The 57,671-nt window shown below is 29.1% G+C and carries 50 protein-coding genes (2 of these 50 cut by a window edge); 34 read left to right on the top strand and 16 right to left on the bottom strand.

Annotated elements, in window-relative coordinates:
• Positions 1-640 carry the 5' portion of a TlpA family protein disulfide reductase gene (locus OXH55_RS05475; RefSeq protein ID WP_268048621.1) on the bottom strand. The gene continues 467 nt to the left of window position 1, outside the view, so 640 of the gene's 1,107 nt are visible here — the first part of the coding sequence; the start codon lies at positions 638-640; its stop codon lies beyond the left edge, outside the window.
• Between the two features lie 269 nt (positions 641-909).
• On the opposite strand from OXH55_RS05475, the gene OXH55_RS05470 reads away from it, so the two are divergent.
• The 3 genes from OXH55_RS05470 to OXH55_RS05460 are packed head-to-tail and all read left to right on the top strand — an operon-like array spanning position 910 to position 3,822.
• The gene (locus OXH55_RS05470) at positions 910-2,148 is read left to right on the top strand and encodes a hypothetical protein (RefSeq protein WP_268048619.1); all 1,239 of its coding nucleotides are present in this window, start codon (positions 910-912) and stop codon (positions 2,146-2,148) included.
• 9 nt (positions 2,149-2,157) lie between these two features.
• Positions 2,158-3,045 (top strand): ABC transporter ATP-binding protein, encoded by an 888-nt coding sequence (locus OXH55_RS05465; protein WP_268049027.1) that lies wholly within the window; start codon positions 2,158-2,160, stop codon positions 3,043-3,045.
• A gap of 3 nt (positions 3,046-3,048) precedes the next feature.
• Positions 3,049-3,822 (top strand): hypothetical protein, encoded by a 774-nt coding sequence (locus tag OXH55_RS05460; protein WP_268048617.1) that lies wholly within the window; start codon positions 3,049-3,051, stop codon positions 3,820-3,822.
• 52 nt (positions 3,823-3,874) lie between these two features.
• Here the strand turns inward: OXH55_RS05460 and OXH55_RS05455 are convergent, their stop codons facing one another.
• Positions 3,875-4,744, bottom strand: a complete 870-nt coding sequence (locus OXH55_RS05455) for a glucosaminidase domain-containing protein (protein WP_268048615.1) — start codon at positions 4,742-4,744, stop codon at positions 3,875-3,877.
• A gap of 334 nt (positions 4,745-5,078) precedes the next feature.
• On the opposite strand from OXH55_RS05455, the gene pdxS reads away from it, so the two are divergent.
• Together pdxS and pdxT are read left to right on the top strand one after the other, a co-directional pair.
• Positions 5,079-5,957 carry a pyridoxal 5'-phosphate synthase lyase subunit PdxS gene (gene pdxS / locus OXH55_RS05450; protein WP_268048613.1) on the top strand — a complete coding sequence of 293 codons (879 nt, stop codon included), beginning with the start codon at positions 5,079-5,081 and terminating at the stop codon, positions 5,955-5,957.
• 1 nt (position 5,958) lies between these two features.
• Positions 5,959-6,531, top strand: a complete 573-nt coding sequence (pdxT, locus tag OXH55_RS05445; RefSeq protein ID WP_268048612.1) for a pyridoxal 5'-phosphate synthase glutaminase subunit PdxT — start codon at positions 5,959-5,961, stop codon at positions 6,529-6,531.
• A 141-nt stretch (positions 6,532-6,672) separates the two neighbouring features.
• On the opposite strand, the gene OXH55_RS05440 is transcribed toward pdxT, so the two are convergent.
• The 6 genes from OXH55_RS05440 to OXH55_RS05415 form a co-directional block, all read right to left on the bottom strand.
• On the bottom strand, positions 6,673-7,467 hold the full coding sequence (locus OXH55_RS05440) for a rhomboid family intramembrane serine protease (protein WP_268048610.1): 795 nt from the start codon (positions 7,465-7,467) through the stop codon (positions 6,673-6,675).
• Between the two features lie 61 nt (positions 7,468-7,528).
• Entirely contained in the window at positions 7,529-7,918 is a 390-nt protein-coding gene (locus tag OXH55_RS05435) for a DUF2500 domain-containing protein (RefSeq protein WP_268048608.1), read from the bottom strand.
• Positions 7,919-7,947: 29 nt separating this feature from the next.
• The gene (locus tag OXH55_RS05430; RefSeq protein ID WP_268048606.1) at positions 7,948-8,562 is read right to left on the bottom strand and encodes an epoxyqueuosine reductase QueH; all 615 of its coding nucleotides are present in this window, start codon (positions 8,560-8,562) and stop codon (positions 7,948-7,950) included.
• Positions 8,563-8,702: 140 nt separating this feature from the next.
• Positions 8,703-9,713, bottom strand: coding sequence for a phosphodiester glycosidase family protein (locus OXH55_RS05425; RefSeq protein ID WP_268048604.1), 1,011 nt, complete (start codon positions 9,711-9,713; stop codon positions 8,703-8,705).
• A gap of 38 nt (positions 9,714-9,751) precedes the next feature.
• On the bottom strand, positions 9,752-10,510 hold the full coding sequence (locus OXH55_RS05420; RefSeq protein ID WP_268048602.1) for an ABC transporter permease: 759 nt from the start codon (positions 10,508-10,510) through the stop codon (positions 9,752-9,754).
• Positions 10,507-11,172, bottom strand: a complete 666-nt coding sequence (locus OXH55_RS05415; protein WP_336296759.1) for an ABC transporter ATP-binding protein — start codon at positions 11,170-11,172, stop codon at positions 10,507-10,509. Before OXH55_RS05415 ends, OXH55_RS05420 begins: the two co-directional genes overlap by 4 nt.
• Before the next feature lie 222 nt (positions 11,173-11,394).
• Here OXH55_RS05415 and OXH55_RS05410 point away from each other — a divergent pair, with 222 nt between their 5' ends.
• Positions 11,395-12,078 carry a TIGR00266 family protein gene (locus OXH55_RS05410; RefSeq protein ID WP_268048595.1) on the top strand — a complete coding sequence of 228 codons (684 nt, stop codon included), beginning with the start codon at positions 11,395-11,397 and terminating at the stop codon, positions 12,076-12,078.
• Between the two features lie 58 nt (positions 12,079-12,136).
• On the opposite strand, the gene OXH55_RS05405 is transcribed toward OXH55_RS05410, so the two are convergent.
• The 4 genes from OXH55_RS05405 to argB all read right to left on the bottom strand — a co-directional run bounded on the left by OXH55_RS05405 (position 12,137) and on the right by argB (position 15,589).
• Positions 12,137-12,655, bottom strand: coding sequence for an ECF transporter S component (locus tag OXH55_RS05405; protein ID WP_268048593.1), 519 nt, complete (start codon positions 12,653-12,655; stop codon positions 12,137-12,139).
• Positions 12,656-12,787: 132 nt separating this feature from the next.
• Positions 12,788-13,384 (bottom strand): hypothetical protein, encoded by a 597-nt coding sequence (locus tag OXH55_RS05400; protein WP_268048591.1) that lies wholly within the window; start codon positions 13,382-13,384, stop codon positions 12,788-12,790.
• Positions 13,385-13,574: 190 nt separating this feature from the next.
• Positions 13,575-14,741 (bottom strand): aspartate aminotransferase family protein, encoded by a 1,167-nt coding sequence (locus OXH55_RS05395; RefSeq protein ID WP_268048589.1) that lies wholly within the window; start codon positions 14,739-14,741, stop codon positions 13,575-13,577.
• On the bottom strand, positions 14,723-15,589 hold the full coding sequence (gene argB / locus OXH55_RS05390; RefSeq protein WP_268048587.1) for an acetylglutamate kinase: 867 nt from the start codon (positions 15,587-15,589) through the stop codon (positions 14,723-14,725). Before argB ends, OXH55_RS05395 begins: the two co-directional genes overlap by 19 nt.
• Positions 15,590-15,787: 198 nt before the next feature.
• Between argB and argC the strand changes: the two genes are divergently transcribed.
• From argC to OXH55_RS05325, 13 genes are all read left to right on the top strand, one after another.
• Entirely contained in the window at positions 15,788-16,825 is a 1,038-nt protein-coding gene (gene argC / locus OXH55_RS05385) for an N-acetyl-gamma-glutamyl-phosphate reductase (protein ID WP_268048586.1), read from the top strand.
• A gap of 18 nt (positions 16,826-16,843) precedes the next feature.
• A complete protein-coding gene (argJ, locus tag OXH55_RS05380; RefSeq protein ID WP_268048585.1) occupies positions 16,844-18,061 on the top strand; it encodes a bifunctional glutamate N-acetyltransferase/amino-acid acetyltransferase ArgJ in 1,218 nt (405 codons plus the stop codon).
• Between the two features lie 124 nt (positions 18,062-18,185).
• Positions 18,186-19,946 (top strand): sigma 54-interacting transcriptional regulator, encoded by a 1,761-nt coding sequence (locus OXH55_RS05375; protein ID WP_268048583.1) that lies wholly within the window; start codon positions 18,186-18,188, stop codon positions 19,944-19,946.
• A gap of 230 nt (positions 19,947-20,176) precedes the next feature.
• Positions 20,177-21,463, top strand: a complete 1,287-nt coding sequence (locus OXH55_RS05370; RefSeq protein WP_268048581.1) for an L-cysteine desulfidase family protein — start codon at positions 20,177-20,179, stop codon at positions 21,461-21,463.
• A gap of 26 nt (positions 21,464-21,489) precedes the next feature.
• Positions 21,490-22,773, top strand: a complete 1,284-nt coding sequence (locus OXH55_RS05365) for an L-cysteine desulfidase family protein (protein WP_268048579.1) — start codon at positions 21,490-21,492, stop codon at positions 22,771-22,773.
• A 277-nt stretch (positions 22,774-23,050) separates the two neighbouring features.
• Positions 23,051-24,223, top strand: a complete 1,173-nt coding sequence (locus tag OXH55_RS05360) for a dicarboxylate/amino acid:cation symporter (protein WP_268049026.1) — start codon at positions 23,051-23,053, stop codon at positions 24,221-24,223.
• Between the two features lie 194 nt (positions 24,224-24,417).
• Positions 24,418-25,866: an aminoacyl-histidine dipeptidase gene (locus OXH55_RS05355; protein WP_272508937.1), complete on the top strand. Its 1,449-nt coding sequence runs from the start codon at positions 24,418-24,420 to the stop codon at positions 25,864-25,866.
• Positions 25,867-25,938: 72 nt separating this feature from the next.
• Positions 25,939-26,463: a hypothetical protein gene (locus OXH55_RS05350; protein ID WP_268048576.1), complete on the top strand. Its 525-nt coding sequence runs from the start codon at positions 25,939-25,941 to the stop codon at positions 26,461-26,463.
• A 157-nt stretch (positions 26,464-26,620) separates the two neighbouring features.
• Positions 26,621-27,637 carry an SGNH/GDSL hydrolase family protein gene (locus OXH55_RS05345; RefSeq protein WP_268048574.1) on the top strand — a complete coding sequence of 339 codons (1,017 nt, stop codon included), beginning with the start codon at positions 26,621-26,623 and terminating at the stop codon, positions 27,635-27,637.
• A gap of 47 nt (positions 27,638-27,684) precedes the next feature.
• Positions 27,685-28,017, top strand: a complete 333-nt coding sequence (locus OXH55_RS05340; RefSeq protein WP_268048572.1) for a hypothetical protein — start codon at positions 27,685-27,687, stop codon at positions 28,015-28,017.
• Positions 28,018-28,284: 267 nt separating this feature from the next.
• Positions 28,285-28,659: a GntR family transcriptional regulator gene (locus OXH55_RS05335; protein ID WP_268048570.1), complete on the top strand. Its 375-nt coding sequence runs from the start codon at positions 28,285-28,287 to the stop codon at positions 28,657-28,659.
• A gap of 68 nt (positions 28,660-28,727) precedes the next feature.
• On the top strand, positions 28,728-29,849 hold the full coding sequence (locus OXH55_RS05330) for a DUF1648 domain-containing protein (protein ID WP_268048568.1): 1,122 nt from the start codon (positions 28,728-28,730) through the stop codon (positions 29,847-29,849).
• Between the two features lie 59 nt (positions 29,850-29,908).
• The gene (locus tag OXH55_RS05325) at positions 29,909-30,676 is read left to right on the top strand and encodes a YhfC family intramembrane metalloprotease (protein WP_268048566.1); all 768 of its coding nucleotides are present in this window, start codon (positions 29,909-29,911) and stop codon (positions 30,674-30,676) included.
• A 46-nt stretch (positions 30,677-30,722) separates the two neighbouring features.
• On the opposite strand, the gene OXH55_RS05320 is transcribed toward OXH55_RS05325, so the two are convergent.
• A complete protein-coding gene (locus OXH55_RS05320) occupies positions 30,723-32,054 on the bottom strand; it encodes a hypothetical protein (protein WP_268048564.1) in 1,332 nt (443 codons plus the stop codon).
• A gap of 266 nt (positions 32,055-32,320) precedes the next feature.
• Between OXH55_RS05320 and OXH55_RS05315 the strand changes: the two genes are divergently transcribed.
• The 6 genes from OXH55_RS05315 to OXH55_RS05290 all read left to right on the top strand — a co-directional run bounded on the left by OXH55_RS05315 (position 32,321) and on the right by OXH55_RS05290 (position 40,481).
• Positions 32,321-33,364, top strand: coding sequence for an ABC transporter substrate-binding protein (locus OXH55_RS05315; RefSeq protein ID WP_268048562.1), 1,044 nt, complete (start codon positions 32,321-32,323; stop codon positions 33,362-33,364).
• A gap of 93 nt (positions 33,365-33,457) precedes the next feature.
• Positions 33,458-35,146, top strand: coding sequence for an ABC transporter permease (locus OXH55_RS05310; RefSeq protein WP_268048560.1), 1,689 nt, complete (start codon positions 33,458-33,460; stop codon positions 35,144-35,146).
• 45 nt (positions 35,147-35,191) lie between these two features.
• Positions 35,192-36,265 (top strand): ABC transporter ATP-binding protein, encoded by a 1,074-nt coding sequence (locus tag OXH55_RS05305; protein ID WP_268048558.1) that lies wholly within the window; start codon positions 35,192-35,194, stop codon positions 36,263-36,265.
• A gap of 107 nt (positions 36,266-36,372) precedes the next feature.
• A complete protein-coding gene (locus OXH55_RS05300) occupies positions 36,373-37,095 on the top strand; it encodes an MgtC/SapB family protein (RefSeq protein ID WP_268048556.1) in 723 nt (240 codons plus the stop codon).
• A 97-nt stretch (positions 37,096-37,192) separates the two neighbouring features.
• Entirely contained in the window at positions 37,193-38,950 is a 1,758-nt protein-coding gene (locus OXH55_RS05295; protein WP_268048554.1) for a sensor histidine kinase, read from the top strand.
• Positions 38,925-40,481, top strand: coding sequence for a response regulator transcription factor (locus OXH55_RS05290; protein WP_268048552.1), 1,557 nt, complete (start codon positions 38,925-38,927; stop codon positions 40,479-40,481). Before OXH55_RS05295 ends, OXH55_RS05290 begins: the two co-directional genes overlap by 26 nt.
• Positions 40,482-40,564: 83 nt before the next feature.
• Here OXH55_RS05290 and OXH55_RS05285 read toward each other — a convergent pair whose 3' ends face one another.
• The 3 genes from OXH55_RS05285 to OXH55_RS05275 form a co-directional block, all read right to left on the bottom strand.
• Complete coding sequence (locus tag OXH55_RS05285; RefSeq protein WP_268048550.1) at positions 40,565-43,996, bottom strand: pyruvate carboxylase; 3,432 nt, start codon at positions 43,994-43,996, stop codon at positions 40,565-40,567.
• A 312-nt stretch (positions 43,997-44,308) separates the two neighbouring features.
• Positions 44,309-44,839, bottom strand: coding sequence for a zinc-ribbon domain-containing protein (locus OXH55_RS05280; RefSeq protein WP_268048548.1), 531 nt, complete (start codon positions 44,837-44,839; stop codon positions 44,309-44,311).
• A gap of 191 nt (positions 44,840-45,030) precedes the next feature.
• Entirely contained in the window at positions 45,031-46,929 is a 1,899-nt protein-coding gene (locus tag OXH55_RS05275; RefSeq protein WP_268048546.1) for a glutamine synthetase, read from the bottom strand.
• Between the two features lie 409 nt (positions 46,930-47,338).
• Here OXH55_RS05275 and murI point away from each other — a divergent pair, with 409 nt between their 5' ends.
• The 9 genes from murI to OXH55_RS05230 form a co-directional block, all read left to right on the top strand.
• On the top strand, positions 47,339-48,112 hold the full coding sequence (gene murI, locus OXH55_RS05270) for a glutamate racemase (RefSeq protein WP_268048544.1): 774 nt from the start codon (positions 47,339-47,341) through the stop codon (positions 48,110-48,112).
• Between the two features lie 179 nt (positions 48,113-48,291).
• The gene (locus OXH55_RS05265; protein ID WP_268048542.1) at positions 48,292-48,567 is read left to right on the top strand and encodes a hypothetical protein; all 276 of its coding nucleotides are present in this window, start codon (positions 48,292-48,294) and stop codon (positions 48,565-48,567) included.
• A 467-nt stretch (positions 48,568-49,034) separates the two neighbouring features.
• Entirely contained in the window at positions 49,035-49,529 is a 495-nt protein-coding gene (locus OXH55_RS05260) for a hypothetical protein (RefSeq protein ID WP_268048540.1), read from the top strand.
• Between the two features lie 167 nt (positions 49,530-49,696).
• Positions 49,697-50,212: a peptidylprolyl isomerase gene (locus tag OXH55_RS05255; protein WP_268048538.1), complete on the top strand. Its 516-nt coding sequence runs from the start codon at positions 49,697-49,699 to the stop codon at positions 50,210-50,212.
• A 158-nt stretch (positions 50,213-50,370) separates the two neighbouring features.
• Positions 50,371-51,039 carry a S24 family peptidase gene (locus OXH55_RS05250; protein WP_268048536.1) on the top strand — a complete coding sequence of 223 codons (669 nt, stop codon included), beginning with the start codon at positions 50,371-50,373 and terminating at the stop codon, positions 51,037-51,039.
• Between the two features lie 30 nt (positions 51,040-51,069).
• Positions 51,070-52,164 (top strand): ABC transporter substrate-binding protein, encoded by a 1,095-nt coding sequence (locus OXH55_RS05245; protein ID WP_268048535.1) that lies wholly within the window; start codon positions 51,070-51,072, stop codon positions 52,162-52,164.
• Positions 52,165-53,961, top strand: a complete 1,797-nt coding sequence (locus tag OXH55_RS05240) for an HD domain-containing phosphohydrolase (RefSeq protein WP_268048534.1) — start codon at positions 52,165-52,167, stop codon at positions 53,959-53,961.
• A gap of 30 nt (positions 53,962-53,991) precedes the next feature.
• Entirely contained in the window at positions 53,992-57,483 is a 3,492-nt protein-coding gene (locus OXH55_RS05235; RefSeq protein WP_268048532.1) for a S8 family peptidase, read from the top strand.
• 77 nt (positions 57,484-57,560) lie between these two features.
• A protein-coding gene (locus OXH55_RS05230; protein ID WP_268048530.1) for a peptidoglycan-binding domain-containing protein crosses the window boundary here: on the top strand, positions 57,561-57,671 show its beginning. It continues 1,269 nt past the right edge of the window; 111 of the gene's 1,380 nt are visible here — the first part of the coding sequence; its start codon is at positions 57,561-57,563; its stop codon lies off the right edge, out of view.

Raw genomic sequence — 57,671 nt, 5'->3', positions numbered from 1 at the left:
TTGGATTAAATAACTTTATACTTTTCTTTACCTCATCAATTCCTTTAATTGCTTCTTTAAATTCTTTCTTTTCTTCCTCTGATAATCCATCTTCGTTATATTTATCATTATATAATATATAACATTCCAAACTATCTTTTTCAGCTACTTTATCCCTATGCTGATACTGTGAGAAAACTTTTTCTTTTCGTTCTTTATCTTCTTTTGGACCATCCTTTTCCTTACTTTTGTCTAATACTATGATAGTAAAAAATTCTTTTGCTTTCTTTTTATATTCTTCATATAATTTTTTTTGTTCTTCTTCAGTTTTTGCACTTTTTGACAGTTCTTTTAACTTCTTTAAATGATCAGCTGGTACAAATTCATATGGAATCTGACCTACTATATAAGCTACTCCAAATTTTCCAGGTATTACACAAGCTGGACCTATTTCCTCTTTTCCAACCCATGCTTCTGGTATATCATATTCAAAGCCCATTTCACTATATTTATAATGACTATTTTTTGAAGCTTTCTTTTGGTTTTCTGTTTGCTGTGTTTTGTTTTCAGTTTGTGTAGATTTATCAGTTGATTTACCACATCCTACTATAGAAATACAAACTAATGCTGTTATAAGTATTGATAAAAATTTCTTTTTCATATTAAATCCCCCTAAGCAATTAATTATTTACAACTGTAATTATATAGACTTAAAGTTGCTGATTCCATTTATCTAACTTACAAAATAGCATCCTAAACTTACAATGTTGTAAGTTTAGGATTTTTTCTTTCTTTTCTTACAAAAGTGTAAGGTAAAACGTTGTTTTGTAAGGTAAATCGAAGGATTTTAACTACATAACATTATAAAATAGGAACAGACGCAGCAGATTAAATCTAAAATTTGATTCAAATATTATAGGAGGAATTTATATGAGGGAACAGCTTGAAATTTTAAAAGCTGAGTTTTTAAAAAAGTTTAAAACAAAGCTTGGAATAAGTATGATTTTGATATTTATATTGGTTTCTATAGGATCTGCCTTTTTAAAATCTGAATTAGAAACTGAAAGTATTCGTTTTGAAAAAGGAAAAGAAATTGTAGATACTAGAGAACCAAATGTAATAGCAAATGAGAAGTTCAGTAAAAAACTTAAGATGCTAGAAGGCATGAGTACCAGTGAAGAAATCAACTATATTAGTTCTTTACACAAAAAATATAAGGATTATAACAAAGTTTTTGAAGATCCATTAGCTGTAGGGTATTATGTAAATCTTGTTTATGGTGGTGAAATAGCAGAAATCAAACAAGAATTTGGTTATAAATCTGCTAGTAATTTTAGAAAAGAAAAAAAGAAAGCTATTAGAGAAGGAAGATTCAATATAGGTGAGTATAATTTTTTAGTTGATACAGGAACTATGATTAAGGACAAAGTAGATAAAGTTACATTTAAAGAGTATAAAGATGTGACGTTTTGGAAGGTGTTTAATCATAGAATATTTCATCCACTTATAGCGTTATTTATGCTTGCTTTTGCCGCAGTAATTTTCTCTAATATTTATACTGATGAAATAGTAAGTGGTGTAGATAACTTAATACTTACCAGTAAAAATAAATATAAAGTTTTAAATTCAAAGATTATTTTAACTGTATTAACTACAGTAGGTATGTATTTGCTATATCTGTTAATTCAATTTATAGCAGTATGGATAGTGTATGGTACATCTCAAAATGGTAATTTACAAGCTTTTAGAATATTAGATGCTGGAATATTTCTAAAGAGTGCAATGACAATACAAGGTTATGCTGTACTAAAAATAGGAGTTTGTATATTGATTTTAATTACTATATCCATGCTTGCTGCAATGAGTTCATTTTTAACAACTAATTCACTTGCTTCTATAGGAGTATTTGGAACTATGATTCTTATACCTAAAGTGGCAGGTTATATTAAAGGTGTACCATCAACAGTTAAAGCTATATTAGATAATTTAGTAATTGATAAATTATTATTTAAAATTGAAGCTTTTGTGGGTATGTATTTAGGAAGAGTAAATCTAGGAAATTCTTATTTAGATATTAATAATGCTGTATTATTTGTGATTTTTACTGTATTTGTACTAAGTATAGCTATTATAAAGATTAAATCAAGAAAATTAACGGTTAATAAATAGGAGGATATAATTATGAAATTAGAATTAAAAAATCTTAATAAAAAATTTGGAAGAAAGAAGGCTACAAATGATTTTTCAGTTACTCTTCAAAATGGTGTTTATGGATTATTAGGACCTAATGGTGCGGGTAAAACAACTTTAATGAGACAGATTACTACTCTTTTAAAACCAGATAGTGGTGAAATAATTTATAATGGAAAAAATATATGGAAAAATGAAGATGAATATAGAGGGGTTTTAGGTTATCTTCCACAGGATTTTGGTGCGTATAAGAATTTTACTGCAAAACAGTTTTTAAAATATATAGCTGTATTAAAAGGCATGGATAAAAGAAAGGCAGATAAAAAAGTAGAATCTTTATTAGAATTAGTAGGATTACATGATGTTAGGAATAAAGCTTTAGGTAAATTTTCAGGAGGAATGAAACGTAGAGTTGGAATTGCACAGGCACTTTTAAATGATCCTGAAATTTTAATTCTTGATGAACCAACAGCAGGGCTTGATCCACAAGAAAGAACAAGATTTAGAAATCTTATTTCCCAAATATCAAGAGATAAAATAGTAATTTTATCTACTCATATCATATCAGATATTGAATCCATAGCAAAAGAAACCATAATAATGAAAGATGGAACTCTATTGATGAAGGGAAATCATAAAGAGATATTAAGTCAGATGCATGGAAAGGTTTATATAATAAGAACTAAGGATGAAAATGAAGTATATGATATTCAATCAAAATATAAGGTAGTAAATTTACAGCGTGGTATGGATTATACAGAAATAAGAGTAATTTCAGATACTGTACCACAAGCTTCAAATGTAGAAACTATCGAGCCTAAGTTTGAAGATGTATATATGTTTTATTTTGATTTACAGGACTGCAAGGAGGTATAAGAGATGATAAATTTAATTAAAGCAGAAATAAAAAAGAGTGGTCTTAAAATTCCAGTGATTGGATTATGGTTATTTATATTGTATTTTTCAACTATTTTAATACGTAAATTTGAGATGACTGAAACTTATGCAGATTTATTTTCTAAATTTTATGGCATAGCACCTCTTTGTGGTTTATTAATGTTTATAATATATTCAGGTGCTTATACCAAAGAATACGATTCTGGAATGGTATCCTTAATAAATACTACAAAACAAGGTAAGAAACAGATAGTAAAAGCAAAATGGATAGCACATGGCATAATGACTTCAATAACTAACTTATCAATATTTGGAGCAATATTTATTTCAGCAGCTTCAAAATTTCATTTTAAAGGATTGGATTTACCACTAAAACAATTATGGTATTTTGGAAAAAGCAGTTCAAATATGACTATACTTCAGCTTGCTATAATAACTTCCATAACTATAATTTTAGGTTCTTTCTTATTTGCACAAATAGGACTTGCTCTTTCAGCTAATAGCAAATCAGCAGCAGTACCATTTATAGTAGGTGCAGTAATAATGGGTATTCCATATATTATACAAGGATTTATACCTAGAGGTATTACAAAATTTTTAGGATTTACTCCTCTTTGGGGAATGTTTTATGGTCAAATAATAAGATATAAAACACCTTTCACTGCTAATATATTTTTAATAGTGATGTTTATAGCTGTAATGATAATACTACCTAAAATCACTTATAAGGCATTTACTAATGAAAATAGAAAATAAAAAATAATAGATTATGGTGCAAAAACAATATAAATTTTGGCACCATAATCTATTATTTTATTTGTTTAATTTTTTTATATATTTTTATAATACCTTGTCCATAGTTATTACCAGGAACTGCCCATGTTCCATTTAAATCTTCCCAATTAGGTGCTGCACCTAATAATTCTGCACTTTTTAATATAGGATATCTAGGATCTATACATGGATTTTTTAATGCTTCTTTAGTTGCATATCCTTTTAAATGTTGTATCTGAGCTCTAACTCCTTCTCTTGCATTTTTAAACCAAGCACCCTTTCCCTTACGGCTATTATTAGTAGAGCCTATTCCAGCAAAATTATTTTGTTCAGGAAGTACTAGACCTCCATATTTAAAGTATCCAGTTTCTTTAATACTTTGACAGAAAGCTATATCTCCTCTCACTCCTTCAACAGAACCTTCTTCTAAAAATATTTTAGCTAAATCTTGTATAGTTACAGATAATTTTGGATTTGCATTATTAGTTAGTACATATTTAGCCATTTGTTCTACTGATAAATCAGATTTACCCATAATAGGAGTTTTAACTTGATTTTTTTCTTTGACTATAAATTTCTTTGTTTTTAAATCTTTTACTTTTTGACCTTTTGATGAACATATATTATTCGTTATTATTAGAGTATAAATTTCATTAGGTTTATAACCACTAGGAGGAGCTATAACTTTGATAGCTTGTCCTAAATTTGATAAAGTAACATTTACGTCATTTACTATATTATCATTTGAATCTATAACGAATATATTTTTATTATTTATATTAATTGGATCAATTGATTGATTAAATTTTATAATCCATTCTTTTTGAGAATCTACTTCTTGAAGAGTTTCATTTGCATAACAATAAGAATTTTGAAAAAGAGATATTAATATAAACAACACCATATACATTATAATTTTTGTGAATTTAAAATACTTCTTAATTTTTTACACCTCCAATATTATTGGGACTCTATTATTTTATTAATTAGGGCTATTTGACTTAATGTATAAATTTAACATGTAAGTTATTGCAAGTGTTAATTTTACCATAAAGTATATTAAAAATGAATATATTATGTTAAAAAATACTGTCAAAGTAGTTATATTGCTATTGATTTTAATGTATCGATACAATTGACCTAATGGATTTCATGTGAAATAATACATATATACCCAGGGGATATTTATAATTGCACGTGCAAGATAATAACAAAAATTACAATTTGGGGGAATTAGAATGAATAATAGATATGAATTAAATAAGAATTTAGCACAAATGCTTAAGGGTGGAGTGATTATGGATGTAACAACTCCTGAAGAAGCAAAAATCGCTGAAGAAGCTGGTGCTTGTGCTGTTATGGCTCTTGAAAGAGTTCCTGCTGATATTAGAAAAGATGGTGGAGTTGCACGTGCTTCAGATCCAGAAATGATTAAAGGTATTCAAAAAGCTGTTTCTATTCCAGTTATGGCGAAAGTAAGGATTGGACATTTCGTTGAAGCACAAATTTTAGAAGCTCTTAAGGTTGATTATATTGATGAAAGTGAAGTTTTAACACCTGCTGATCCGACTCTACATATTGACAAAAAAACTTTCAAAATTCCTTTTGTTTGTGGAGCTAAAAATCTAGGTGAAGCTTTAAGAAGAATTGGTGAAGGTGCTTCAATGATTAGAACTAAAGGTGAGCCTGGAACAGGTGATGTTATTGAAGCAGTTAAACACATGAGAATGATGAACTCTGAAATCAGAAGAATCCAAGGTTTATTGAAAGATGAATTAATGAACGCTGCTAAAGAACTACAAGCTCCTATTCATTTAGTTGAATATGTTCATGAATATGGAAAACTTCCTGTTGTAAACTTCGCGGCTGGTGGTGTTGCTACTCCTGCTGATGCTGCAATGATGATGCAACTTGGTTGTGATGGTGTATTCGTTGGTTCTGGAATTTTCAAATCTGGAGATCCGAAAAAAAGAGCGAGTGCTATTGTAAAAGCTGTTACACACTTTAATGATGCAAAGATACTAGCTGAAGTATCAGAGAATCTTGGAGAAGCAATGGTTGGAATCAATGTTTATTCAATAGACGAAGAAGAAAGAATGGCTAATAGAGGGTACTAAAATGAAAAAGATAGGTGTTTTGGCACTTCAAGGTGCATTTAATGAGCATATAGAGATAATCAAATCACTAGGTCACGAAGGTATTGAGATAAGAAAACCCGAACAACTCAATAATCTTGATGGAATTATTTTACCTGGTGGCGAAAGTACGGCAATGGGAAAACTGCTTGATGATTTTCAAATCAAAGAAACTTTAGTAAATAAAATCAACAATGGTCTACCAGTGTGGGGAACATGTGCAGGAATGATTCTTTTAGCCAAAAATATTGGAGAGAAGGAAGAAGCACACCTTAAAGTAATGGATATAAATGTAAAAAGAAATGCTTATGGCAGTCAGTTAGATAGTTTTGTAATTGAAGAAAATGTGCCTGAAATTTCTGAAAATCCGATACCTTTAGTTTTTATTAGAGCTCCATATATAGAAAAAGTGGGAAATGGAGTAGAAATTCTAAAAGAGATTGATGGAAAAATAGTTGCTGCAAAACAAAACAACATGTTAGTAACTTCTTTCCACCCAGAGTTAACGGATGATAGTGCGGTTCATAGATATTTCGTTAATAATTTCTTTAATTAAAGTATATTGATATTAATTAATAATATGGTTCTGGTTTTCACTAAATAAGTGATTAAAATAAAACTTAGCTTATATAATAAATTACTACACTAGTAGTTTTATATATAAGCTAAGTTTTTTTATAGTCATAAAAAGTCTTATTTAATTTTCTTTTTTTACATGTTCATGATTGTGCAAGTGTTTCATGCAGTATTCATAATGTCCATTACATTTTGAACAATATCTGAATTCCATATCAGGATCGTCTTTTTCAGTTATTCCACAGACAGTACATTTGTGGAAGGTTGATTCCTTAGGTATATTTGCATTAAATTTCTTTCTATTATAGTAAGCCTGTCTGTTAGTTTTTGTACGAGTAATTATATCTTTTCCAAAGAATATAAAGTAATTAATAATAGAAATAACTGCAGCAAGCTTATTTGGCAATGGTTGAAATATTACTGTAAAACCTATAAAAATCCAGTTGAGTAAGGCTAAATATTTAACCTTTACTGGTAATATGAAAAAGAGCAATATTTCATAATCAGGATATATACGTGCAAAGGCCAAAAATAAAGATAAATTTAAATAAAAACCTGTAAGAGAAGATTCTAATGCAAAGGAAACTATAGTTGTTCCTAGCATACCCAAAAGGTAATAAAGATTAAATCGGAAGCTTCCCCACTCGTGTTCTAATCCTGTACCTATTATATAATAAAAATAAAGAGCAAAAAGAATCCAAAATGGAGAAAAAGCTGGAGGAATAAATATATAAGTAATTAATCTCCAAATTTGTCCTTCCATAACTAGGTTAGGATCTAGCATTAATTTACTTATATATGTTGGATCAATATAAGTTAAAATAAATACAAGTCCATTTAACCCTACAATGTAAGTCATAAGATTTTTTATGGCCAAATGACCATATTTTTGCTCAAGTTTATCAAACCAATGCATAGAAACACTCCTTTTGTAAAGTAAGTTTTATAAACTATAAAATAATGCTAAGTTCATAAATTTAAATAATTTCTCTTTTGAATTGCTTAAACCAGTCACCTTGGTAAGTAAGGTCACCTATATCTCCTTCTGCTAACATACCATATTCTCTACCGCTCATAATCAATTCTATTCTTTGACCAGCATCAGTTTCAAAGGTAGCATAATAATGAGTATGACTACTATGATGTATATTATCGTTAGAAGTAGAATGATGATGATGGCTTACTTTAGTACGTTTAGTAACTACTTTTGCATGTTGAGTTAATATTGGAGAAGTAGCATTTTTATGATAATTCTTAGCCGAACTTACAATTCCAAATACAATAAATCCCAATACAAATAAAAAGAAAAGCATGAAAAAAGGCGGCATTCCTCCAAAAAAACCTCCATCAAAACCTGGTCCCATCATATAATAAATCCCCCTTAAAATATTATATTTTATTGTTCTTTATCTTTAGAATAAACACATCCACAATAATCCTGTCTATATAAATTATATTCTTTACTCAATTCAATGGAACGTTTATATCCATTTTTCTTTTTAAAATCTGAATTAAGAAATTTTACATCAAATTCCTGTGTTAATTTTTCGCCTATTTCATTAAGTTTTTCTGCATTCTTATGTGGACTTATAGATAATACAGTTGTAAAGTAATCAAAATTCAATTCTTTAGCTTTTTTCGCTGCTTCTCTTAATCTTAGTTCATAACATTTAAAGCAGCGAATTCCTCCTTCTTTTTCTTCTTCTAAGCCTTTTGCTATATCAAAGAACTTTTGAGGTAAATACTTTCCTTCAATAAAATTAATATTTCTTTTAGATGGAAAGCTTTCTATGAATTCTTTTTGTTCTTCCACTCTTTTTCTGTATTCAGATTCAGGATGAATATTAGGATTATAATAAAATATCGTAATATCAAAGAATTGTGAAAGATACTCTAAAACATAACTACTGCATGGTGCACAACAGCTGTGTAAAAGAAGGGAAGGGGTTTCTTTTGAATTTAGTATTTCTTCTAATTTTTTATCTAATATTTTTTGATAGTTTATTTTCATTTTAATAACCTCTTTTATATATAAGTATATTTTAATCAATTATTAAGTTTTTAATTAAAGTAAGTTGCTTAATTTATAAAAAAGAGGAAGAATACAAAATTAAATGGTATTCTTCCTTTGTTTGCTTTATATTTCTTTCATTAAGGTTCTACATAAAAAATTGACGGTATTTTTCTTTCACCTGTAGATTTATAAGGATTACTGATTACTTTTTCCTTATAATACATTGTAGATGATGAACCACCATCTAAGTTTATAGCATTATATGCTCCATATTCATATAATACATCTTGTAGTTCTCTTAAAGTTACTGCAAGTCTTCCGATATATTTACCATCGATTACTAAAAAGAGAATACTTCCATCTCTTCTTTGACCTATGGCAGTTCTAGGAGCTGTTCCCCAGCCGCCATCTCCCGAGGTTATGGTTTTTTCACCATTTACTATTAGACATGGGCCAAAGGATACTGCTTCAGTAACATTAAGTTTTTTTAATTCTTCTACACTATGATTTCCAACCACTAAGGTTCCATATTTAGTAATACCAGCGATACAACTTTTTTGATCTTCTTTTAAGCTGTTGTAAACTACCTGTCCATTAGAAATTATTACCCCTGCAGGTCTACCACTAGAATCAGAGGTGTTCTCAGTATCAGAAGAATCTGCGATAAAGCCACCAGCATTTATTGCGGAAACAGCATTAAAACGTTTAGCAATTTCACTAGTAGTTTCTCCACTTTTACCTAATTTATCACTATAGCCTACCTTAACTTTTTTAGGATTTTTAATTACAATAAGGTGACCAGTGAATTTATCTCCATTAACATAGTATCTCTCAATTTCATTTGTATCTTTAAGATTATTATTTATCTCGTTACTTATTTCCTCATTTAATTTATTTATGTCCGTTTGAATTATGGTGTTAACGGTATTATTGCTTAGTATCTCATTTATATGCTCTTTTGACAAAAACATCGTAGCAATCCATTGATGGGTTGAAGTTGTCATAGCAGAGCCTACTACAGTAGCTTTTACATTTTCAAATGGACCATAATAAAGTAAAAAAGGACCAGTAACAAGTGAAAAAATTATTTCAAATATTATAAATATCTTTTTGGGAAATTTCCCATTAGAGTTTTCTTTTTTTAACATATATACCACCTTTGTATATTCTATATTAAAATAGAGATTTATACAAGTTGTTTTCTATTATTAAAAAAGCTTTTATATGCCATATAACAGGCTATAAATGTTGCTATTGCTGTAGTTGACAGGAGCATAAAAGTTACCATTATTTGATATTTTATTGCTTGCAAAGGAGAGGTTCCTGCAAGTATAAGACCCGTCATCATACCAGGAAGTGAAACTATGCCTAAAGTTTTCATGGAATCTATTGTAGGCATCATTCCAGTCTTTATACTATCTTTAATTATTTCTTTTGAAGAAGTAAGAATATCTGCACCTAGGGCAAGCTTTACTTCAACTTCGTTTCTTCGATGCTTAAAATTAGTGATAAGCTGTTTATAGCATAATCCTATTGCTTTCATAGCATTTCCTATAATCATTCCACTAACAGGAATCACCTCATAAGGTTTATATGCAATAGCTCCTGCAAAAATTAGAACAGCTAGAGTTACTATAGAACCTAAAGCTATAGAAATAAAAGAAATTATCAAGCTGTTTTTAATATTTTCACCATGTTTTTTTGCGTTTAAAGCCGCATTAAAAATCATAAATAAAACTAATATTGTAGTAAAAATAGGATTTTCCATTCCAAATATAAAATTTAATATGTAACCAACAATAACTAATTGAATTATAGCACGAATAACTCCAATAATAATTTCTTTTTCTAATTTCAACTTTTGAGAATATGAAAAACCTAGGGATATTAAAACTAGGGATGAGGCAATTATTAAAGAAGAAATATTTATTGATGCACTATTCATTTTAACACCTCCAGGGATTTAATTTTACCTTCTTCAATGGTTAAGAGTTTATTTGCAAATTTTTTGCTTTGTTCAAGATTATGTGTTATCCAAAGAACAGTAACTCCTTTTTTATTTAATTCTTTTATTATATTTTCAACAATAATAGTGTTATCTACATCAAGAGCAGAAGTAATTTCATCAAGAAGTAATATTTCAGGATTGAAGGTAAGTGTTCTAATAAGGGCTAGTCTTTGCTTTTCCCCTCCAGATAGCTTATCTACATTTTTATTAATATAGTTTTTATCCATTTTGAAAAGAGCTAGTAGTTCATAAATTTTTTCAAAATCAACTTCTTTTCCTCTTATTTCATAAGGAAAAGAAAGATTTTCTAATACAGTATTTCCAAATAGATGAGGATTTTGATAGCAGTAAGCGCAGTGCTGTCTTAACTCTGTTGGAGCATATTCCAAAATATTGTTACCTTTATAATGAATAGAACCTTCAGTTGGGCTGATAAGGTGGCTTATTAACTTTAGTAATGTACTTTTACCACCACCAGAAGGTCCTACTATTGAAATGAAATCTCTATTTTCAATTTTTAAATTTATATCTTTAAGTATGTTCTTTTTTCCATCATTAAAATAAACTTTTTCAAATTCTAAAATACACAAAACATTCACCTCCGAATAATATGCTTACCTATATATTATATTTTTAATTTAGAGAAGAATAAATATAAAATTAGGATTATAAATGTTAAATATTTAATAACAATAGTAAAAATAAAATTTTCTGGTTAGGAAATTGTAAAAATTTATTAATTAATGGATAATTTTAAGAGGAAAAAAGAAAAAAATGTCGAAATATTAATATCAAGTAACAAATGAAAAAGGGGGATGGATATGGCAGTAAAACACGAATTGCTATATAGAGGTGCAAATACAATGTTAAAGGTATGGCTTGACCATGGAGAATCCATTAAAGCAGAATCAGGAGCTATGGTTGCAATGAGTTCTACCATTGATGTAGATGGAAAACTAGAAGGTGGCTTATTTGGAGGACTTGGAAGAATGTTAGCAGGTGAAAAATTTTTCTTTCAAACTCTTAAAGCTAATAGAGGAAGTGGAGAAGTATTACTTTCACCTGCATCTATTGGAGATATAATACCTTTAGAGTTGGATGGATTCACAAATTATGTAGTACAAAAAGATGGATTCTTTGCTGGATCAGATAGTATTGAAATTTCAACAAAAATGCAAAATCTTGCAAAAGGACTTTTTTCAGGAGAAGGATTTTTTGTACTTAAAGTAGGTGGTAAAGGAACTTTATTTGTAAGTTCTTATGGATCAATTCATCCATTAGATATTGGTGCAGGACAAGAAATGGTTATAGACAATCAACACCTTGTTGCTTGGCCAGAAAATATGGAGTTTAATATAGAGAAAGCTTCAAAGGGATGGGTATCTTCTATTACTTCAGGAGAAGCTCTTGTATGTAGATTTAGAGGACCAGGTAGAGTATATATCCAAACAAGAAACCCAGAAGGGTTTGGACACTGGGTAAGACAATACATACCATCTAAATAGAATAAAAGTACATAAATATAATAAAATTACATAAATAGAATAAAAGTGAAATGCACTTTTATTCTATTTGTTTTCTTTTCTTTAAAAGCTCAATAATTAATATAGCAAAAGCTCCTCCGATAAGAGCATGATAAAATTGAGGTATCCCCATTATTATGGCTAGTTGCTTTACTAACTTTGCTGGTATTCCTAATTTAAATAAAGAGACTAATTTAGTAGCTGATACGTATAAGAACAGGTATTTAAGTAAAGAACCTATAACAAGTCCTAAATATTTACCAAACTTTTCCTTGCCCTTAAATATTCCAAAAAAGAAAACCAATATAGCATTACCAATCATTATAAAAGGTACAAAAGGGCCAAGTGCAGCATTTAGAGTACCTGTGGCAAAAGCCAAAAGAGGGGTTAAAAGTCCTACATATATTCCCCATACAGTTCCACAAATAAAGGTTGTAAGAAGTAAAACTGCATTTACTACCGGACCAACTACTACAGTATGTTTAAGAGTCATTTGAAAAATTACTGCTATGGCTAATAATAATGAACTTCTAACAAGATTTCTTATTTGACTATTCATAAAAATTCCTCCTATCTAGTAATAAGTATTAGTTTAATATAGATTATATCACTAAAAAAGATTTTAAAATAAAAAAGCCTCATATCTTGTATAAGGCTTTTAGTTACGTTGAATTTTAATGGATATAATACATTATTGTGCACTAGTGCTTAAATCAGCAAAAGCTTTTGTTAAATTACCTGTAATAGCATTTATAAGATCATCATCTCCAACTAGTAACCAAGTATTTTTATTTTTTACAAGATTAATTTCTACTTCATTTGAAATCATTTCAACTTTAGGATCATCAATATTTTTTATAAAATAATCAGTTACCATTTTATCAGTTTTTGCTTGATCTGTTTTTTCTCCATTAAGTGCTTGAGCAAATAAAGTTGGTAACAAATCAGAAACCATCTTTCCTGTTACTTTAACTAAATCAGGAGAAGTAATTTTAGTCTTGACTTTAGCAGTATCTCCATCAGTAGTTGATGAAATAATTTCATATTGTAATTTAGAAACAATTTTATTCACTATTTCTTTTTGCTGAGGATTATCAAAGTTAATTGAATTATTCGCATCTTTAACATATGTTGATGCAGTTTTAAAATCTTGCTTTTGAAGAGAACCAAAGAACGCTTTTACACTATCATCTGGTACTGCACTAGAACCACAGCTTATAAAAGACAATGATAATGTAAAAATAATTAATAAAGATAAAACATTAAAATATTTTTTAGAAATTTTCATTTCAGAACCCCCTATATCTTGTCATGCATACATATTATAGAATATAATAGATAAAATGTAAATAATTGAAAAGAAAAATAAGATAAATATGAAGTTTTATATAAAATTTAAGAGTATTTGGACATTAAAAAAGAAAAAGCCCCTAACTATTTTAGGGACCTTTTCAGGGGAAATATTTAATAAAAAGGAATTAACATAATTTTGATAAAATTTTTTCAAAAATAGATAGTGCTGAATCTATTTCTTTAAATGATACATTTAAAGGTGGTAGAAGACGAATGACATCTTCGCCAGCACTTACAAGCAGTAGACCTTCATTAAAACATTCATTAACAAATTTTTTGGTATCAGTAGAAATACTTACACCTATTAGTAGGCCCATTCCCTTTATTACATTAATTATCGAATATTTTTCTTTAAACTTGTTAAGTTTATCAAATAAATAATTACTTTTTTCATTAATAGAGGATATAATTCCACCATCTATAAGCTCTGTAAGAACAGCATATGATACTGCACATGCTAATGGATTCCCACCAAAGGTAGTACCATGATCGCCAGGTACAAATGCTGAAGAAGCTTTTGTATTTGCAAGGATAGCTCCAATAGGAAATCCACAACCTAAAGCTTTAGCCATACATACGACATCAGGTGTTACACCAAACTTTTGGTAAGCAAAAAGACTTCCGCATCTTCCAATACCGCATTGTACTTCGTCAAAAATGAGAATAGCATTAAATTGTTCACAAAGATGTTTTACTTCCTTTAAGTAGTTTATATCAGCTGATATAATGCCTCCTTCACCCTGTATAGGCTCTAAAATTACTCCACAAACAGTATCATCCATAGCTTTTTTTATAGCTTCTATATCATTAAAAGGAACACTCTCAACTCCTTCGATCAGAGGAGTAAAATTCTTTTGATACTTTTTTTGTCCTGTAACAGATAGTGCTCCCATAGTTCTACCATGAAAGGAGTTGTTCATATATATAATTTTATGTTTATTTTGTCCATTCATTTTTCCGTGTTTTCGTGCAAGCTTTAAAGCAGCCTCGATAGCCTCTGTTCCACTATTACAGAAGAATGCCTTATCATGGTCACTATTTTCACATAGTTTTTGTGCAAGTTTTATACTATTTGAATTCCAATAATAGTTTGAAATATGCATGAGCTTTGAACTTTGCTCTTTAATAGCATTAACTACAATAGGATTTGAATGACCAAGACAATTAACTGCAATTCCTGAAACAAAGTCTAAGTATTCTTTTCCGTTTTCATCATATAATTTTGTTCCTATACCTTTTTCAAAGCTAACATCGAATCTTCCGTAAGTATTCATTATATTGCTTTTTGACATTTTTTCATCACATCCTTTAAACTTATGGTAGTTCCACAATTATTAAAAGTATCATTAATAAGACAGTGCTCATTTCTGCCATCTATTAAATGAATATTTTTAGTGCCTTTTTCTAAAGCCGCAATACAACATTCCATTTTAGGAATCATACCGCCATTTATAATACCTGAACTAATATAAGTTTTAATTTCATTAACTGTAATTGAATTTATTAAAGAGTCTTTATTGTGTATATCTTTATATACACCTTCAACGTCCGTAAGTATAATAAGTTTTTCAGCCTCTAAAGCAGAACTAATAAATGAAGCTGCATAGTCAGCATTAATATTATATTTATTGCCCTCAGTATCACATCCAATAGGAGCGATAACTGGAATATATCCTTTATTCATAAGATTTATAAGTAAATCTTTATTAATATTTTCAACATCGCCAACAAATCCTAAATCTATTTTTTTATCATTATCATGTAAGTATTTTTTCTTAGCATGTAAAAGGTTGCTGTCACTTCCGCTGATTCCTATAGCATTTAAACCTTGAGTGCTAAGATTAGCAGTGATATTTTTATTTATCTTACCAGACAAAACCATCTCAACAATTTCAATAGTATTTTTATCAGTAACACGAAGACCATTTACAAATTTACTTTCTATGCCGATTTTATTTAACCATTTAGATATTTCTGGTCCACCACCATGAACTATTACAATATTTATTCCCGCAAGTTTCATTTCTAATATATCTTGAAAAAATGCTTTTTCAGCAGCTTTATTTTGCATTATGCTTCCACCATATTTGATTACAAAAGTTTTTTCTTTAAACAGTTTTAAATACTTTTTATTAATCATATATAACACCGACCTTTAATTATTTAGAACAACTTGTGCATAATTATACTATATATATTATAAATATGCAATGAAAACATAAAAGAAATTTGTTTACAATAGAAAATATTAGGGATAACTTGAAAAAACATAAATAAATGTTGCATAAATATTCGTATATATGTATAATTACTTTATATAATTTTAAGGGGTGATTCTATGATAAAAGGGGCTGTGATTGGAGCAACAGGTTATGCAGGTCAACAACTTGTGTGGTTTTTGCATAATCATGAATATGTAAAAATAGAATTCGTAGTTTCTCATAGTTATGCAGATGAAGCGTTCTCGAAAATATATAATAACTATACAGGATTTATACAAAATAAATGTATAAACATACAACAAGCAGAATATAAATTAGAAGAAATAGATGTATTATTTATAGCTCTGCCCCATGGTAAGTCTTTTGATATAGTGAAGAAAGCCTTAGCTAAAGGAGTTAAGGTTATCGATTTAGGAGCTGATTTTAGATTAAATGAAGCTGCGTGTTATGAAAAATGGTATGGGGTAGAGCATAAGTTCCCTGAATTATTAAATGATGCTGTATATGGGCTTGTAGAAATTTATAGAGATGAGATTAAAAAGACTAGGCTCATTGCAAATCCCGGCTGCTATACCACTGCAAGTATATTAGCATTATATCCATTATTAAATAAAGGATTAATAGAAATGGATTCTATAATAATTGATGCAAAATCTGGGGTATCAGGAGCAGGGAGAGGTTTAAAGGTTACATCTCTATACGGAGAATGTAATGAATCAATAAAAGCTTATGGAATTGCTGGACATAGACATACTCCTGAAATAGAACAGGAACTATCAAAAGCAGCTGGAGAGAAGATTTTATTAAATTTCACACCGCATTTAGTGCCTATGAATAGAGGAATTTTAGCTACATGTTATGGGAAACTAAAAAATAATATATCACAAGAGGAAATATATAAAATCTATAAAGAGTTTTATAAGGAAGATTATTTTATAAGAATTGTAGAGACACTGCCGGAAACTAGAAATGTTAGAGGAAGTAATTTATGTGATATAGGTATAAGAGTTGATGAAAGAACAAAAAGGGTTATTGTAATATCGGCTATAGATAACCTAATAAAAGGAGCGGCTGGGCAGGCAGTTCAAAATATGAATTTGATGTTTGGGTTAGAAGAAAGTGAAGGAATAAATGTTCTTTCAATGGCAATTTAATAAGAAAGGAGAATAAATATGGAGATATTAAAAGATAAATGTATATCTGATGTACAAGGATTTAAAGCGATTGGAATTGCAGCAGGATTTAAAAAGAGTGGTAAGAAAGACTTAGCACTTATATACAGTGAAAAGAAAGCTGTATCAGCTGGAACTTTCACTACAAACAAGGTTAAAGCAGCACCAGTACTTTTAAATATGGAATATATAAAAAATGAGAATACTCAAGCCATTATTGTTAACAGCGGTCAGGCTAATGCTTGTACAGGAAAAAAAGGCTTAAAGGATGCTAAAGCTATAGCAGAAATAACTGCGGATGAATTGAGTATTAATGCAAAGGAAGTTCTGCAGGCATCAACGGGAGTAATTGGAGTACCTATACCTATGGAGGTTATGAAGCAAGGGATTAAAAAGGTTTGTGCTTTAAAATCTGATGAAGGGGGAAGTGATGCTGCAGAAGCTATAATGACAACAGATACAAAGACTAAAGAGATAACAGTAGAGATTATCCTAGGTGGTAAAAAAGTATTGATAAGTGGAATGGCAAAAGGTTCTGGAATGATAAAGCCTAATATGGCAACTATGCTTAGTTTTGTAGTAACAGATGCGAATATAAGTAAAGCTATGCTTAATAAGGTTATAAAGGATAGTGTTAAAGATTCTTACAATATGATTTCAGTAGATGGAGATACAAGCACAAATGATATGATGATTTGTCTTGCTAATGGAGCAGCACAAAATGAGCTTATTGATAGTGAAAATGAAGATTTTATAATTTTTAAAGAGACATTAGATTTTGTAAACAAGGAACTTGCAAAGAAGATGGCTAGAGATGGTGAAGGAGCTACAAAGCTTATAGAGGTAGAGGTTGTAAATGCAAGAGATGTGCAAAGTGCAAAGATGGGTGCTATGTCTGTTGTTTCTTCTAATCTTGTTAAAGCAGCTTTATTTGGAAGTGATCCAAATTGGGGAAGAATTGTGTGTTCTATTGGATATTCAGGAGCAGATTTTGATCCTGATAAAGTAGATGTGTACTTTAAAAGCTCTATAGGAGAGATAAAAGTTTTTGAAAAAGGAATGAATGTATATTTTAATGAAGATACAGCATCAAAGATTTTACAAGAGGAGCAATTAGTAATCTACATTAACTTAAATGAAGGGGAATATGCTGCAAAAGCTTGGGGCTGTGATCTTACTTACAAGTATGTAAAAATTAATGGAGAATATAGAACTTAATTTTGGAATAAGTCATTCAATAGAGTGACTTATTTTTTTAATGCAAAATATGTCTTTGACAAAAAAATAGTGTAAGAATATAATTTAAGCAAACAAAAGGGACAAGAGTTAAGGTGGTGTTAATATGTCTTTAACCGATATAAAAGCTTCTGCTCAGGAGGTTGCAGAAGCTATAGCTGCAGTTTTACATGTTGATGTTACTATTGTTGATAAAAATTCTAATAGAATAGCTGCAACAGGTGAATACAAAGGTTGTATAGGAGAAAAGATACCTCAGAAATCTTTATTTGAATTTGTGATAAGTGAAAAAAAACCAAAACACATAAATAAATCGCATTCTAATACCATTTGTAAAAACTGTTCTAAAAAGTCTACTTGTAGCGAATTTGCATCCATAGGATATCCAATACTAAACGGTAATGAAGTAATAGGAGTAATAGGAATAAATTCATTTAGAGAAGAACAGAAAAAAATAATTGAAGAAAATTATGATTCCCTTATGGTTTTTCTTGAAAAGTTGAGTACTATTTTACTTGGAAATATGATTTATAATCAAACTATAAAACAGCTTAAAATTCAAACAGAAGAAACTAGTCATATAATTGATAGCTTAAGTTATGGTATTTTATGTGTTAATAGTAAAGGAATGATAAAGTATATAAACAAAAAAGCAAAAAAACTTTTTGGTATTAGTGATGAAAAAATAATAAATCATTCTGTAAAAGATATTATACCTGATATAGATATAGAATTAATTAGAGAAAAATATCATGGAAAAAAAATAAATATTCATGGTAAAGGATATAATTTAATGCTCAAAAATAATCCTATTATTTTTGAGGGCGAGGAAGTTAGTAATATTATAGAAGTTAGCAAGACAAGTGAGGAAGTTCGTAATGCGTATAATCTGATTACAGGAGAAAAAGTAGTAAAATTTCAAGATATAATAGGTCAAAGTGAAAGTGTAAAAAATGTAAAAGACATTTCAAAAAATATAGCTAAGAGCAATTCAACTGTTCTTTTAAGAGGAGAAAGTGGAACCGGAAAGGAGCTTTTTGCAAGAGCAATACATTATGATAGTGATAGGTATAAAGCACCTTTTATTGCAATAAACTGTGCATCAATACCAGATAATCTTCTTGAAAGTGAATTGTTTGGGTATGAAGGAGGAGCATTTTCTGGTGCTAGAAGAGAAGGGCAGATGGGGAAATTTGAATTAGCAAATGGTGGAACTATATTTTTGGATGAAATTGGAGATATGCCTATTCACCTTCAACCTAAAATTTTAAGAGTACTTCAGGAACAAAAATTTAGAAGAATCGGTGGGAAAAAAGAAATCTCTGTAAATGTTAGAGTTATAGCTGCAACAAATAGGAATCTTGAAGAGATGGTTAAAAATAGATTATTTAGAGACGATTTATATTATAGATTAAATGTAATTCCTATTTTTTTACCAAGCTTAAAAGAAAGAGGAATGGATATATTATTATTAAGTGAACATTTACTTCAAAAATTTTGCGATAGGCTTGAAACGGGAAATAAGAAGTTCTCTAAGGAGATTCAAGACATATTTATAAGTTATAATTGGCCGGGAAATATAAGAGAACTTGAAAACGTAATAGAATACTTGGTGAATGTAACGAAAGAAGAATTGATAACTCCACCAAATTTACCTATTATGATGAAGCAAAACCTTTGTGAATTTGAATCACAAAATAAAATGACTCTTAAAAGTAGATTAGAAAGATATGAAAAAAATGTGTTAATATCTTTGATTGAAAAACATGGGAATGATGCTAAGGGAAAAGAAAAAATTACAGAAGAGCTTGAAATAGAGATTTCTACATTATATAGAAAACTTAAAAAATATAATTTGCAAAAATGATAAAAGTATTTGCAAAAATGCAAAAAATAAAAGAAGTTAAGATTTTAGCTTATTTGAAGTTTTATACTTATAAAATACTATTTTTATAGGTGTAAAGCTTTTGTTTTTTTGCAAAATTAAAATTAAATTATTTATTTAAAATGGTGCTGTTAACAGGTTAGAGTCTTTGGTATGAATTTTGCTACTTACAAATAAGTAACAAGGTTATTAGAGTGAAGGGAGAAATAAAAATGATAAAAAATAAAGAAATAGAAAAAGCATTATTAAATCTCATAAAACGTGAAACTAAACCTGCTATAGGATGTACCGAGCCAGTTGCAGTAGCTTTCACAGCAGCTACTGCTAAAAAGTATTTAAAAGGAGAAGCTAAAAAAATTAATGTAAAAGTAAGTAATAATATATTTAAAAATGGTAAATCAGTTATTATACCTAATACAGAAGAATGCGGAATAGATATGTCGGCTGCATTAGGAATATTATGTGGTGATGCTGAAGATGGATTATATGTATTTAAAAATGTTACTTCGAAAGGTGTAGATGATGCTAAAAATATGCTAAGAGATAGCATGATTGCAGTAACTCCAGTTTCTGATTCAGAAAATATTTTTATTCAAGTAGATATTGAAGGAGAAAATAATCTAGTTAGTGTAGTAGTAAGTGGTGGACATACACATATCCAAAAGATTGAGGTAGATGGAGAAATCATATTTGAAGATAATATTGAAAAAGCAGATGGAGAATCTTATGAGTTTTTAAAAGAAATGACATTTAAACAAATTAGAGAGATTATAGAAGATATTGATATAAATGATATTGAGTTTGTAATTGATAGTGTTGAAATGAATAGACATGCTGCTGAAGAAGGACTGAAAAAGGAAAAAGGACTAAGATGGGGAGCTTCTTTATTAAATCTTCAAAAGAAGGGTAAAATAGGTAATGATCCTTCTATGAAAGCAAGAATTTTAACAGCTGCAGGATGTGATTTAAGAATGAGTGGCGGAAACTGTCCTATTATGACAAGTGGAGGAAGTGGAAATCAAGGGCTTGGAGTAATAATTCCAATAACAGTTATGGCAGAAGAAATTAATGCGTCAAAGGAAAGACTTCAAAGAGCATTATTTTTTGGACATGCGATAAATAATTTTGTAAAGAAATATACAGGAAAACTTTCTGCAATATGTGGATGTGCCATAGCTGCAGGAATAGGGGCAAGTGCTGCTATAGCATGGCTTTTAGGTGGAAATGATGAACAAATTGAAGGAGCAGTTCAAAATATGTTAGCAAATCTTACTGGAATGGTATGTGATGGAGCAAAAGAAAGTTGTGCGCTTAAATTATCAACTTCATCAGCAGAAGCAGTAATAGCAGCAGCTATTGCATGTGATGATGTGGTTGTTCCTAATAAAACAGGAATACTTGGAGGAACTGTGGAAGAAACAATAAAAAATCTTGGAACACTTTGTAGAGAAGGATTTTATAAAGCTGATGAAGTAATGGTTACTATTGTGAATGAATAATTGATTAGATAGAGGGGATAAAAAATATGTATAAAGATAAAATCATATCACTTTTAAAAAATGAAATGGGACAGGCTTTAGGCGTTACTGAACCAGCTGCCATAGCTTTAGCTTCATGCAAAGCATATGAAGTTGTAGGTGGAAATCTGAAAAAAATTAAAATAATTACAGATCCAGGAGTATTTAAAAATGGATTTTCATGTGGAATACCTGGTACAGATGAAATGGGAAATGAAATTGCAGCTATACTTGGTGTGTTAGCAGGTAATTCTAAACTTGAATTAAAGGTTTTAGAGAATATTAAAGAAGAACATATAGTTAAAGCTAAAAAACTTAGAGAAGAAAAAATAGCAGAAGTAGATGTAAAAAAAGGACTTACAGAAATACTTATAGATACAACTGTTATCACAGATAAAGGTACTGGAAGAGTAGTAATTAAAGAAAAACATACAAATATTGTTTTGATAGAAGTTAACGGAAAAATAAAATATAAAGCAGAAGATAATGAGAAAGAAGAAGTGAATAAAGAAAAGTTTTCTCTTACTAATCTGAAATTGATTGACTTTGTGAATTTTGTGAATGAAGTTTCATTTGAAGATATTAAGTTTACTTTAGAAGCGGTGAAAGTAAATAAGGAACTTGCTGAAGAGGGAATGAATGGAGCTGGAATGGGCTTAGGAAAGACTATAGCTGAACTTGCAAAAGAGCAAAAAATATCTCAAGATATAGTAAGTTATGCTCAAATGTTAACTGGTTATGCAGTTGATGCACGAATGGGTGGGATGTCAAAACCTGCTATGACTATCTGTGGAAGTGGAGATCATGGAATTATTGCTACTATGCCTCTTGCTGCAGTAGCAGAAAAGATGAATATAGGAGAAGAAAGGTTGGCTAAAGCTATTGCTCTAAGTTACTTAGTTACTATTTATATAAAGAAGCTTTCAGGAAGATTATCTGCATTTTGTGGCTGTGCAGTAGCAGCAGGAACTGGAGTGAGTGTTGGGGCTGTTTATTTATTAGAAGGAAATGTTAAACAAATGGAATATACAATTAATAATATGTCAGCAAATATAACAGGTATGATTTGTGATGGTGGAAATTTAGGATGCTCTTTGAAAGCAGTAACTGCAACAAATGCTGCTATAATGTCTGCACTTCTTTCTTTAAAAAATATTTTTATTCCAAATAATAGTGGAATTGTTGCTAATACTGTAGAAGAAACTATGAAAAATATAGGTAAGATAGCTTCACCAGGTATGTTAGAAACTAATAATGTTATTCTGGACACTATGTTAGAAAGAAACAAATAATAAAATATATATTCATAAAGCATATGTTAGTAGGATTAAAGTTTTACTAAGTATGCTTTTTATTATTTTGATAAATTTTTTGCATTGTAAATTCTGAAAATAGATAATATTTTGAAAAAAGTATATTTTTTGACATAACGATAATATGAGATTATAATTTAGGTGGACAATTAGAATGTTAACAGATATTTTTTAGTAAAATGAACGTTAATCAAATTATAAGTGAAAAGGAGTGAGAGCCGTGAAAGAAAAACGCAAGTTGGGATTAATCAGTAAGATGATTATTGGTATCACAATAGGTGTAATGTTAGGTCTTTTTGTTAATTCAAAAGCCATGATGGTTATCTTAACAGTCAAAGAAATTTTAGGTTCTATAATTTTCTTTACTGTACCATTGGTTATATTTGGGTTCATAACACCAGCAATAACAAGTCTTAAAAATAATGCAAGTAAAATGCTAGGTACTATGGCTGCAATGTGTTATATATCTGCAGTAGGTGCAGCAACTATGTCAGCTATTGCAGGCTACATAATAATACCTCATTTTAATATTGCTAGTCAGGTAGCAGAACTGAAAGAATTACCAGAAGTTATTTTTAAATTAAAGATTGATCCTATTATGCCTGTAATGACTGCATTAGTTTTAGCTATATTTACAGGAGTATCAGTAATATGGACAAATGCAGAAATAGTAGACAAGTTCTTGAATGAAATACAAAAAATGGTATTATCAATAATTACTAGAATAATAGTACCTATTCTACCTATTTTTATAGCTGCTACATTTAGTGAATTAGCATATACAGGAAGTTTAACTAAACAATTACCTGTATTTTTAAAAGTAATAATTATAGTACTTATAGGACATTTTATCTGGCTTACATTATTATATTCACTTGCAGGGGTAATTTCAAAAAAGAATCCTTTAGAAGTAGCAAAGCATTATTTACCAGCATATTTAACAGCAGTTGGAACAATGTCAAGTGCTGCAACATTACCAGTTGCATTAAGATGTGCACATAAATCAAAGGCATTAATACCAGAAGTAGTTGATTTTGCGATTCCACTTGGAGCAACTACCCATCTATGTGGATCTGTTCTTACTGAGACATTTTTCTGTTTTACAATATCAAAAATACTTTATGGTACTTTACCAGAAGTTAGTACGGTAATATTATTTATATTGTTATTTGGTATATTTGCTATAGGAGCACCAGGAGTTCCAGGCGGAACAGTTATGGCGTCTTTAGCAATTGTTACAGGAGTTCTTGGGTTTGATGCATCAGGAGTAGGACTGTTAATTGCAATATTTGCACTTCAAGATAGCTTTGGAACTGCATGTAATGTTACAGGGGATGGAGCTTTAGCTTTAATGCTTAGAGGAATATTCTATGATAAAGATGGAAAGCCTAAAGCAAATAAAAATAAAATTGAGCAAGCTAGTGCTTAATAAGTATATCTAAAGAAAATGTATCAAATGAAATAGTTTAAATAGCTGTAAAGCTGATATAAAAAATAATGATCTTTAAAAGGTCATTATTTTTTATATTGTTTTGTATTAAAGTTATTTTATATGCTAAAATTATTAATATAATTGTTCGTAAATAATAGTATTTATGGGAAAGGATGAGCATTTTGGATAGAATGTTAAAAGATTTATCACCAAATTTAGTTTTTAAGTACTTTGAAGATATTACAAGAATACCAAGAGGTTCTGGAAATGAAAAAGCAGTAAGTGATTACTTAGTAAGCTTTGCAAAAAAGCATAATTTAGAAGTTACACAGGATGATGCATTAAATGTGATAATAAAAAAAGCAGGAAGTAAAGGATATGAAAATGCACCTACTGTAATTTTACAAGGACATATGGATATGGTATGTGAGAAAAATAAAGAAGTACAGCATGACTTTGAAAAAGATCCAATTAAATTAAGAGTAGATGGAGATTTTGTAAAAGCTACAGGCACAACATTAGGTGCAGATAATGGTATTGCAGTTGCTTACTGTCTAGCAATATTATCTAGTGATGAGATAGAGCATCCTCCACTAGAGGTTTTAGTTACGACTGAAGAGGAAACTGGAATGGGTGGAGCTTCTAGTGTAAAAAAAGAAAATCTTTCAGGTAAAATTTTAATAAATATAGACTCAGAAGAAGAAGGAGAACTTTTGGCAAGCTGTGCTGGTGGAGTTAGAAATAGAGTTAAGCTTTTGGCTGAAAAAGAGAGTGCAAAAGAAGGCTTTACTGCTTTACAGCTTAAAGTAAAAGGTTTAAAGGGTGGACACTCAGGAATGGAAATAGATAAGGAAAGAGGAAATGCTAATAAGCTTATTGGTCGTGTACTTAATGATTTAAACTCTAATCTAGAATTATACATAGCTGATATTAACGGTGGAGCTAAAATGAACGCTATTCCAAGAGAAGCTGAAGCTGTTATTTTAGTGAAAGATGAAGAAAAGAAGACGTTAGCTGATACTGTGATAAAATGGGAAGATATTTTTAAAAATGAGTTGAAAAATTCAGATTCAGAAGTTATTGTTGAGTTAGAAGAATTGAATAAAAAAGTAGAAAATACTTTTACAAAGGTTTTAGGAGAGAAAATTATAAACTTATTAGTATTAATACCACAAGGTGTTCAGACTATGAGTATGGATATCAAAGGGCTTGTTCAGAGTTCTACTAATTTAGGGGTAGTCACAACTACTGATACTGAGATTACATTTGAAAGTGCTATAAGAAGTTCTGTAAGAAGTCTAAAATATGAAATAGTTAAGAGAATAGAAAGTGCAACTAAGCTTGTAGGAGCAAAAATGGTTTTAGAGTCAGAATATCCAGAATGGGAATATAAAGCAGACTCATATATTAGAAATGTTTTTATAAACGTGCATAAGGATATGTATAATAAAGAACCAAAGGTAACTGCAATTCATGCTGGGCTTGAATGTGGACTTTTGAAAGATATTTTAGGAGATTTAGACATGATTTCTTTTGGACCTAATATGTATGATGTTCATACACCAGAAGAAAGTTTAAGTATTTCTTCTACACAGAGAACTTTTGAATATTTACTTAATGTTTTAAAAGAGATAAAATAGTAAAAATAAGTTTATGAGTGTAGCCCATTGTTGTGCTGAGTTTAAAAAACTTGAAAACAGGAGAAGAATATTATGAAAAAAGTTTATCAGAAGCTTTGGATTTGCGTAAGTGTTATAGCCTTATCATTTACATTAATAGCTTGTACAAAAATTAAAGATAAAGCATCAGTTATATCGGAAAAAACTCTTAATAAGGTTACTTCGCAGTTTATTTCTGAAATTCCATATTTTAAGGAAGAAAAAGGAAAAATATTTTGTTCCTATGAGGTTTTAGGAATAAGTGAAAAAAGTAATGAGGTTACACAGTATTTAGACGTTTTAGCTCAGGAATATTATATTGAAAATGGAGAGTTGAAAGAAGGTACAACAGGGGCTTACCCTGTAGTCATTACTATAAAAAGAGAAGGAAAAGATTATAATGTTCAAAGTTATAAACTATCAAAAGAACTAGAAAAAACAGATGCAATTAAGATTTTACCGAAAAGTATACAGAAAAAAGTGCTATCAGATGAGTATAAAAACTCACAAAATGATAGAACGAAAAAAGGAACACTTCAAAGAATAGAAAAAGCTAAAAAGTATTTTGAAATTGACTAAATATAATAAACCAGAGTATGTCCGAGGGCTTGCTCTGGTTTATTGATTTATATGTTAAAAATTTGCATTGTTTTAATAATACTAGGCATATATATAAAGTGCTAAATTTATTCAATAAAATAAACAAGTTATCAATTAATAGAGAGGAGAGATTTTTATGAATAAACGGAAATTTATTTCTTGTATGTTGATATTCTTATTATTTTTTCTTCCGGTACAATCTCAAGCAGCTACTAATAAAGCAGAAACGAATATAACTACCATAAATAATGAAGATAATAAACTATTACTGCCAATTGTTAAATATGTTTCTTCTATGTGTAGATTAAATCCCCAAAATACAGATTATACTGAAAAACTTATATATGCAATAATAACTATTCGATACTTGGAAGAACAAAATTCTATCAAATCTGAAGGAACTACTAAATATATTGCATTAGGCGATTCAATTGCCTTTGGATTAAGTGCTGATTTAAATAAAGGTTATGTTGATCTTTTTAAAAACTACTTGAAAACAACAGAGAAGTATGATGAATTAGTACTAAACAATCTAGCTATGACAGGAGATAAAAGTAGTGATTTATTAGATAAGGTAAAAAATGATGTTAAAACACGTGATGCTATTAGACAAGCTAATATAATTACTATCAGTATTGGAGGAAATAATTTATTATCACCAGTTATTAAAGCTATTGCGTCTAAGTATAAGTTGGATTCAGAAGAAGCGAATTTTGTTATAAAGTTGACAAATGCAATAGAGGAAGACCCTAATTGGGAAGAAAAATTAGAAATCTTAAAAAATGATTCTTGTTTAATGAAAGAATTAGATGAAGGAATCAATAATTTTAAGGAAGATTGGCCTAAAATTATTAAAGAAATTAATAGTCTTGCTCCAAATGCAAAAATATATGTTATGACCATATATAATCCTTTGAAAGCAGATACACCTGTTCTATATAATACATTTGAGAAGTTAATTCAGCCAATAAATGAGGAAATTAAAAATAGTATCTATGATTATAAAGTAGCTGAAGTTTATACTAAGTTTCACGAATATGATGGAGAAATACCTTTAACAAATTTTGATTTGATTAATAGGTCAATAGATCCCCATCCTACAAACTATGGTCACCAAATAATTTTCAAGGCACATTGCAAATCATTGAAATGACACCGTATTGTACAAACCTTCATAGTATGGTGTTAGGAGGTGATTTAATGAAAGTTACAAAAATAATAGATGGACCAGGTCCTTTACCTTTATGTGAACCATTTAATGTTTCAAGTTGTAAACAATTATTTTTTGTGTCTGGATCTGCTTGGAGAACAGATAGTCCAAAGCTTTTAGAGATACAAGTAATAATAGATTCTACTATAGAAGCTACTTTAAGAGTATGGACAAATGAAAGTAATTCTCATAAAACTTTAATCCCTGTTCTATTTGAAACTGAACTTGCAGTTGGTGAACACACTGTACAACTAATAGAACATTCTGATGCTATTGGTGATCAAAATGATTATTATCAAGTAACAATGATAGAATATTGTTAAAATAATTCAAATCAATATGTAAATGATAAAAATTCTTAAATAAGAGTTAATATAGTTTCTTACGAATCTCTCACTTCGGTGAGAGATTCATTATTTTAATATGATATCTTTTATAAGTAGGTAATAGTAAAAATTTATAAATTTAGTTGATTTTTTATTATAACTGTTCTATTATATATATAACAGATAGAACTGTTTTGCATATAATAAATTTAGAAATGAAAATATTTTGGGAACATTTTTAGTAAGAAATGAAGGAGGAATTAAATGCTGATTAAAATTGATTTTGAGTCCGAAACAGCCATATATATTCAATTAAGAAACGAAATAATAAAAGGAATAGCAAAAGGAGAACTTCAAGAAGGAGAGAATCTTCCTTCTGTTAGACAACTTGCAGGTGATATAGGAATCAACATGCATACTGTAAATAAGGCATACGCACTTTTAAAAGAAGATGGTTTTATTAACATGGATAGAAGAAAAGGTGCAGTAATCGGTAGTATGAAAAATATGATAACTGATGAGTATAAAGAAAAACTTAATGAAGAAATGGATGCCATAATTGCAGAAGTATATTGCAGAGGTATGAGTGAAGAAGAATTTATAAATATGTGTAGAGAAAAGTTTAAACTTTATAAATGAGATAACTAAAGTATAGTGTTTAGAAGATGTATATTAATCTAACTAAACAAAATCAAGGAGGGATTATTATGAGTATAGGAATGATGATGTTCACTTATTTGCCAGTGTTTATTATATTGTTTATTCTAGGTGTTTGCATGCCTAATCTTACAAGAAAAGAAATATTTTTTGGAATTAGAATACCAAAAGATAAAGCAAAAGATTCTCAACTTATAAATTTAAAAAGAGAATATGTAAAAAAGTATTTATTAATATGTGGAGGATTTTTAGCAATACTGATTGTTGCTTTGTTTTACAGTAAAAATCCTATGATTCCTACTATAGGTGTATTCATATATATAATTCTTCAATCAATGATTTATTTAAATATCCATAAGAAAGTTAAAGAATATAAAGCTAAAAGTAATTGGAATGAAGGAAAAAAAGAAGTTGTAATTGTAGATACAAGCTTTAGAAATAAAGAAAATAAAAGAATGCTTGTAAGTAAGGCATGGTTTTTAATTCCATTAGCTATTATTGTTTTAAATATAATTATTGGTTTTAAAGTATATGCTAATCTTCCAGATCCAATGCCTATACACTGGAATGGAAAGGGGATAGTTGATAGATGGGCACCTAAATCATATAAAACAATTTTTATAATGCCTGCCAGTCAGCTATTTATGATGATAATTATGTATATTGTTTATAAGACTATAGGGATGGCTAAAGTTCAAATAAATGCAAGTAATCCAGTAGTTTCAAGAGAGCAAAATAGACGTTTCAGATACATTTGGTCTGGATATATTATTTTTATTACTAGTGTAATAAGTCTAATTTTTACTTTTATTAATTTCAATATGCTTAGTATTTTAAAATGGACTCCAAAGCAAATGGTTATAGTACCTATGATATTTACAGCTGTCCTTCTTATAGTTACTATAGTAATTGCATTAATGACTGGTCAAGGTGGAAGTAGATTAAATATAAAAGAAGAAGAAAATCATCAAAATCATATAGATAGAAATGATGATAAACATTGGAAGCTTGGAATGTTTTATGTAAATAAAAATGATCCAGCAATTATAGTTGAAAAAAGATTTGGAATAGGATGGACTATAAATTTTGGAAATGTAACAGGAATAGTATTTTTTGTAATGCTGATAGCTTTTATTATTGGATATTCAGTTATTACTTCAAGATTAAACTAGAAATAGGGGAATATGAATACTATAAAGTTCTATATATTAAAGAATAGGGGGGAGATAGTATGGTAAATAATATATCCATTATGTTTATGATAATTAGTTTCATGATTTGTTTTGGATTACCTATTGGACTTACAATATATTTTTATAAGAAAAAGAAGGTATCTTTGTTAGCAGTAGGGGTAGGAGCTTTAATATTTATTGTTTCACAGATATCAACCAGATTACCTTTGATTGGGTATTTAAACACAAAATCTTGGTTTATTCAAAATATCAAATCCAATACAATAATATATGTATTATTTTTGGCTTTAACAGCAGGAATATTTGAAGAAGTAGGTAGATTTATAGGTTTTAAATATTTGCTTAAAAATAAGCTTAGTTGGAAAAATGGCATTGCTTTTGGAATAGGACATGGTGGAATTGAAGCTATATTATTAGTTGGTATCACATATGTATCTAATATAATACTTAGTATATTAATTAATATTGGAAATTTTGATGCTCTAGTAGCTCAGAAATCACCACAGATAGCTGGAATAAAGAATATTCTTATAGGGACACCTTCATATATGTTTTTCATAGGTGGAATAGAAAGAATATTCACAATTATATTTCATATAGCTTTAACTGTGATTGTATTAGAAGGGGTAATGAAAAAAGAGAATAAATATTTATTGTATGCAATTTTGATACATGCTTTAGTAGATTTTGTAGCAGGATACAATATAAATATATTTGTAACAGAAGGGTTTATGTTTGTAACGGCAATTGTAAGCTTTAGATTTTTAATAAAATCTAAAAAGCGATTTAATGATATAGAAGTTTGATATAAATCAGGTCACAACTTTTAAATTTAAGTTGTGACCACATTTTTTATTTAGTAGGCTTGTACATAAAGAAAGCCAAAGCTTCTTTATTAGGTAAAGCATGTTTAATATTTCTTATGTGACAAATTTGGTTACCGTAATAATGTGATTGATTATCACATATATAAGCATAATCTGTAGAGCCTTCATTTACCCAACCCATAAATATATAAACATGAGTTGGTTTACCCTTAGTGCCTTTGGCAGTAGTTGTAAAGCATATATCTCCAGGAAGAAGCTTCGAAACATCATAGCATACCTGCCAGTTATCTTTTGATAAATAGTTAATAAGACTTACATTTTTATATTTATCATTTATAAGAGAACCTGTGTTACATACTTTATCAGCTATATTTACTCCCACTCTTCTAAGCGCTTCACTAGTGAAATATACACAGTCATTATATGCACTTCCATTATTAAGACCTAAAGCACGTTTATTTACAGTTTGTCTGTTACCGTCATAACGTAAATAATTATATAAGTCAGTTTGAAGCTTACTTTGAGTTCTTTCTACTTTATTATCATTCTTAGTTTGTTCTTTAGTCCATTCTTTTATTGTAATTACTGTAAATTTAACACCGTCATATTTATTTTTTGAGTGGTCGCCTTTACACCAAAGATCTAATAAATAAGTTCCAGCAGGAATATTGCTTGTATTGCAATTAACTATACGTGAATATGGTTTTGATGGACTTATCCATTCGCCTTTATCGGGATTGTAAAGGTGAACTTTATATAAATTTTTACTATTATTATTAATACCACCAACTATTATATGTTCACCTTGATTAAATTCCAATTTATTTATTATCATACTTCCACTTAGATTTTCATTAGATTTTGATAAAACATTTATATTGTAAATATAATGATCATCATAGTTACCATATGGATTTTTGTATTTATATTCATTAGAATCTTTTAAGTTCACACGTTTTACTCTAATAGCTATTTTATATCTACCTGTTTTCAATTTCAAATTTGATATTGAAATTAATTTAGGGATAGTAGGGTTTGTTGCCTCAGACCATCCTCCGTTGGAAGAAGGATTAATTAATTTCCAACTATCATTTGTTTTATCTGCACGGGCATAGAATAATTGATATTGCACATTATTGCTGTAATCTTTGGATGAAATATAAATAGAATTACTGTGTCCAGATATAAAAGGACTATGTTCTAGGGTAACAAATTGGATTTTAGGTATATCTACTTGAGATAGGTGATTTTCACTTTCTGCTTTTACACTTGATGGAGTGAAAGATAGTAAAGTGAAGGTTAAGGAAAAAATCATAAAAAGCGATAAAAATTTAGAATGGCAAAGTCTTATCTTCATATTTTTTACTCCTTTGTTATATAATTTATATTTAATAATGACAATATATTGAAAAAATACACACAGAATATAATATCATTTATTTGTATAAAATTCCATGAGAAATTAAGAGAAGTATAGAATGTTTAAAATTTTTACCTCTATGTGCCTTATTTTGTTCATTATTATTTTTATAAGACAAAATGGATTTATAATATACTTGTAAGTTAAAAAACGATATGTAAAGGTTGTCAAATTTAAAATTAAAGGAATTGAGGGGGGTAAATATGATTAAAAAGAAAATATTGGCACTAGGATTAACAGCGTTAATGTCAGTAGGATTTTTAGCTGGATGCGGGAATTCTAGTTCAAAACAACAAGCTTCTAATGATAAAAAAGAGTTAAAATTAACTATTTATGCTGGTCTTATGGAAGATCATGCTCAAAAAGCAATTAAAGAGTTTGAAAAAGAAACAGGAATTAAAACTAACATGGTAAGAATGAGTGGGGGAGAAATTCTTGCAAGAATTATGGCTGAAAAAGACAACACTCAAGCTTCTGTTTGGTATGGTGGACCAGCAGATACTTTTATAGATGCTAAAGGAAAAGGATTACTTGAAAAATATGTTTCACCAAATGCAGAAAAAATACCAGATAAGTTTAAAGATAAAGAGGGATATTGGACAGGAATATATAATGGTTATTTAGGATTTGTTTGTAATAAGGCATTATTAAAAGAAAAAGGAGCAGAAGTTCCAAAATCTTGGGCAGATTTATTAAAACCAGAATATAAGGGACAAATAGTTGTTGCAAATCCAGGATCATCTGGAACAGCATATACATTAGTTTCTACTTTAGTACAGCTTTGGGGTGAAGACAAAGCTATGGATTACTTAAAGAAATTAGACGGTCAAATTAAGCAATATCCAAAGACTGGTTCAGCTCCTGCACAAATGGCTGGTATGGGAGAAGCCATGGTTGGAATTTGTTTCATGCATGATGGAATCAAATATAAAAAACAAGGATATGAAGATATAGTTTTATCAGCTCCATCAGAAGGAACTGGATATGAAATCGGTTCTGTAGGAATAATTAAAAATGCACCAGATATGGAAGCAGCTCAAAAATTTGTTGATTGGGCTTTATCTAAGAAAGCACAAGAACTTGGTCAAACAGTTGGTTCTTATCAATTCTTAACAAATCCAGATGCACAGCCACCAAAAGAAGCTGAGCAATTAAAGAATACTAACCTTATAAATTATGATATGACTTTTGCAGGTGAAAATAGAGCAAGATTAGTTGAAGTATGGCACAAAACAACTAATAAATAGAAATAAAATAGTCCCACTGTCTTATAGATGGTGGGACTTATAATAAATATAGGGTCTATTTATTCCCTTGAGATATTGAAAGGAAGTATGCAAATGGCATTTAAACAATATAAAAACAAACTAAAAAACGATTTAGTAGATATGAAAAAGATATGGAGAGATCCTCTACTTTTAGTTACTATAATTTTTACTATTTTAGTGCTTTTAACCTTTATCTTATATCCTTTATTTTCTGTATTGAACCAAAGTTTTGTAGGGGAAGACGGATTTACACTTAAAGCATATGTTCAAACACTTGAAAATATAGATTTTAGAAATACCTTAGGAAATACTATGAAATTAGGAGTTACTGTAGGACTACTTTCTACATTATTAGGATTTATTTTTGCTTATACAGATTCTTATATAAGAACACGCTTTAAAAAGATGTTTAATATAGTTTCAATATTACCGATAGTTTCTCCACCTTTTGTACTTGCATTATCAGTTATAATGCTTTTTGGGCAGCGAGGACTTGTTACACATAAATTATTACATTTAACAGATGTAAATATATATGGATTTAAAGGATTAGTAATTGTACAAACTATGACATTTTTCCCAGTTGCATATTTGTTGTTAAATGGATTATTAAAACATATAGACGTATCACTAGAAGAAGCAGCAAGAAATATGGGAGCTTCAAGATGGAAAACTTTCACAACAGTAACTTTACCACTTATGGCCCCAGGAATTGCAAATGCATTTTTATTAACATTTATAGAGACAGTAGCAGATTTCTCAAATCCAATGGTTATTGGAGGGGACTTTTCTACTCTTGCTACATCAATATATTTACAAGCAATAGGTAATTATGATATGCAAGGTGGAGCTACAATAGCGGTTATATTACTTGCGCTTACAATTCTCATATTTGTTATAGAAAAGTATTGGTTAGAAAGAAAATCTTATGTTACTGTAACAGGAAAGGCTTCAAGAGAAAGAGAATTAATTACTGAAAAACAAATTGTTTATCCATTAAGTATAGTTTGTTTATTAATAACTATATTTATATTAGCACTTTATATATTAATTCCATTAGGCGGATTATTTAAAATTTGGGGTGTAAATTACTCTTTAACTCTAGATCATTTTAAATATGTATTTGACTTAGGACTTGAACCAATAATGGATACTACATTCCTATCAGTTATTGCTACGCCGCTTACAGGAATATTAGCTATGATAATAGCTTTCCTTATTGTAAGAAAGAAATTCTTTGGAAAAGGTTTTGTAGAATTTAGTTCACTACTTGCTATGGCAGTACCAGGAACAGTTATAGGTATAGGTTATATATTAGCTTATAATACTAGACCATTATTATTAACAGGAACAGGAACTATAATTGTAATTGCATTTGTTATGAGAAGCTTACCTGTTGGAGTTAGATCAGGTGTGGCAGCTCTTCAACAAATAGATCCTGCTATAGAAGAAGCAGCTTCAGATCTTGGAGCTAATACTTCAAAGGTATTTTCATCTATAACATTACCATTGATAAAACCCGCATTCTTTAGTGGACTTGTTTATAGCTTTGTTAGAAGTATGACTGCAGTAAGTGCTGTTATCTTCTTGGTATCAGCTAAATACAGCTTACTTACAGTTCAAATATTAGCACAAACAGATGCTGGTAGATTCGGAGTTGCAGCAGCATTTTCTACAATACTTATAATTATAGTGTATACAGCAGTAGCCATTATGAATTTTGCATTAAGTAAAATGGGAGTAAGTAAAGAAGGAATGTAAGTAGAAAAGAACTAATAATGAATACGAGAGGATGGCGAACATAGAATGGAAAAGAGAAGTAAAGGTGTTAATATTAAAAATCTTAATAAAATATATATAGGAGCGGACAATAAAGAATTTAGAGCTGTTGATAATATTTCTGTAGATATAAAACCAGGAGAATTTGTAACATTACTTGGACCTTCAGGATGTGGAAAAACAACTACTCTTAGAATGGTAGCTGGATTTGAAATTCCAACTTCAGGAGATATTTATTTAGGCGGGGATAAGATTAATGATTTACCTCCAGATAAGAGAGATTCTTCAATGGTTTTTCAAACATATGCACTTTTCCCTCACTACAATATCTTTGATAATGTAGCTTATGGATTAAAACTTAAAAATTTGAGCAAAGCAGTTATAAAAGAAAAAGTAGAAAATATTATCGAACTTGTAGGATTAAAAGGATTGGAATATAGATATCCAAATCAATTATCAGGAGGACAACAGCAGAGGGTTGCGCTTGCACGTGCTCTTGTCATGGAACCTGGGGTTTTGTTATTTGATGAACCTTTATCAAACCTAGATGCAAAGCTTAGAGTGTATATGAGAACAGAAATTAGAAAGATACAGAAAAAAGTAGGTATAACTGCAATATATGTAACACATGATCAATCAGAAGCAATGAGTTTATCTGATAGAATAATTATTATGAATAGAGGTATAATTGAACAAGTTGGTACTCCAAAGGAAGTTTATTATACTCCAAAATCAGAATTTGTAGCTGATTTTATAGGAACAGCTAATTTCCTTGATGGTACTATAAAGTCAATAGATGGTGAAAAAGTTGAAATAGAAGTATACGGAAAAATAATAAAAATAAACTACAAAGGAGATAAAAAGCCAGGTGATGAATGTAGAGTAGTATTAAGACCTGAGGCAATAAATGTAGGAAGAGAAGGGCTTTTAAAAGGAACGGTTACTTTATCTACATTTATGGGAGCATATCAAGATTATGTAGTTAGAATGGGAGATAAAGATATAATAATACAAGATACTAATCCACAAGGTAAAGAAGTATTTGATGAAGGTCAGGAGGTAATGATTAATTTCTTACCTGATAATGTTCATATTATATAATTGCATAAAAAATTATACATTGTAAGAAAATATAAAAAGTACTATGATATATGCATAGTACTTTTTTGTAAATGTATACAATATATAATAACAAGGGGGGGAGATAAGTGCATTGGCATGAAGTGGTTATTAGATTAGCTTTAGCAATAATAGTTGGTGGACTTATAGGATACGAAAGAGAATTCAAAAATAGACCAGCAGGATTTAGAACTCATATATTAGTTTGTGTAGGGGCGGCAATTATATCTATGATACAAGTTCATATGATAGAGGACACTACTAAACTGATAATGCAAAATCCACAACTAGCTAACGCACTTAAAGCTGATATAGGAAGAATAGGTGCACAAGTAGTAACAGGAGTAGGTTTTTTAGGAGCAGGAACTATAATACATGAGAAAGGCTCTGTTAAAGGGCTTACCACAGCTGCAACTATTTGGGTAGTAGCTTGCATCGGACTTGCTGTAGGTATGGGATATTATGCATTGAGTATTTTTGGAACAATTGGTGTTTATGGTGTATTAGCATCTTTGAAGAAGTTTGAAGGTAAAATTTTTCACAAAAAAAATATGGTGAAAATAGAGATAGAATATTACAATAAAAAAGATTTAGTAGATAGGGTTTCGAAATATTTTGAAAGTAAAAGTATTAAAGTAAAGAACATAGAGTTTTCTTTAGAGGAAGAAGAAATTGAAGAGGAGATTGAAGAAGAGAGTATTTGCTTAAGGAAAAGCTTATACACAATTTTGGTTCCTATATATGTAAAGCCAGGAAAAATAGTTCAGGATTTGAGTGCATTTGAGGAAATTTATAAAGTAACAATTATATAGTGGAAGTTTTATGTTTATGGCACAAAGTCTCTTTATAGCACATGAGATTTTTGTGCTATAATTATTTTAAAGTAAACTAGGAGATAAAGGGGTTATAATGATAAAAAAAAAGAATTTTAAAACAAGACTTTTTAAAGCATTTATAATAGTAGGATTTTTTCCTTTGATAATTATGACAGTATTTTATTACTGTAATACTTCAAGTTTAATAAATAAGAAAATTAATACTTCAATAAATGAAAATATAAAAATAATGAGTTCTTTTATTGATTCTTCTATAAATAATTTTTCAAGTATTGTTGAGTTTTTGGCTGAAAATAAAGAAATTCAGCAGATTTTCAAAAAGGAAAAATATAGTAGCTATAATGAAAAATTTAAAGATGCCCAGAAAATATATACCATAATTACTAGCGTTACTGCAAATCAGAAAATGGATATACCTGTGTATATAATGGGATTAAATAATCCGTTGAGTAGATTTACTACTCAAGAATATTTTTCTCCTATTTATGGAAATAAATACAATGAGATTTTTGATTTAATTGATTCTGCAGAAGACAATAAGTTATTTTATGTACACAGAAGAGTTGATGGAAGAGAAAGAAAAGATATTGTTTTGGCCATATGCAGGCAAATTATAGATAGAGAAAATGATGAAAAATTAGGATATGTATTTTTAGATATATATGATGATTATTTTAATAATATTTTAAAACATGCGAAGGTGTATGAAGGAAATAATATCTATATATTGGACAAGCAAGGATATATAATTACTGATAAATTATATAAAGATAGGACAGGCTTTAAATTTTATGAGAATTATGTGGATACTATCTTAAATAACAAGCAAGGACAATTTAGGTGTACTTTAGAGGGAGAACAGTATGTAGCTTATTTTAATACTCTTGCCCATAATGAATTTAAAATAGTTGAAATCGTTCCCGTTAAGTCTATATATAAGGATAAAGGGATGATAGTGCAAACTTTTATATTTGTTCTTATTCTTTTGAGCGTTTTTGCAATTATAGTATCTCTTATTCTATCTAAAAGTATTTCGAAACCTATAAATAAACTTTCAGGATTAATGCGTAGAGTAGAAAAGGGAGATATGAATGTAAACGTTAATATAGATTCTAATGATGAGATAGGAGACCTTGGAAAGAGTTTTAATAAAATGGTAAGGGAAATAGATAAGCTGATAGAAGAGGTTTATATTAAGCAGTATCTTTTAAAAGAAGCTGAATATAAGAATTTAAAGGCTCAGGTGAATCCTCATTTTTTATATAATACTTTAGAATCTATAAAATGGATGGCTAAGCTTGGAGAAAATGAAGGAGTAGTTAAAATGACTACTACTTTGGGGAAATTTTTAAGATATAGTATAAGTAAAAAAGGGGATATAGTTACCGTAAAAGAGGATATTGATCAAATTAATAATTACCTAACTATTCAGAGCATAAGATATGGGGATAAATTTAGTGTGGATTTTGAAATAGATAATAAAATATTGGACCAGAGAATTTTAAAACTTTTATTACAGCCTTTAGTTGAAAATGCTATAATTCATGGTTTAGAACCTAAATTAGAAAAGGGCAAACTTGTTATAAAAGGATATAAGAAAGAAGAAAATATATGTTTTGAAATTATAGATAATGGTGTTGGAATAACAAATGAAAGCACTAAAGGTGAAGGAATTGGAATGAGCAACGTAGATAAAAGAGTTAAGATTCATTATGGTGAAAAATACGGAGTATTCTTAGATAGAATAGATGATAAAACTTATGTGAAATTGATTCTTCCATATGATTGGAAGGGGGATGAAGAGAATGATAAAAGTAATGATAGTAGATGATGAACGTTTTGCAAGAGAAGGAATGAAAAGAACTATAGATTGGAAAAAATATGAGTGTGAAATTTGTGGGGAAGCTTCAAACGGATATGAAGGTATTGAAGTAGCTAGAAAAACAAAGCCTGATTTGATAGTTACAGATATAAGCATGCCTGGAATAAATGGTATAGAAATGGCTCAAAGTATAAAAGAATTTTTACCAGAATGTAAATTTATAGTAATAACGGGATATGATGATTTTCAATATGCTAGAGGAGCAGTTAAAATAAATGCTTTTGATTTTATTTTGAAACCTATAGATGAAGAAGAATTTTTATCTTCTATTGAAAAAGTTCATATTGAATTTAAGAAGAATAAAGAGCACATTGATATTGCAAGAGAAAAAGTTCTTTTAGATATGATGAGGGGAAAGATAATAACTAGTAAACTGGATGAATTTATTAGAGAATATAATATTGATTTAAAATCTATAATTATAGGATGTATTGAAAATGATAATTATCAAAAAATATTAGAAAAAGACAGATTTGATATTCTACATGAACAGAATGAATATATAAAAAATATAATTCATCTAAGTATAGGAGAGATTTGTCATTATATAGTTGAATGTCATGAAAATATAATTGCTGTAATAATAGATACTGAAGAATTGGTTCATAAAGATATTGCGAATATTTTTGAAAGTATTCAATTAGAAGTTATGAAAAGAAAGGATAATACTATAACCATAGGAGTATCTAATTTTGGGTCTATAAATGAAATGAAAAAAGTATATGATGAAAGTAAACAAGCTTTAAAAAATAAATTATATGAAGGTAAGGGAAGTATAATTTATTTTGTAGACCTAAAGCGAGAAAATATAATTAAATGGACATATATTTTAAATGCAGAAAATGAGATTAAATTAAGTTTAAGAGCTGGGGATAAAAATAAGATAAGTAAGCAATTGCATGATATATATTTTAAAGTACTTAAAGATAATAACATAGGTTATGGAATCATAAAACAAGTAAGTATAGAGATAGTTTTAATGGCTTTGAAAATATTAACTCAATATAATATATCAGTAGAAAAGGTATTAGGGGAAGAATTTGAGGCCTATAAAAAAGTAGAAGGATTGCATACTATTAATGAATTGTATAAATGGGTAAATGAAATTATTATTAGCGTTCTTAGATATATCAAGTTAGAAAATATTAATATTAGTGAAAGTGGATTAAATAAAGCTATAAAATATATAAATGAACATTATACTGAAAATATATGTTTAAAAGATGTTTCAAGACAGGTTTATTTAAGTGAAAGTTATTTAAGTAGAAGAATAAAAAAGGTAGTGGGAATAAGTTTTGTTGAATATATTACAAAACTTAGAATCGAAAAAGCAATAGAGTATCTTCAAAATTCAAATATTAAGGTATCAGAAGTTGCTTTAAAAGTGGGGTATCCAGACTATAGATATTTTTCAAGGATATTTAAAAAACATACTGGATATTCTCCAAGTGAATTCAGCAATTATAATAATCAAGTATAATTTTATAGATATAAGGAAAAAGAGCTTATGACATATATGTCATAAACTCTGAGAAATAAGGGGAATGCAGCTTCAAAGAAAATTTATTTAAGTTTAATCAAGAGTTCTCCTGATTGAACTTGCTGCCCTTCTTTAACTATTACAGAATCTACCATTCCATCCGATGCAGCTGTAATGTTTGTTTCCATTTTCATAGCTTCAATTATTATTAAGCTATCATTTTCTTTAACTTCATCTCCAGGCTGTACAAGTACTTTTAATACTGTACCAGGTATACTTGAACCAATTTCAAGAGGATTATCTGTATCAGCCATTTGTAGTGAATCAACGTTTATAGAAGCTGTAGCTTTTTTATCTTTTATCTTTATTTCACGTCTGTTTCCATTAACTTCAAATACTAAAGTTCTATGGCCTTCATTATCTAGATTAGTTATTTGAAGGAGTTTTATAATTAAAGTTTTACCTGCAGCTATCTCAATTTCACAAGTTTCTCCTTCACGTAATCCATGGAAGTAGATATCACTTCCCATTCGGCTAAGATCTCCATTTTCCTTGATATATTTTAGATAAGCTTCAAATACATCAGGATATAGTGTATAGCTTATAATATCTTGCTTAGTAGGCTCAATATCAAATTTATCTTTAAGATGTTTAGCGACAGCATCAAAATCTTCAGATGGAAGAAGTTCACCTGCTCTGCAAGTAATAGGCTCCTCTCCTTTTAAAACTATTTTTTGAAGATTTTTAGGGAATCCGCCTTCTGGCTGCCCCATCATTCCCTTAAAGTATGACACTACAGAATCAGGGAAAGCCATATCTTTACCTTTTTCTAATATATTTTCTGGTGTTAGGTTATTTTGAACCATAAAGATTCCAAGGTCACCTACCATTTTAGAAGAAGGTGTTACTTTAACAATATCACCAACCATATTATTTACTTTCTTATACATATCTTTAACTTCATCAAATCTATGTCCAAGACCAAAACTTTCAACTTGAGGTTTTAAGTTTGAATATTGGCCTCCAGGTATTTCATATTTGTATATTTCAGTAGAACCAGATTTTAGTTCAGATTCAAATTGAGCGTAAACTGGTCTTACAGCAGCCCAATAATCTGAAAGCTTTTGAATTCCATCTACATCTATACCTGTACATCTCATAGTGTGCTCAAGAGCTGCTACAACAGAGTTTAGAGCAGGTTGACTTGTAAGTCCAGACATACTGTTAAGGGCTGTGTCTACAATGTCAACTCCAGCTTCAGCTGCCATTATTACAGTTGCTACTCCATTTCCAGTTGTATCATGAGTATGAAGATGTATTGGTATTGATATTTCACTTTTCAACGCTTTAATAAGTTTGTATGCAGCATAAGGTTTTAATAAAGCTGACATATCCTTTATTCCTAAAATGTGAGCACCCATTTTTTCTATTTCTTTTGCTTTTTTAACGTAGTAGTCTAAAGAATATTTGTCTTTTGAACTATCTAAAATATCTCCAGTATAGCAAATGCAAGCTTCTGCAACCTTACCATTTTTAAGAACTTGGTCAATTGCAACTTCCATTCCTTTTAGCCAGTTAAGAGAGTCAAAAATTCTAAATACATCAATTCCTGATTTAGCTGATTGATCAATTAATTCTCTTATAACATTATCAGGATAGTTTTTATATCCAACACCATTAGATCCTCTTAACAACATTTGGAATAGAACATTAGGCATTCTTTTTCTTAGTTCTTCAAGTCTAGTCCAAGGAGATTCTTTTAAGAATCTATATGCTACGTCAAAGGTTGCTCCTCCCCACATTTCCACAGAGAATAAATCTTTTCCAAGGGTAGAGGTTGCTTTTGCTATTTTAACCATATCTTTAGTTCTCATTCTAGTTGCCATTAAAGATTGATGAGCATCTCTCATAGTTGTGTCTGTAAGAAGTAATTTTTCTTGAGATTTAATCCATTTAACAAGGCCCTCAGGTCCTTTTTTATCTAGTATTTGTTTTGTTCCTTTTAAATCTGTAGGAACACTTATTTTTGGAACAAGAGGTACATCAAAGTCTTTTTTTGTTCCGTGAGTTTCATTTACAACTTTATTACCAATAAATTTAAGAATATTATATTCTGAATCTGTTTCTGTAGTTATATTAAATAATTCCTTATGTTCTTCAATGAATTTGGTGTTACATTCACCATTTGCAAATACTTGATTATTTAGAACGTTAATTAAAAAGTCAACGTTAGTTTTTACCCCAGAAATTTTTAATTCTTTTAAAGAACGTAGGGATTTTCTTATAGCATCCTCAAAAGTTCTAGACCAAGCTGTAGTTTTAAAAAGTAAGCTGTCGTAGTATGGGCTAACTATAGCACCTGTAAAACCATTACCACCATCAAGTCTTATACCAAATCCAGAACCTGTTCTATAAAGATCAATTCTACCGGTATCAGGTAAAAAGTTATTTGAAGGGTCTTCTGTAGTAACTCTACATTGAATAGCAAATCCTCTAAAATTAACATCATCTTGAGAAGATATACCTATTTCCTTACAATCTAAAGAATATCCTTGAGCAATTAGAATTTGGCTTTGAACAATATCAATACCAGTTACCATTTCCGTTACAGTATGCTCAACTTGAATTCTAGGATTCATTTCTATGAAATAGTGGTTTCCATGCATGTCTACCAAAAATTCTAAAGTTCCTGCATTTCTATAGTTTACAGATTTAGCTATTTTTAAAGCATCAGCGCAAATTTCTTCTCTTTTTTTCTTTGGAAGTGCAAAGGCTGGAGTAAATTCAATTACTTTTTGATGACGTCTTTGAACAGAACAATCTCTTTCAAAAAGATGAACTATATTTCCAGATTTATCTCCTAAAATTTGTACTTCAATGTGTTTAGGATTTTCTAGATATTTTTCAATAAAAATATCATCTATACCAAAAGCTTTCTTAGCTTCACTTTTAGCACTTCTAAAAGCAGGAATTAATTCTTCCTCATTTCTAACTATTCTCATACCACGTCCACCACCGCCGGCAGCAGCTTTTAGCATTATAGGATATCCACATGCTTTTGCGAATTCTATAGCTTCATCTTCAGAGGTAACAGGTTTCTCAACACCAGGTATAGTTGGGACATTTACGCTTTGAGCAACTATCTTTGATTTTATCTTGTCTCCTAATTTTTCCATCATATCAGCATTAGGACCTATAAATTCGATACCTGCTGCTTCACATTTTTTTGCGAATTCAGGATTTTCTGATAAGAATCCATAACCTGGATGGATTGCATCTACTCCTTTTTTTAGTGCTAGGTTTATTATTTCATCAATATTAAGGTATCCCTCAATAGGTCCCTGATTTTTACCTATTTGATAAGCTTCGTCTGCTTTAGTTCTAAATAGAGAACACTTATCTTCATCAGAGTATATGGCAACAGTTCTTATACCTAATTCGTTACAAGCTCTAAATATTCTTATAGCGATTTCGCCTCTGTTGGCCACTAAAATTCTTTTGAACTTTTTAATCAATTTATTCACTCCTTTTTTGTCAATGGGAATAGATGGTGCTGAAATTAATGCAATATATACAGTGGTTTTTATGCAAAAAATATTAATAATACTATTATATATGAGTTAAATAATTATTTCAATTGCATATTTTCAAAAAATAACTTGCAAATTTCTAAAAAGTTATAAGAAATAAATGTGGCATGGAAAAGAATTTTGATAAAGTTAACAAAATTGTTCATATTGATATATTATTCTAAAATTGATAAAATCATACTTCAATATTTTAGGTCAAGTCCTATTAAAAAATATGACTTGACCTAAAGTTTTAGATTAAAAAGCAGTATCTTTATTTTCTTCTTCTATTATTTCAGTTTCAGGAAGTGTTTCTTCATCAGCAATATTTCCTTGGATTTCATTAATTTCAAAAGCTTCATTAGATTCTTCTACTGTAATATTTATATTTTCACTAGAATAGCCACACTTAGGACAAAAAACAGTTTCAGATTCCAAGGCTTCTCCACATTTAGGACAAAATTTTTTATTCTTTAGTTGTATTATTCTATCTTTCATATTTTTAACGTTAGTTTTTAGTTTAACTATATCATTACAATTTTCTACTAGATCAGGATCAATATATATTCCATGCTCGTATTTTTCACAAATTTGTTTTCCTATCTCAGCGTATATATCTTTAAGTTTAGATTCTTCAGAACTTATTGATACTGTTAATTTAGATATTTCAACTAACTCCTCAGATTTTTTAGCTATTACAGATGAACCTTCTTTAGCTGATTGAGCTACTGATGATGCAGTATCAATGGCAGTTTTTCTTATTTTAGATAAGGTGTTTTTGAAATCCATTAAATATCCCCTCCATATATACATTATAATATTTGGTAATTTAATCATAAATTACAGTTAAAAACTAGTCAATATATAAAGAGATATATTAACAGTAAATTAAAAAAATTCATTTTTTACGAAAATTAAAATAAAATTTAATAAATAAACCAAGATTATTGAATTAATAATCTTGGCTTATTTAAGTTATATTATAAGTCTAGAAGATTTCTTTTGTAGTTTGAATAATATTTTCTTAATTCTTCCATCTTAGTATCCATTTCCACTTGAAGATTAGAAACAGCTGCGTAATCTCCACTAGTAGCTGCTTCAATAACTTTTGTAAATAGAGATTTAGATGAATGAGAATCCTTCATTAAGTAATATCTTAAGTCATTTATTTTTTGCCAATTAGAAATATCAAGATCAAGAGCTTTTTCTACATTATGAAGTATTTTGTATTTTCTAATTTCATTAATATAACCAGGGATTATTCTATTAGTTATCTCAGTTAACCATCTTTTTTCAGCACCAGTTTTGAAGCTGTTTATAATTTTATCAGTAAATACATCACCTTTTGTTAGTATTTCTACTTTTTCAGGATATTTATTTAAGCTAGTAAGATTTTCGTATACTGTAGCAGGTGCTTTACCAAATAACTTCTTTCTTTCTTCTTCTGTATAGTCTTCGAATACATCTTCTTCACTTCTGTAAGCTCTGCCTTTTTCAAGATAGTCAGCAGGTGTTCCAGATTTCTTAGAAAGCTCAGCTAATAAATCATCTTCAGTTTTCTTATTAGTTATTGCATAAGATATACCATCAATACATGCCATAAATAGTGTACCAAGAACTAAGTAAGTGTTTGTATGAGGGTTTGGAGCTCTAAGTTCAAATCTTGTAGCAAGAGGATTTGATGTATCTCTAATAACACCTAAAAGAATTGTTCTGTTTCTTGAAGGTATATCTACAGAATGACCTAATGAAGTAACAATACATATAGGTGCTTCAAATCCTGGCTTTAATCTTCTAAATGAGTCATTAGTCGTAGATACAAATGGATTTATAACTTCGTAATTTTTTAATACACCCATTACTGAAGCATAACCATATATACTTAAGAAATGTTTTGTAGTAGGTGCAAATAGATTTATTCTTTTTCCGTTCTTTAATTTTAATGCAATACTTAAGTGAGTATGCTCACCACTACCTGCAACACCATTTATTGGTTTAGCAAGGAAATTAACATCTAACCCATGTCTTCTAAATGTTTCTTTAACTAAAATTCTAACAAAAAGCTCATTGTCTCCTGTTTGTACTGCATCAGAGTATTTCCAGTCTATCTCAAGTTGCTCCATTATATGCGTTAAGCTACCATCTTCGCTAAGTGTAGCTTTTACTCCGCCAACTTCTTTATGACCCATTTCAGGTTCAAGACCATACTTTTCCATTAAAATAAGTGCTTCTTCAAGAGCAGTTCTTACAGAACCTTTAGTTCTAGTCCAGTATTGTTCTTGTAATACTTGAGATGTAGAAAGTTGTTCTACATGAGCTTTTTCTTGAGGAGTTTTTACCCAAAATTCAAGTTCTGTTGCAGATGTAGCTTCTATATCAGCTATATCATCTACAGTAATTCCATATGGAACTAAAAGTTCAGGATAATCCTTGTAAAATCCTAAAAGAGTTTCTTTCATATAAGTTATTGAGTTTTTAAGCAGATGTCTTGAGTCTACTGCTTTATCTTCATGAATTAAGAAGCAAGGAATTCTAAGTGATCCAACAGGTTTTCCAGTTTCAAAATCAATATTTTCATAATTGTAATCAACGAACCAATTAACTTCAGTATCTGCTATCATATCTACTTTAGCATTATTTAATGAAGCTATGCCAGGAAGAACAACTGATGAACCGTCTGTTTGTATAGCTCCCTTTAAAAATCCATCTATGTCTTCTAAGAATATTTTCATAGGAATTTTTTCATCAGTATCATTTCCAGAAAGATCTATACCTACAAGAGATACAAATTTAATTTCTGGATGTGCAGTAAGAACTTTTTTTAGATTTTCTTCTGAGTGTTCTGTTTTTGGGATATTATAGATTAGATTGTTAAACATAATTTTCCTCCTCTGGATTTTTATAGTAGTGTTATTGGTGTATTTTTTATATTTGTCATTTTAAGCCGTATTATTTTAAAAATTATAAAAAAATTCTATTATAAAATTGATAAATTGTCAATGATATTATAAAATTTTGATAAAGAATTAAAATGTAAAGGTTTAAATAACGATTTTATTAGAAATTTATAAAGGTAGTATTGAAAGTATTTGTGAAGTATAATTTATATTATGAGTAAATTTTGTAATGAATAATTAAAATTTATTAAATATTATTTTTCAAGTCTTAATTATTTTAAGAGTTGATAATTATTTTATATATGGATATAATTTCAATATTATCATAACTGTGGTAAGAATGGAGGTGAGTCTGATTTATAGTAAGTAAGGCTATAAATCAGGTTAAATAATGGATGTTAAGGATAATCCTATAGGTTTTTTTGATTCGGGAGTAGGGGGATTAAGTGTTTTGAAACAAGCTATAAAATTGCTCCCAAATGAAGATTTTATTTATCTTGGAGATTCTAAAAATGCTCCTTATGGTATTAAAAGTGTTGATGAAGTAAGAAAATTAAGTTTCGATGCAGTAGAATTTTTATTAAAATATAATGTTAAAGCTATTGTAGTTGCATGTAATACTGCCACAAGTGCTGCTATTCAGCAGTTAAGAAGTACATATAAGAATATTCCTATAATAGGAATAGAACCAGCATTAAAACCAGCTGTTGAATTAAGTAAAAACGGTAAGATAGTAATAATGGCAACTCCTATGACTTTAACAGAAAAAAAATTTAATAATCTTATGACAAGATATAAAAGTAAAGCTGATATTATTCCATTACCTTGTGCTGGACTTGTAGAATTTATAGAACAAGGAATACTAGAAGGTAATGAAATAAATGATTTTATAAAAGGTAAGTTTTCTAATTTAGAAGTTCAAAAAATAACTTCAGTAGTTTTAGGATGTACTCATTATCCTTTTATTAAAAAAGAATTGATTAATATACTTGGGGGCAAAGTTAAAATTATAGATGGAAGCAAGGGTACAGCTGCTCAATTAAAAAGGCAACTTATAATTAATAAATTTATTAATTTAAAAGATAAAAAGGGTAAGGTTAAAATATTTAACTCCTCAAATAACCAAGAAATTTTAGATATTTCTTATAAATTATTAAATATTTAATAAAAAAAATATTTTAAATAAAATATTTATGAGAAAAAATTATCAAATAGTTGTAGCATTTGGAATATTTATGTATAGTATAATTAGTAAGTTATTATAAAATTCTGAAAATATAGCTTCGTTATATGACATTATAAAATAAGGTTTATATGGAATTCATAATAAGTGGGGGGAAAGTTATGAAGGAAATTAATATTAACGATTTTTTAGGGGAAGAAATAAAATACGAAGATGAAGTGTTATTAAGAGAATTTGTTGAAGATAACATAGACGAAAGCATAATTATAGATTTTCAAAATAGAAAAGATATTCCAATAACTCTTTTTTCAAGTTTGCTTACGGAAATGATGTGTAAGAAGGGGAGAGATTATATTGCTTCGCATTTGACTGTTAAAAATTTACCAAACATTAAAGCATTCAAAAGAGTAATTAATGGAACTTCATGCAATAAATGATAATATCGTAAAGTAATTTTCTTAGGTACTAGGGGAGGCGGATTTTCTTCCTTAGGTCAGAAAATCTTTCAACAAAATTAAAAGAACAAAAAAGCTAGTGAAAAATTGAATTTTTCACTAGCTTTTACTATTATTCCGCCAACTAAAGGGCTGATAAACACTAAGAGTGATAGCTCAAGATAAACATTACTTGATATAAGGCTAAACGCCTTTATTTTAAAATAAATGTTAAATAAAACTCTTTTATCCAAAAAAGTGTAGAAGTTTTTCAAAAGGTTTATTTAATCTCAATTCCTTTACGGGCCACGCAAAGCATGAAAAAACTCCTTTAAATTCAAAGATTTTCTGACACAAGGAAGAAAATCAACATTATTCTATTCTGTTTTAAAAAGTTTTTATCACCTTAGTTAAATCAACGAATAGATTATTACTATAGAAGGTAAAAACAGTAGAAATAAGGTGAGAAAATGAAAGTATTTATTGTAAAAAAAGAAAATGAGGATAAAAAAGAATATGAAGAACAAATTTTAGGAAAAGAAGAGAGAATTAGTATTAATAAAAAGGAAAAATTCAACTATATAGTTATAAAAAACCCCGCTGATAGTAATAATATATGTACAATAGAAGATATTAAGGTTTTAAATAAAGATATTCCTAACAAGATGTGGCTTATGGGTGGAGAAGAAGAAGAATTATATGAAGAAGTATTTGAAATCTTAGATGAAAGTACAATAGGGGACAAAATAGGCGGAGTTTTCAGTATAAAAACCAAAAATGAAAGTGAAGAAGACAATAAAAAACTAGAGATAAAAAGAAATGAGCTTCTAAAAAATGAAGAATGTAGTATATTAAATGATTCAGTTTTAATAATACTTCCAAATGGATGCTTATTTATTAAGTTAGATAAAGAAGTAAATGATTTTTATATGAATATAAATTGGACAAGTGAAGAAATTAATTAAAAATTGATAAGTGTTTTATAATTTATAGATTAATTTAAGGTTAGAGGAAAAATTTCCTTTGACCTTATTTTTTTTCTTTTTTATTAAAGAGGAGTATATTGTGGTATAATTTAGTATAATATATTTAATATCTAAAAGAGAGTGGTTATAAGAGAGGAGAAAATTTTATGAATCCAATAGTAACTATTAAGATGCAAAACGGAGATATTATGAAAGCAGAACTATATCCAGAAATTGCTCCTAATACAGTGAATAATTTCATTAGCCTTATAAAAAAAGGATTTTATGATGGAGTCATTTTTCATAGAGTAATTCCAGGATTTATGATTCAAGGGGGAGATCCACAAGGTACAGGAATGGGTGGCCCTGGTTATTCAGTTAAAGGAGAGTTTACTGCAAATGGTTTTAAAAATGATTTGAAGCATACTAAAGGAGTTTTATCAATGGCAAGAACAATGGCTCCTAATTCAGCAGGAAGTCAAATCTTTATAATGGTAGAAAACTCACCACATTTAGATGGACAATATGCTTCTTTTGGAAAAGTTATAGAAGGAATAGAGGTTGCTGATAAAATAGTTAGCACAAAAACAGATTACAGTGATAGACCATATGAAGATCAAGTTATGGAAACAGTTACAGTTGATACTTTTGGAGTAGAATATCCAGAACCTGAAAAAATGTAATAAAAAAAGTTAAATCCCTTTGCGAATTTATACAGCAAAGGGGTTTTTTATATAAATTATTTATTTAAATTACTAAATATATCAATGGAAAAAAATAAGAAATTATATTAAAATATAGTTAAATACTTGAAGTAAAATAATGCATCGGAGGAATAGGTATGAGTAGAATTGGAAATAAAATAAAACAAGTAAGATTAGAAGCGAAGTTGAGCCAAAAACAATTAGCAAAAAAAATAGGAGCTTCTGAAAATTTTATAAAAGATGTTGAATTGGGAAGAAAAGTTGTAAATCAAAGTGTGATGGATAGAATATCAAAGGTTTTAGGAAAAGATTTAAATGATATAACAATGTCTTTTGAAGAACAGGCATTGGAAGAAGGAAAACAAGAGAAAATAGGAAAGACTGCACCAATTGAAAAAGTAAAAGATGTTTGGAATGATGCTTTTAGTTCTGTTTTAAAAACTGTACCTGTATATGGTTATGATATGAATAAGGCTTTAGAAGGAAGAAAAATGCCTATTATAGGTAATAAGATTGAGGGTTACTCAAAAGATAAGGTTCTATTTTTAAAAGTAGAAGATGATGATATGATAGGTTTTAGAATGGCAAAAGGTGATATAGCTTTTGCTCATATAACTCATGAAATTCAAAATAATTCAATCTGTCTAATTGAGTATAATGGAGAAAAAATTATAAGACAAATAAAGAAACTAGATAATAGTAAATTACTTTTGATAAGTAATAGAGGTAGTTTAAGAACAGATACTGTTGGAATAAAGGATATAAAAGTGCTGGCTAAGCTGGATAGGGTAGAAATAAAATTATAATATTTTTATTTTCATATAGAGGTATAATTTATGAAGAAAAAAAGATTTATTCTTATTGGAATTTTTCTAGTAGTAATAGCTTTGTTTTATGTAAATCATAATAAACCTATAAAAATAGCAATACTAAATGATTTTGAAAAGGAAAGAAGTGAATATACTACCTCCACCTTTTTATCAGCCCAAATAGCTCAAGAAGAAATAAATGAACATGGTGGAATTAATAATAGAAAAATTGAGCTTATGATAAAGGATACAGACTTTAATGATTTAGATAGCATATTTAAATCATTAAAGTCTGAAAAGGTAGAAGTTATAATAAGTGCTGCAAACAGTCAACAGCTAATCAAATTAGAACCTTATTTGGAAAAATATAAAATAACATGTATAGCCGTTAATTCAACATCTGTTACTTTTAGTAACAAGAAGGATTATATATGGAGGGTACTGCCAGATGATAGTATAGAGATTAAGGCTTTATTTGATTATTTAAAAAGAAATAATATAGGAAATAACTTTGCAATTATATATGATACTAATAATTTGGAATATAAAGATTCGGTAGAAGGACAAATTTTAAATTTAGGCGGAAAAATACTGTGGAAGCAAGCTTTAAAGGGAGAAGCAGCGAAGTTTTCACCTAATAATATAGATTTAATAAAAAAATGTGATCTAGTTCTTCTATTAGCTTATGGAAAGGATTCTGCATTTATTATTCAGAATATGAAAAGAAAAAACATCGATAAAGAATGTTTTGGATTATCTTGGGCTGCAGATTATAATCTAATATATTATGGTGGAAAAGCAGTGGAAGGTTTTACTTTTTTTAGTCCTAAAGATATTAGCAATAGGTATTATAACTACAATAATTTGATAGAAAATTTAAAAAAATATGATAAAAATAATAGCATAATTTCAATAGTTACTTATGAGGCCCTTTATCTCATAAGTAAAGCTTATGAAAATAAAAATAAATACAATATTTCTTTTCAAGAAGGACTAATGAAAGAAAAAAATTTAAAATTACATAACAATACTTTACAATTTAATTACTTTGGAGATTGTATTAATGGGGAATTTATATTTAAAGTTAAAGAGGGGAAATTTATAAAACTGGAGGATAATTAAATGAAAGATAGGAAGCTGACAAGTGTAAAAGAAGCTGCCTTCAGGACAATACTTAAGAGTGGTGTAGTATTTATAAGTATAACCTATGTAATAATTATAATTTTTATTTTAAGTATTATATATTTTGATATCCTTAGTAATGAAAAGAATTTAGTTAACATTCTAACTAATAATATACAGCAAAAGGAAGCAAGAATAGTTGAAATTTCTAATACTATTGCCAAAAATATGGATAGTAATTATTCCACAGAAGAAAAAAATGTATTTTTACAAAATACTATTGCTATCGAAAATAGGATTTTAGGAATTTTAATACTAGATAAAGATGGAGTAATAGTAAATGCTTCATCTGGACAAAGTGAAAAAGATTACTCAGAATTTATAGGGATGGATTTCAGTGGAAAAGAGTATTATAACCAAGTTTTAAAAACAAGAAAAACTTATATTTCAAATCCATATGTACAGTATAAGACAAGAAAACTTTCAATAAATATTGTGAGCCCTATAATAAAAGATGATGAAATTACAGGAATGTGTGTTGTTTTAATAAGTCCTAATCTTATTGAAAATGAGAGACTTGAAAATATAGAGTATTATATTGTATGTCAAGATGGAGATATAATATTCAAAAGCTATCAACAAGATTTAAAGTATGAAAATAGTATATTTGATTTTAAACTTTTAAAAAATTTAGGTGAGAATAATACCAAAACTATTTTGTACAAAAATTCTAGTAGAAATAAGTATGTGTTAAGCACAATAAAAAGAAATGATATAGAGAATACTTATATTATTGTTGAATATGATATATTTGGGAATAAATTTTTACTTGGTGGAATAGTAACTTTACTTTTAGTGTTTATTATAATTGTATCAGTTATGATGTTTGCCTTTTCAGCTAGACTTTCTGCAATAGTAATTAAAAATATAAGTATTTTTTCAAATATGGTAAAAAATATAGCGGCAGAAAATTATGAATTTAATTCATTAGAGAGCTATCAATATAAAGAAATTAAAGAAATAATAGATAATTTATTTAATATGGCAGATAAAATAAAACAGAGAGAAGAAGAGCTAACAATTTATAATGAAGAACTTATAGATGCTAATAAAGAAATAAGCGTAATGCTTACTACTATTAGTGAAAATGAAAGAATAAAAAAAGAACAGTATATGCAGATAATGTGGACTTTAGTTAAGCTTATAGAGATAAAAGATGAATATACAGCAGGACATTCAAAAAATGTTACTTACTATGCAAAGCTAATAGCAGAAAGATTAAGTTTAAGTGATACATCATATAAGGATGTAAATATTGATGAAATTGAAATTGCAGCATTACTTCACGATATTGGAAAGATAGGAATAGATAGAAAGATACTAAATAAACCAAATGCACTTACAGAAGAAGAATTTAAGATAATAAAAACTCATCCTGAGAAAGGATATTATGCGTTAAGAGAAGTAGAAAACTTAAAAGAAGAGAGAAAAATGGTGAGATATCACCATGAGAGATATGATGGCAAAGGATATCCACAAGGATTAAAAGGAGAGAAGATACCACTTGGAGCAAGGATAATATCAGTGGCAGATTCCTTTGATGCTATGGTATCTGATAGACCTTATAGAAAAGGAATGCCTTTAGAGAAAGCCGTTGAACAATTAGTTATTAACAAGGGAACACAATTTGATCCATTAATAGTAGATGTGTTTTTAGAAATAATAAAAGAAGATAATGCAGGTTATGATTATATAAAAGAATGTGCCTTTAGTGGAAAAAATAAAAAAGAAGCTTAAAACTTAGAAAAAGTTTTAAGCTTTTTCTATTTGTGTAAATTTACTCATAAACATAATATTAATGAATCAATTTTAGGAGGGTTATTTACGGAAAATAGAGATGGATTATTAAATTTGCTTTTAAATGTTCCTAGCAATATTAAAGCAAAGATAGCAGAGTTTTCTCAAAATGATGAAATACTAATAGGCAAAGTTGAATTGATTGTATTATTTGGGGATGAGCTTATAAAGGTTAAGCAAAAGGTAGAAGCAATAGGAGGAATATTTGAAAACTTAGGGTTTGGATATGGAATAATTACTATAAATATGGAGGATTTACTGAAGGTGTCTACTATTGAAGAAATTCAATATATTGAACTTCCAAAAACTTTATTTACTTCAGATTTAGGTAGTAATAGAGCTGCTTGTGTACCAGAGGTATGGCAATTATACAATCTTACTGGTGAAGGAGTATTAGTTGGATTTATTGATTCAGGAATTGATTATTTACATCCTGCCTTTAAAAATGAAGCAGGTGATACAAGAATAGAATATATATATGATCTTTCACAAGGTGGAAAGGTTTGGAATAAAAATGATATAAATAGAGCCATAAATTCTCCAAATCCATATAGTATAGTCTCTCAAGAAGATTTTATAGGACATGGTACTCATGTTGCTGGAATTGCTTGTGGTGGGGGAAATATAAACAAAAGATATTATGGAACTGCATATAAAGCTAGCATTGCTATGGTAAAGATGACAGGAAGCGGTAAGGTTAATTATGCAAAATCAACACAACTTATGAGAGGAATTAGGTTTTTGATAGATAAAAGCAAAGAATTAAAACAACCTTTAGTAATAAGCTTAAGTTTCAGTACAAATGATGGAGCACATAATGGTAATAGTTTACTTGAGCAGTACATGCAAACAGTCTGTAGTTTAGAAAGGATAAGTTTTGTTGTAGCTGCAGGTAATGAAGGGGCTGCAGCTCACCATGTAGGAGGTGTTTTAAGAGAAAGTATTAATATATCCATGGCAATGGCAAGTGATGAAGAAAGTTTTATATTACAGTTTTATAAAGATTTTTTATCCGATATTAGTATAGAAATTAAAAGTCCCCAAGGTATTAGCAGCGGGGTCATTGCATTAAAAGATGGTAGATACTATGAAGGGAATATTGGAACAAATAAGTATTTTATCTATAATAGTGGTTCTAAACCTTTTGATATAAATGGAGAAATAATTGTAAGTTTAAACGTAGATACTGGATATTTAACTGAGGGGATTTGGGAGATAAACATATATTCTACAGGAGAGACAGTAGGTAGATTTGATATATGGATGCCTATTGCAGAAGGATTGAATCCAAATACAAAATTTTTAAAGCCTAATCCCTTTAATACTTTGGGAATTCCAGCTACGGTTTCCAATGTTATATCTGTTGGAAGCTATAATTATAAGACAAATTCTTTATCAGGTTTTTCAGGAAGGGGAAGACTGGAAGGAGATAAGCCAGATATTATGGCACCTGGGGAAGAGATACTATCATCAATACCAGGAGGTAGATATGATAGTTTGTCAGGTACATCAATGGCGGCACCTCATGCAGCTGGTGCATCAGCACTATTTATGCAGTGGGGATTAGTGTTAGGAAATGATCCATATATGTATGGGGATAGACTTAAGTATTATATGTTGAAGGGAGCTAGAAGAGAAAGAACAGACACTGTTTACCCAGGATCACTTTGGGGGTATGGTGAGTTATGTGTAAAAGGGGGAATGAATTTGGCTATTCGAAATAGAGTTAGAAACAAGGAGAGTATGAGACTCAAAGAAATTTGCAAAGAGTATTTTTATAGTGAGGAATATAGTAACTATGTAGTGGAATATGAAGGTGATATTAATTCGGTTTTTGAAAATATAGATTTTGGATGTGTGTTCATATTAGATGAAAGATATGCAATTGTTTCTATTGATGCAGATAAAGCAGAGGAGTTTTTTAATAATACTAAAGAAATAATATATGTAGAAGAACCTTCTTTATATACATTAAATCAAATATCTCCTATAGATGCAGCTAATATATCAAAATTTCATGAAAATCCTGCTTTGACTTTAACTGGTCAAGGAGTTCTTGTTGGAATAATTGACACAGGTATAGATTATTTAAATGAAGAATTTATTTATGAGAATGATACAACAAGAATAGTTAGTATATGGGATCAAACTATAAAAGATACAGGAGTACCAGAAATTCCATTAGTTGGAAGACGATATTCCAGAAAAGAGATTAATAGGGCTATTATCGCAAAAAAGCAAGGGCAAGATCCTTATGCTATAGTAGATAGCAAAGATGAAATTGGACATGGAACTAGTATGGCAGGAATAATAGGAGGAAGAGGAAGAAATCCTGAACTTATAGGAGCTGCACCAGGATGTGAATTCGTAGTAGCAAAATTAGAGAATGCAAAGAAAAATTCATTAATAAGGGAAGGAATTAATGAGGGTGATGTTCCAACTTATTGTACAGCAGAGATTCTTTTAGGAATTAAGTATATATATGCTGAAGCCAGAAGGCTAAAAAAACCTGTAGTTATTTATATCCCTTTAGGAACTAACAAAGGATCTCATGATGGAACTTCCATAATAGAAAGATATATAGACGAGATTTCAAAGGTTAGAGGAGTGGTAGTGGTTACTAGTTGTGGAAATGAAGGTGATGGAGAAATTCATGTGTCAGGAGAGTTTGAGAAAACTGGTGAGGAAAAAATTATAGAACTACAGGTGGATCCTATGCAGAGAAATTTAAAGTTTCAAATATGGTGTGAGAGGCCAGATAAGGTATCTATAGGGATAACATCTCCTTCAGGAGAGGTTATTGATAAGATTCCAGCAAGACTTGGAGAGAAAGAAGTATCAAAGCTTATTTTTGAAGGAAGTGTTATAACAGTAGAATATTTTCTTCCAGAAGAGATTACTGGAGACGAACTTATAAAAATAGATATACGAAATGCTAGAGGAGGAATTTGGAAGTTTAAGCTTTTTGGAGATTTTATAGTAGATGGAAGATATAATGCATGGTTATATCAAAGGGAATTGTTAAAGGATGGAACAAAATTTTTAGCACCTTCACAAAATACTACATTAACAATTCCATCAACTAGTAGAAAAGTTATATCATGTGCTTATTACAATCAAAATACAGAAACGATAGTATCAGCTTCGGGGAGAGGTTTTACAAGAGAGCAAGGAATAAAACCAGACATAGCAGCTGGTGGAATAAATGCTTTAACAGTTTCGAGAGGTGGAGGAACAACTAGAGTTTCGGGAAGCAGCGTGGGGGCAGCAGTTACAGCTGGAGCTATAGCACTTATTTTAGAGTGGGGAATAGTAAAAGGTAATGACCCTACTATGTATTCAACAAAAGTAAAAACTTATCTAATAAGAGGGGCAGATAGAAGACCAGGAGATGTTTATCCTAATAGAAGTTGGGGGTTCGGTATTTTGGATATTAATGGTGTTTTTGAAAAAATTAGATAAAGAATAAGAGCAAGAGCACAATTGCAATATTAGCTTCATAATATTATTAGTGAAGTAATTTTTAAAGGAGAATAATAATGGCACAAAAAGGAAGATTGCAAGTGCAAACTTTAGTAGAAGATACTTATGTCCCTATTCCTGATGTTACAATAATTGTTAAGCATAAAGAAACGGATGAAAGTAGACAA

The sequence above is a fragment of the Clostridium ganghwense genome (genome assembly GCF_026735165.1).
GTDB lineage: Bacteria > Bacillota > Clostridia > Clostridiales > Clostridiaceae > Clostridium_H > Clostridium_H ganghwense.
Note: the sequence above shows the minus strand (reverse complement) of the source record. Positions and strands in the feature narration are given on the sequence as shown.

What these genes read in the sequence shown, in the direction of transcription:
- OXH55_RS05470 (WP_268048619.1), top strand. Translation starts at nt 910, where the DNA reads ATGAGGGAACAGCTTGAAATTTTAAAAGCTGAGTTTTTAAAAAAGTTT.
- OXH55_RS05460 (WP_268048617.1), top strand. Translation starts at nt 3,049, where the DNA reads ATGATAAATTTAATTAAAGCAGAAATAAAAAAGAGTGGTCTTAAAATT.
- OXH55_RS05455 (WP_268048615.1), bottom strand. Translation starts at nt 4,744, where the DNA reads ATGGTGTTGTTTATATTAATATCTCTTTTTCAAAATTCTTATTGTTAT.
- pdxS (WP_268048613.1), top strand. Translation starts at nt 5,079, where the DNA reads ATGAATAATAGATATGAATTAAATAAGAATTTAGCACAAATGCTTAAG.
- pdxT (WP_268048612.1), top strand. Translation starts at nt 5,959, where the DNA reads ATGAAAAAGATAGGTGTTTTGGCACTTCAAGGTGCATTTAATGAGCAT.
- OXH55_RS05440 (WP_268048610.1), bottom strand. Translation starts at nt 7,467, where the DNA reads ATGCATTGGTTTGATAAACTTGAGCAAAAATATGGTCATTTGGCCATA.
- OXH55_RS05435 (WP_268048608.1), bottom strand. Translation starts at nt 7,918, where the DNA reads ATGATGGGACCAGGTTTTGATGGAGGTTTTTTTGGAGGAATGCCGCCT.
- OXH55_RS05430 (WP_268048606.1), bottom strand. Translation starts at nt 8,562, where the DNA reads ATGAAAATAAACTATCAAAAAATATTAGATAAAAAATTAGAAGAAATA.
- OXH55_RS05425 (WP_268048604.1), bottom strand. Translation starts at nt 9,713, where the DNA reads ATGTTAAAAAAAGAAAACTCTAATGGGAAATTTCCCAAAAAGATATTT.
- OXH55_RS05420 (WP_268048602.1), bottom strand. Translation starts at nt 10,510, where the DNA reads ATGAATAGTGCATCAATAAATATTTCTTCTTTAATAATTGCCTCATCC.
- OXH55_RS05410 (WP_268048595.1), top strand. Translation starts at nt 11,395, where the DNA reads ATGGCAGTAAAACACGAATTGCTATATAGAGGTGCAAATACAATGTTA.
- OXH55_RS05405 (WP_268048593.1), bottom strand. Translation starts at nt 12,655, where the DNA reads ATGAATAGTCAAATAAGAAATCTTGTTAGAAGTTCATTATTATTAGCC.
- OXH55_RS05400 (WP_268048591.1), bottom strand. Translation starts at nt 13,384, where the DNA reads ATGAAAATTTCTAAAAAATATTTTAATGTTTTATCTTTATTAATTATT.
- OXH55_RS05395 (WP_268048589.1), bottom strand. Translation starts at nt 14,741, where the DNA reads ATGTCAAAAAGCAATATAATGAATACTTACGGAAGATTCGATGTTAGC.
- argB (WP_268048587.1), bottom strand. Translation starts at nt 15,589, where the DNA reads ATGATTAATAAAAAGTATTTAAAACTGTTTAAAGAAAAAACTTTTGTA.
- argC (WP_268048586.1), top strand. Translation starts at nt 15,788, where the DNA reads ATGATAAAAGGGGCTGTGATTGGAGCAACAGGTTATGCAGGTCAACAA.
- argJ (WP_268048585.1), top strand. Translation starts at nt 16,844, where the DNA reads ATGGAGATATTAAAAGATAAATGTATATCTGATGTACAAGGATTTAAA.
- OXH55_RS05375 (WP_268048583.1), top strand. Translation starts at nt 18,186, where the DNA reads ATGTCTTTAACCGATATAAAAGCTTCTGCTCAGGAGGTTGCAGAAGCT.
- OXH55_RS05370 (WP_268048581.1), top strand. Translation starts at nt 20,177, where the DNA reads ATGATAAAAAATAAAGAAATAGAAAAAGCATTATTAAATCTCATAAAA.
- OXH55_RS05365 (WP_268048579.1), top strand. Translation starts at nt 21,490, where the DNA reads ATGTATAAAGATAAAATCATATCACTTTTAAAAAATGAAATGGGACAG.
- OXH55_RS05360 (WP_268049026.1), top strand. Translation starts at nt 23,051, where the DNA reads ATGATTATTGGTATCACAATAGGTGTAATGTTAGGTCTTTTTGTTAAT.
- OXH55_RS05355 (WP_272508937.1), top strand. Translation starts at nt 24,418, where the DNA reads ATGTTAAAAGATTTATCACCAAATTTAGTTTTTAAGTACTTTGAAGAT.
- OXH55_RS05350 (WP_268048576.1), top strand. Translation starts at nt 25,939, where the DNA reads ATGAAAAAAGTTTATCAGAAGCTTTGGATTTGCGTAAGTGTTATAGCC.
- OXH55_RS05345 (WP_268048574.1), top strand. Translation starts at nt 26,621, where the DNA reads ATGAATAAACGGAAATTTATTTCTTGTATGTTGATATTCTTATTATTT.
- OXH55_RS05340 (WP_268048572.1), top strand. Translation starts at nt 27,685, where the DNA reads ATGAAAGTTACAAAAATAATAGATGGACCAGGTCCTTTACCTTTATGT.
- OXH55_RS05335 (WP_268048570.1), top strand. Translation starts at nt 28,285, where the DNA reads ATGCTGATTAAAATTGATTTTGAGTCCGAAACAGCCATATATATTCAA.
- OXH55_RS05330 (WP_268048568.1), top strand. Translation starts at nt 28,728, where the DNA reads ATGAGTATAGGAATGATGATGTTCACTTATTTGCCAGTGTTTATTATA.
- OXH55_RS05325 (WP_268048566.1), top strand. Translation starts at nt 29,909, where the DNA reads ATGGTAAATAATATATCCATTATGTTTATGATAATTAGTTTCATGATT.
- OXH55_RS05320 (WP_268048564.1), bottom strand. Translation starts at nt 32,054, where the DNA reads ATGAAGATAAGACTTTGCCATTCTAAATTTTTATCGCTTTTTATGATT.
- OXH55_RS05315 (WP_268048562.1), top strand. Translation starts at nt 32,321, where the DNA reads ATGATTAAAAAGAAAATATTGGCACTAGGATTAACAGCGTTAATGTCA.
- OXH55_RS05310 (WP_268048560.1), top strand. Translation starts at nt 33,458, where the DNA reads ATGGCATTTAAACAATATAAAAACAAACTAAAAAACGATTTAGTAGAT.
- OXH55_RS05305 (WP_268048558.1), top strand. Translation starts at nt 35,192, where the DNA reads ATGGAAAAGAGAAGTAAAGGTGTTAATATTAAAAATCTTAATAAAATA.
- OXH55_RS05295 (WP_268048554.1), top strand. Translation starts at nt 37,193, where the DNA reads ATGATAAAAAAAAAGAATTTTAAAACAAGACTTTTTAAAGCATTTATA.
- OXH55_RS05290 (WP_268048552.1), top strand. Translation starts at nt 38,925, where the DNA reads ATGATAAAAGTAATGATAGTAGATGATGAACGTTTTGCAAGAGAAGGA.
- OXH55_RS05280 (WP_268048548.1), bottom strand. Translation starts at nt 44,839, where the DNA reads ATGGATTTCAAAAACACCTTATCTAAAATAAGAAAAACTGCCATTGAT.
- OXH55_RS05275 (WP_268048546.1), bottom strand. Translation starts at nt 46,929, where the DNA reads ATGTTTAACAATCTAATCTATAATATCCCAAAAACAGAACACTCAGAA.
- murI (WP_268048544.1), top strand. Translation starts at nt 47,339, where the DNA reads ATGGATGTTAAGGATAATCCTATAGGTTTTTTTGATTCGGGAGTAGGG.
- OXH55_RS05265 (WP_268048542.1), top strand. Translation starts at nt 48,292, where the DNA reads ATGAAGGAAATTAATATTAACGATTTTTTAGGGGAAGAAATAAAATAC.
- OXH55_RS05260 (WP_268048540.1), top strand. Translation starts at nt 49,035, where the DNA reads ATGAAAGTATTTATTGTAAAAAAAGAAAATGAGGATAAAAAAGAATAT.
- OXH55_RS05255 (WP_268048538.1), top strand. Translation starts at nt 49,697, where the DNA reads ATGAATCCAATAGTAACTATTAAGATGCAAAACGGAGATATTATGAAA.
- OXH55_RS05250 (WP_268048536.1), top strand. Translation starts at nt 50,371, where the DNA reads ATGAGTAGAATTGGAAATAAAATAAAACAAGTAAGATTAGAAGCGAAG.
- OXH55_RS05245 (WP_268048535.1), top strand. Translation starts at nt 51,070, where the DNA reads ATGAAGAAAAAAAGATTTATTCTTATTGGAATTTTTCTAGTAGTAATA.
- OXH55_RS05240 (WP_268048534.1), top strand. Translation starts at nt 52,165, where the DNA reads ATGAAAGATAGGAAGCTGACAAGTGTAAAAGAAGCTGCCTTCAGGACA.